We start from the raw sequence: 54,424 nt of genomic DNA on the forward strand, positions 1-54,424 counted from the left end.
TCCAAGGCCGTGACCTTGACTTGGGTGGCACGTTCCACGCCGTCGTAAATGCCGGGCACCGACAGGCAGCCCTCTTCACCCTTGACGCGCTCGTCGTTCATCCAGCTGATTTCGGGGTTGATCAGCACCATGGGCTGGTTGCGCTCTTCAGACGTGTCGATCACCACCAAGCGCTCGTGCACATCGATCTGCGAGGCGGCCAGGCCAATACCACCGGCGTCGTACATGGTCTCCAGCATGTCGTCGATGAGGGCGTGGATGCGGGCGTCCACCGCTTGCACAGGTTTAGCCACCTTGTGCAAGCGAGGGTCGGGGTAGCAAAGGATGGGGAGCAGGGCCATAACGTCTAAAAATCAAATGTGAATAGGCTTATTTTCGATCATTTCGGCCCGGGGCCACCCAGCATCAAGCCGAGAGACCGTATTGCACGAAACGGATCATGAAACGCGCCAGCGCCAAACCGTCATGTGGGTCTGAAAGACTTTCGATACTTTGCTCATAAAGCGGCTCCCCCAGCATGACCCGTCGCTTGTTCAGCAAAAAGGCCGACACCTCGGGCGTGAACTCCGGGTGAGGCTGGATGCAAAACACCTGGTCACCCAGCGCATAGGCCGCCACCGGGCAATCGGGCTGCGTGGCGAGCAAGGTGGCCCCAGGCGGCAAGGCCAGCACCTGATCCTGGTGGCTGGCCAACAAGGCCATTTGGGGCGATGGGTCGGGTGCCAGCCCCAGGTGTTCGGGCGCGCCCAGCCAGTCATACGCCTGCCGCCCGACCCGCCACCCCCGGGGTGCCCGCTGCACAGGCGCTCCCAGGCAATGCGCGATCAGCTGGTGGCCAAAACACACGCCGAGCAACTTGTGCTGGTCATGCAGCAAACGCGTCACCCGCTCGCGCAAGGCCACCACCCAGGGCTCGTCCGAAAACGAATCGGCGCGGCTGCCGGTCAAAAGCACCGCGTCGTAGGCCTCAAAACTATCTGGATAGTGCCCATGCCGCGCACTGAAGGTGTCGATGCGACCTTGGTAACCCGCTTGCGCAAACAACTGCTCAAACATCGCCGCCACCCGGGTGTAACGCGGCACCAAGGGCGGGTCCAGATCGTCGTTTTCGAGGATGCACAGGCGCAGGTGCGCGGTCGTGGATGGGGTGGGATTCTGCATGGCGTGATTTTATGGACTTGGCGCAAACCGGGCTTTGAACCACAATGCTTGGCACAACATGCATTCGACAGCCATCAGGCTGCACAGGGAGACAAAGATGGTCAACACCCCCGAAGAACTGGGCGCGTGGTTGCGGCTGGTGCTCACGCCCGGCGTGGGCCCCGAAAGCGCCAGGCGGCTGCTGGCGGCCTTTGGCGAGCCCCAAGCCCTCTTTGCGCAAACCGAAACCGCCTTGTGCCAAGTGGTCAACGCCAAACAGGCGCAGGCGCTGCGCATCATGCCCGATGGCTGCGTGGACCTCATCCAAAATACCCTCGACTGGCTGCAGACCGCCAACGGACCGGGCCGCTGCGTGATCACCCTGGGCGATGCCGACTACCCTGCCCCCTTGCTCGACATTCCCGACCCACCGCTGATGCTCTATGCCTTGGGCCAGACGGCGCAGCTGGCAACTTTGCGGGCCGAGCAAGCGTTGGCCATGGTGGGCAGCCGCAACCCCACGCCCCAAGGTGCCGAGAACGCCCGCGCCTTTGCCTTCGGCTTGGCCGCCAGTGGGCTGACCGTGGTCTCGGGCCTGGCGCTCGGGGTGGACGGTGCGGCCCATGAAGGCGCACTGCAGGGCGCCACAAAAGGACAACTGGCCACCATCGCCGTGGTGGGCACTGGGCTGGACCGGGTGTACCCGCGCCAGCACCGCGAACTGGCGCACCGCATTGCACAAAATGGGCTGATCCTGAGCGAATACCCACTGGGCACCCCGCCGCTGTCGCCCAACTTTCCGCGCCGCAACCGCCTGATCTCGGGCTTGTCGCAGGCCACGCTGGTGGTCGAAGCTGCTGTGCAATCGGGCTCGCTCATCACCGCCAAACAAGCCTTGGAACAAGGCCGCGACGTGTTGGCCATCCCCGGCTCCATCCATTCAGCCCAATCCAAAGGTTGCCACGCGCTGATCAAACAGGGCGCCAAACTGGTGGAGACGGTGCAAGATGTGCTGGAAGAGCTGCAGCTGCCCACACCCGACGTGCAGCAGGCGCTGGACCTGCCAGCGCCACCGCCAGAGGATGAGCCGTCAGGCCACGATCCCGAACGCGCCCTGCTGCGTGCCATGGGCCACGACCCCGTGGGACTGGACGCCCTGCAAGTGCGCTGCGGTTGGCCCACGGCGCAACTGCAGGCTCAGCTTTTGGAGCTGGAGTTGATGGGCCAAGTCGGGCGGCTGCCGGGTGGGCTGTTTCAGCGCATGGGGTCGGCTTGAGGGTCCAAACGACACGCCTCCAGCATTTAACCCGCAGACCCCAAGGCCAAGCCCGCGTGCTCACGCAGCGGGTGGAAGTGAATCTTGGGAAAGCGCTCTTGGGCCAGCCGCACGTCGTAAGGGCTGGTGCACAAATAGGCCAAGGTGCCTGCCGCGTCGAGTGACATGCGCTGCGGGTAGGCGTTGGTGAATTCGCGCAGCTCGGCAGGGGTGTCGGCGGTGATCCAGCGGGCGCCGGTGTACTGGCAGCCTTCCAGGCGCACGTCGCAGTCGTATTCGGCTTTGAGGCGGTGTTGCACCACTTCAAACTGCAGCTGGCCCACCGCGCCCAGCAGCATGGGGCCGCCGATTTCGGGTTTGAAGACCTGGATCGCGCCTTCTTCGCCCAGTTGGTCGAGGCCGGTTTGCAGCTGCTTGGTGCGCAGCGGGTTCTTCAGGATTACGGTCATGAAGAGTTCGGGCGCAAAGAAGGGCAGGCCGGTGAATTGCAAATTCGCGCCGTCGGTGATGGTGTCGCCCAGCTGCACGCCGCCATGGGTGGTGAAGCCAATGATGTCGCCCGCGTAGGCTTCGTCCACCGCTTCGCGGCGTTGGCTCAAAAAGGTCACCACGCTGGTGGGGCGCAGTTCCTTGGCAGTGCGCTGCACTTTGAGCTTCATGCCAGGGGTGTATTTGCCAGACGCCATGCGCACGAAGGCGATGCGGTCGCGGTGGTTGGCGTCCATGTTGGCTTGCACCTTGAACACCACGCCCGAGAACGCGCTGTCTTCCGGCTGGATCTCTTTGACCACGGGCTGCTTGTTGACCAGCAGATTGCTGGTGCGGGGCTTGGGTGCGGGGGCCAAGTCGACCAAGGCGTCGAGCACTTCCATCACACCGAAGTTGTTCACACCGGAGCCGAAGAACACGGGGGTTTGCTTGCCTGCCAAAAACGCAGCCATGTCAAATGCAGGCGATGCGCCGGTGGCCAGCTCCATGCTGTCCATGGCGGTCTGCCACTCCAGGCCAAAGCGCTCGGCCAGTTGGGCTTGCTCGGTGAGCGGGATGGTTTCGAAGTCTTGTGGCAGGCGTTCGCTGCCGGAGTCGAACACCGTCATGGCCTGCGTGCGCAAGTTGATGATGCCGCCAAAGCTCTTGCCCTGGCCTACAGGCCAGGTCATGGGCACGCAAGGCATGCCCAGCTCGCGTTCGACTTCGTCGAGGATGTCTAGGGGGTCCCGCACTTCGCGGTCCATCTTGTTGACGAAGGTGATGATGGGCGTGTCGCGCTGACGGCAGACTTCGATCAGTCGGCGGGTCTGGGCTTCCACACCGTTGGCCGCGTCAATGACCATGAGCGCCGAGTCCACGGCGGTGAGCACGCGGTAGGTGTCTTCGGAGAAGTCTTTGTGGCCGGGCGTGTCGAGCAGGTTGATGACGTGCTCGCGGTAGAGCATCTGCATGACGGACGAAGCCACCGAGATACCACGTTGCTTTTCGATTTCCATCCAGTCGGATGTGGCGTGGCGCGAAGCCTTGCGGGCCTTGACCGAGCCGGCAATCTGGATCGCGCCCGAAAACAGCAAGAGCTTTTCGGTCAGTGTGGTTTTACCCGCGTCGGGGTGCGAAATGATGGCAAAAGTCCGGCGGCGCCGGGTTTCGTGGGCGTAGGTCACAAGGGGTCCTGAAGATCGTGTGGACCGCCAAGGGGGTCCAATGCTGGCCGAGCCCGTGCGGGCTGGCGAAAGCGGTGATTTTACCGGGCGATGGGCATCAGTCGCCAAAGCGCGGACCCGCCGTGTAGGCCGGGGATACACTGCAGGGTATGAATCCGAACCTCATTCTCCTCACGCTCTGCCAAGGGCTGTTCTTCACCAACAACGTCACCTTCATCGCCATCAACGGGCTGGTGGGTTTGTCCATGGCGCCGCTGGGCTGGATGGCGACGTTGCCCGTCATGGGTTATGTGGTGGGCGGAGCACTGTCGACCGGGCTGGTGGCCAAGAGCCAGTCGCGCTGGGGGCGCAAGGTGTCGTTCCAGTTGGGGCTGGTGGTGGCTTTGTTTTCGGCGCTGTTGGCCGCGTATGCCGCCTGGAGCCACAACTTCTGGTTGCTGGTGGCGGCCACGGTGATTGCGGGTTATTACAGTGCCAATGGCCAGTTGTACCGTTTTGCAGCCGCTGAATTGGCGGCGGACGGTTTCAAGGAAAAAGCGGTTTCGCTGGTCTTGGCGGGTGGTTTGATTGGCGCCATCGTCGGCCCTAACCTGGCTTCTCGCACCCGCACTTTGTACGAGGTGCCTTTTTTGGGCGCTTACCTGGCGCTGGGCATCGTCGCCATTTTGGCCATGGTGTGCATGAGCTTCATCCGCTTCCCGGCTGTGCCCGCCAAAAAACCGGGCGACAGCGCGGGCCGCCCTTTGCGCGAGATCATGCGCCAGCCGGTGTTCATTGTGGCGGCGGCCGCAGCGGCCTTGAGTTATGGCGTCATGAACTTGCTGATGGCGGCCACCCCGCTGGCCATGCAGGTGTGTGGCTTCAGTTTTGACGATGCGGCGCTGGTGCTGGAGTGGCATGTGATCGGCATGTTCGCGCCAGGCTTTTTCACGGGCCACTTGATCAAGAAATTCGGCACACTGCAGATCATGGGCGTTGGCGTGGTGATCAACTTTGTGTGCATCGCGATTGCCCTGTCGGGCGTGGAGTTGCACCAGTTCCTGATCTCGCTGTTCTTGCTGGGACTGGGTTGGAACTTCCTGTTCACAGGCAGCACCACACTGGCCATGAAGGCCTGGACCCCCGCCGAAAAAGACCGGGGTCAGGCGGCTATCAACTTCTTTGTGTTCGCCACCATGGCCGTGACTTCCTTCGCTTCAGGCGCACTGGTCACCACCCAGGGCTGGATGTGGCTGAACATCGGCTCGCTGTTCCCAGTGGCTCTGACCGGGCTGGCACTGATGTGGATGGTGCTCAAGCAAAAAAGCGTGCAAGCAACCAGCGCTTGAGCGCGGCAAACACCTGGGCGCGGTCCGGGTCGTTGAAGATCTCGTGGTACATGGCCTCGAAGCATTGGGCCTGCACCACGGCCTGAGGTGCAGCGTGCACAAAGTCGGCGGTGGCCTGCGCGTTCACCAGTTTGTCTTGTCCTGCGTACATCAGCAAAGTAGGCACGGCCCACTCCGAAGCGTCGTGCAAAGTCTTCTCGCCGTTGTCCAAAATCCATGCAGCCAGGCCCGTTGAAATGCGCCGGTGCACCAGCGCATCGGCTTTGTAGGCCTTCACCACATCGGGGTCGCGTGACACAAAATCGGCTTGCAAGCCGTTGTCCACGCACAAGTGCGGCGCCACGCGGGGCAAAGTGGCCAACAGCATTTTTTGCAAGAAATTGGGAAATGCCCCCAAAGCCGGAGACGACAACACGGCCGCATCGACCGCGCCCAAACCTTCGGCCAGCGTGCGGGCCACCACCAGGCCACCCATGCTGTGGCCCAGCAAAATGAGGGGCGCGTCCTTCAAAGCCGGTCGCTGGCGCGTGTCTTCGATCACGCGGCACACATCAGCCTGCAAGCTGCCGGGGCGCAGCATGTCACCACGCGGGCCTTCGGACTGGCCGTGGCCATGCTGGTCGTAAGCCCGCACCGCAAAGCCCCACTGGCGCAAGTGCGCCGCCACCTCAGCGTAGCGCCCGGCATGTTCACCCAGGCCGTGCACCAAAAGCACCGTGCCCAGGGGCTGGTTGGCGGGCATGGCCCAGTCGTAGACCGCCAACTGCCCGGCCTCGCCCGGCAAAGCCGAAAGGCTTGGGTGAGCGATCGAGGGGCGCGCACTGATGGTCATCAAGGCATCCGCGCCATCACTTCGGCCACCGCCGCCGTGAGTTTTTTGGCATAAGGCACATGCAAAAACTCGTTCGGTCCGTGTGCGTTGCTCTTGGGGCCGAGCACGCCGCAGACCATCATTTGCGCTTTGGGGAAACCGGCGCTCAGCATGTTCATGAGTGGGATGGTGCCGCCTTGGCCGATGTAGCCTACGCCTGCACCAAAGTGCGCTTGGCTGGAGCTGTTGAGCGCCTGCTCGAACCAAGGCAAGGTGTCGGGGGCATTCCAGCCGGTGGCGCCGCCGCCTGACTCAAACGTGACTTTGGCCTGGTAGGGCGCGTTGTCTTCCAGCAAGGCCTTCATCTCGGCCACGGCTTGCGCCGCGTCCACCAGCGGGGGCAGGCGCAGGCTGAGCTTGAAGGCGGTGTAGGGGCGCAGCACATTGCCCGCGTCTTTCAGCGCCGGAAAACCTTCCGCTCCGGTCACGCTCAGCGTCGGTGTCCAAGTGCGGTTGAGCAGGGCTTGTGTCGGGTCGGTGGTGGTGGGCAGGGCAAAGCTGGTCGAGCCGCCGCAGTCGTAGTGGGCCCAGGGGAACCGCTTGTAGACCTCGTCGCCAAGGATGGCGGCTGTGGCTTGCGCTTGCGCCAAACGCTCGGCAGGCACTTCGCAATGGAAGCTGGCGGGCAGCAATCGGCCCGTGGCGCTGTCTTCGAGGCGGTCGAGCACCTGGCGCATGATGCGAAAGCTCGACGGCACCAGGCCCGAGGCGTCGCCCGAGTGGATGCCTTCGGTCAGCACCTGCACCTTGAGCGTGCCGCTGGCCATGCCGCGCAGGCTGGTGGTGAGCCACAACTGGTCGTAGTTGCCCGCGCCGCTGTCCAGGCAGATCACCAGGCCCACATCGCCCATGCGGGTGCGCAGCGCGTCTACATAGGGCAGCAGGTCATACGAGCCAGACTCTTCGCAAGTCTCGATCAGGCCAACGATGCGCGGGTGGGGCGTCTTCTGGGCTTTGAGGGCCTGCACGGCGGCAATGCTGGCGTAAACCGCATAACCGTCGTCTGCGCCGCCCCGGCCATAGAGCTTGCCGTCTTCGTACACCGGGGTCCATGGGCCGAGGTCATTGCGCCAGCCGTTGAACTCCGGCTGCTTGTCCAAGTGCCCGTACATCAGCACGGTCTGGCCCGAGCCCTCGCTGGCGGCGCGGGTGGCGGCCACTTCAAAAAACATGACCGGTGTGCGACCGGGCAGCTGGATGATTTCGAGCACAAGGCCCTCGACCTTTTGCGCCTCGACCCATTGGGCGGCGCGGCGCAACACCGACTCGATGTGGCCGTGCGCGGCCCAGTCGGCATCAAAAGCGGGCGACTTGGCCGGGATCTCGATGTAATTTTTCAGCTCGGGCACGATGGTGCTGTCCCAGGCTTGGGTGACATCGCTCAAGGCGCGGGCGCTGTCCAGCAGGCCATCGGGCATTTCGCGGTGCAAGGGGGCGTTCATGGTGGGGGCTCCTCGGGGCGACACAAAAGAAAAACACTGTAGCGCGTTTGGAACTGACTGACCACGGCGGGCATTCACAGAGGTGACGCCAAAGCGGCAGCACTGGCGCAGGACCTCGGCACAATGGCCGATCCACCACCCACACGGAGCGCCCGATTGAACGTGACAACCTTGGTTCAGCCCACCACAGAGCCTGCCCTGCGCGTGGGCGGGTTGGTGCTGGCCGCGGGCGCGGGCAGCCGCATGGGGAACCGCCCCAAATGCCTGTTGCAGCTGAACGGAATGAGCCTGCTGGAGCGGCAATTGCAGGCCTTGTCGCTGGCGGGCGTAAGGCCCGTGGGGGTGGTGCTGGGGCACCACGGCGAGCGCATCTTGCAAGAAGGGATTTTGACCCGCTGGGCAGCCCAACAGGTACGTAACCTGCGGCCCGATGACGGCCATGTCAGCTCCTTGCGTATCGGCTTGAAGGACTTGCCCACAGGGCTGGACGCGGTGGTGGTGGCACTGGCTGACCAACCCTTGATCGATGTGCAGGCGGTGAAAGCGCTGCTGGCAGCCTTTGCGCAGCGCCCTGCTGGCACGCAGATGCTGCAACCGAGTGTGAAAGGCTTGCCCGGCAACCCGGTGGTGTTCTCTGGCGAGGTGATGGCGCAAATTTTGGCGGGCGAAGAACACATAGGCGCACGCCAATGGCAGCAGGCCCACCCCGAAGCCGTGTTCCGCTGGGAAACACCCCATAGTCTTTACCGACTGGATGTGGACAATGAAGCTGACCGGCAAGCCGTTGAGGCGTCGACTGGGCGCAGCCTCCATTGGCCGCCCGATTTGGTGCTTTAAACAGAGAGCCCCCCATGAACAGCATCGACATTGACGTCATCCGCACCGCACTTGACTGGCAAAGCAGGGGCCACCGCGTAGTCATGGGCACGGTCGTGCGCACCTGGGGTTCGGCACCACGCCCCCCTGGCTCGCTCATGATCATCCGTGACGACGGCCAAGTGGCCGGTTCGGTCTCGGGCGGTTGCATCGAAGACGATTTGATCCGCCGCGTGGCCGCAGGCGAGCTGGCCCTGCGCCTGCCCGACACCACCACCTACGGCCAGACCGCCGAAGAGGTGCGCCGCTTTGGCCTGCCCTGCGGCGGCTCGGTGCAGGTGGTGCTGGAGCCTTTGAGCGCCCAATCGCAGCTGCGCGAATTGCTGGTGCTGATCGAGCAACACCAACGTGTAGAGCGCTGCATGGACATGGCCACGGGCTTGGTGCGCATGGCTGCAGCCACCGAGGGCGACAAGCTGCAGTTTGACGGCCAAAGCTTGACCACGGTGCATGGCCCGCGCCTGCGCTTGCTCATCATTGGTGGCGGTCAACTGTCGCGCTATCTGGCCAATATGGCGGTCATGCTCGACTACCAGGTCACGGTGTGCGAGCCGCGTGTGGAATACCACGAAGGCTGGGAAGCCATGAGCGGTGTGACCTTGTCCAAAGAGATGCCCGACGACCTGGTGCTGGCCATGCGGCTGGACCACAACAGCGCCGTGGTGGCCGTGACACACGACCCCAAACTGGACGACCTGGCGCTGATGGAAGCACTGCGCACCCCCGCTTTTTATGTGGGCGCATTGGGCTCGCTGCATAACAACGCACAGCGCCGCAAACGCTTGCTCGACTTTGACGTGAGCGAAGCCGAAGTGCGCCAACTGCACGGCCCTGTGGGCCTGAACATTGGCGCTCTGACGCCACCCGAAATCGCGCTGAGCATCGTGGCCGAAATGACCGCCATGCGCCGGGGCACAGATTTGAGACAGGCGCTCAGCAATTGGCAAGGCTCCAAGACGGTGTGTGGTGTCAGCGCCTGAGGCCTCAAAGGTAAGGCCGCGCCCAACTCAAGCCGCGTGAAGTGCCACCCGCAGACGCATCGGCTGGGTTGTACTCGCAACCAATCCAGCCCTCCCAGCCGCATTCGGACGACACCTTGTCAATGACCTGGAAGATGTGTGTCCAGTTGACTTCGCCTGTGCCCGGCTCGTGGCGGTGCGGCACTTCGGCAATCTGAAAATGCCCCACCCGGCCCGTCGGAAGGTATTGGGCAATCTTGGCGCTCAAATCACCTTCCACAATCTGGCAGTGAAACAGGTCCATTTGCACCTTGACATTGGCAGCGCCCACAGCCTGCACGATGCGGTGCGCGTGGTCTTGGCGGTTCAGGTGAAAGCCCGGCACGCTGCGGGTGTTGATGGGCTCGACCAGCACGTCGCGTCCAGCCTTGGCGGCTTCGACGGCGGCCCATTGCAAGTTGCCGATCAGCGTGGCATCAGCCGCTTCTGGGCTGGCACCTTCGGCCCGCAAGCCCACCATGGCGTGGATGCGCGGGCAGTTCAGCGCCTCGGCATACACCAGGGCTTGGGCAAAACCGGCGCGAAACTCGGCTTCGCGCCCGGGCACGCTGGCCGTGCCGCGTTGGCCCGTCTCCCAAGCCTTTGCAAAGCTGTCGGTATCGGTGCCGCCAGGCGGGGCGTTGAACAGCACCTGCTGCAAGCCGTTGGCTTTCAAGCGGGCAGCCAACTCTGGCGCTGGAAAGGCATAAGGAAACAAATACTCCACGGCCTTGAAACCGTCTTTGGCCGCCGCTTCAAAACGGTCTAAAAACGGCATATCGGGGTACATCATGGAGAGGTTGGCGGCAAAACGAGGCATGGTTTTCTTTCAGTCAGTAAAGAAGGACTTGGGCTGCAAGCATGGATGGCCGCGCTTCGCTCGCCATGACAAATGGGAGGTCAACACCCTACGCATTGTCATCGCGAGGCACGAAGCAGCCATGGAGTTCTGCGCTTCGCTCGCCATGACCAGTGGGACATCAACGCCCAGACCGTTGTCATCGCGAGGCACGAAGCGATCCATGGAGTTCTGCGCTTCGATCGCCATGACCAGTGGGGCGTCAATGCCCAGACCGTTGTCATCGCAAGGCACGAAGCAGCCATGGAGTTCTGCGCTTCGCTCGCCATGATCAGTGGGGCATCAACGCCCAGACCGTTGTCATCGCGAGGCACGAAGCGATCCATGGGTGGGCTCACCATCTCGCGCCAAAGACTTGGCGCAGATCGTCCAAATCCTTGGGGTGCAGGGGTGGCGTGTTGGGTTGCAAGAGCATCAAACGCGCCGTTTCTTCCAGCTCTTCGAGCGTGGCCATGGCGGCGGCTGGCGTGTCGTGCCAGACGTTGGGCCCCAGGCGCGTGAGCATCACGGCGCGGATCGGCGCCCCCTGCGCAGCATGGTGGCGGATCAGCGCAGCCACTTCTTGCGCGGCATCGGGGCTGCCGGGTCGGTGGTAAGTCACCAGCGGTACATGGCCCACTTTCATCACGAAATAAGGCGTGATGGGGGGCAGCAATTCAGGACCGCCGGCGTTCAAGCTGAGCGCCACGCAGTGCGTGCTGTGGGTGTGGATCACGCAGCGGGTGTGGGCATCCGTCTCACAAGCCGCAGCGTAAATTTGGCGGTGCAAGGCGATGGTTTTGCTGCCCTTGTCGCCACTGACTTGTTGGCCTTGCAGATCGAGCTTGGCCAAGCGTGCCGGGTCCAGAAAACCCAAACACGCATCGGTGGGGGTGATGAGGAAGCCATCGTCCAAACGCACGCTGATGTTGCCCGCCGTGGCGTGCACATAACCGCGCTCAAAAAGGCTGCGGCCCACGCGGCAGATCTCTTCACGGGCTTGGGATTCGGTCAGGTTCATGCCAAGACTGTAAAAGCTTTGCTGAAGAAATCTTCGGTGCCGAAGTTGCCCGATTTGAGCGTGATGTGCACGCCGCCGTTTTCAGAAGGCGCATGACACCACGGCACGCCCGGATCAATCTGCGGGCCAATTTGCAACTGGGCAATGCCCAACGCCTGCACACAAGCGCCCGAGGTTTCGCCACCGGCCACCACCAGTTGCTTCACACCCAAATCCACCAGGCCACGCGCCACAGCGGCCAGTGCGTGCTCCACCAAAGCACCTGCCTCGGCCACGCCCAGTTGGGCTTGCACGGCTTTCACGGCATCGGGCTCGGCGGTGGAGTACACCAGGACCGGGCCATCTTTCAAGAGCGGCGCGGCCCAAGCCAGCACCTGCTGCACCACGGCATCGCTTTGCCCGTGCATCAGCGCCGCAGGGTTGATCACCATCGCGGGGCGGCCTGTCGTTTTGAAGTGCGCCACTTGTGCGTTGGTGGCCAAAGAGCAGCTGCCCGACACCACGGCTTGCAAGCCAGTGGCTGCAGGCAACTGGCTGGCTTGCAGCGAAGGCTTGAGACCAAAATTGGCGGGCAGGCCAATCGCCACGCCCGAGCCCGCAGTGACCAGCGGCATGTCCTTCAAGGCAGGTCCAAGCAAGTGCAGGTCATCGTTGCTGGTCGCGTCGACAACGGCCACGCCCACGCCTTCGGCACGTAAAGCAGCGATGCGTGCACGGATCGCGGTTTCACCTTGCGTCACGGTTTTGTAGTCGATCAAGCCCACCTTGCGCTTCGTTTGCGCTTGCATGACGCGCACCAAATTCGCATCGGTCATGGGCGTGAGCGGGTGGTTTTGCATGCCCGATTCATTGAGCAACACGTTGCCCGCGAACAGGTAGCCCTTGAACACAGTGCGGCCGTTGTCAGGAAAGGCGGGCGTGGCGATGGTGAAGTCGGTGCCCAGCGCGTCCATCAGCGCCTCGGTCACCGGGCCGATGTTGCCTTCAGGTGTGCTGTCAAAGGTGGAGCAGTATTTGAAATAAATCTGCGGTGATTGACCATTGTGGCCTTGCGCCTGCAACCACTTCAAGGCGTCGAGCGACTGGGCAATGGCTTCAGCGGCCGGAATGGTGCGCGACTTGAGCGCGACCACCACGGCATGAACATCAGCAGCCAGCGGCCCTGCGGGCACACCGATGGTCTGCACCACCCGCATGCCCGAGCGCACCAGGTTGTTGGCCAGGTCGGTGGCGCCGGTGAAGTCGTCGGCAATACAACCGAGTTGGATCTTCATGCTTTGCCTTTCGGCAGTTCAATGCCCGGGAAAATCTTGATGACGGCGCTGTCGTCTTCCTTGGCAAAGCCCGCTGTGCTCGCCTGCATGAACATCTGGTGCGCGGTGGAAGACAGCGGCAGCGGGAACTTGCTGGCACGGGCCATGTCGAGCACGATGCCCAAATCCTTCACAAAAATGTCGACGGCCGACAGCGGTGTGTAGTCGGCCGCCAGCACATGGGCCATGCGGTTTTCAAACATCCAGCTGTTGCCTGCGCTGTTGGTGATGACTTCGTACAACGCCGCTGGGTCCACGCCCTCGCGCAGGCCCAGCGCCATGGCTTCAGCCGCAGCGGCAATGTGCACGCCCGCCAGCAACTGGTTGATGATCTTGACCTTGCTGCCCGCGCCGGCGCTGTCGCCCAGCTTGTAAACCTTGGCGGCCATGGCATTCAAAAACGGCTCTGCCACGGCATAAGCCTCGGGCTTGCCTGCGGTCATCATGGTCATCTGGCCGCTGGCCGCTTTGGCTGCTCCGCCAGAGATGGGCGCATCCACATAACGCAGGCCCAAGGCCTCCAGTCGCGCTTCCAGGGCCACCGACCAATTGGGGTCGACAGTGGAGCACATCACAAACACACTGCCGGGCTTCATGCTGGCCGCACACCCGGGCGTGGTGCCATCGCCAAACAACACGGCTTCGGTTTGCGCAGCATTGACCACCACCGACACGACCACATCACACGCCGCGCCCAAAGAGGCCAGTGTGTCGTGTGCGGTGCCACCGGCATTCGTGAAAGCCTCGGCCACCTCGCGGCGCACGTCAACCACCTGCACGCTGTGCCCGGCGCGGCGCAGCGATGCGGCCATGCCCGAGCCCATGGCGCCCAAACCAATCAATCCGACTGTGGTCATGGCTGTGCTCTCAATCCAATTTGATGTTGGCGAACGCCGCCACATTTTTCCATTTGGCGGTATCGGCTTGCATGAAGCTGGCCAGGCCTTGGCTGTTGGCCCATGCGGGCTCTGCGCCCGACTTGAGCATGGCGGCCTTCACTTCGGGCATTTTGGCCACGCGCTCCAGCGCTTGCTCCAGCTTTTGCAGTATGGGGGCTGGCAAGCCCGCAGGTGCGGCCACACCAAACCAAGAGAACACCTGGAAGCCCTTCATGCCAGCTTCCTCCATGGTGGGCACATCGGGCAAGGCGCTGCTGCGCATGGGGGTGGTCACCGCTAAAGCTTTCAACTTGCCCCCCTTGATCAGGCCCAGTGCCGAGGGCAGGTTGTCAAACATCATATTCACTTCGGTCGCCATCAGGCCGGTTTGCGCGGCAGCGGCGCCACGGTAAGGGATGTGGGTGACAAACGCACCCGACTGGCTCTTGTACAACTCAGCGCTCAGGTGCAGCGAGGTGCCCTGCCCGTTGGACGCGTAGTTGAGCTGGCCGGGCTTGGATTTGGCCAACGCCGTGAGTTCGGCGACCGAGTTGATGCCTGAACTCGGGTGGACCATCAGCACATTGGGCACACGGCCCAGCAGGGCCACTGGGGCAATTTGCTCGGGCTTGTAGGGCAGTTTGCTGTAAAGCGCCGGGCTGATGGTGAGCGGTGGCGAAGCCATCAGCAAGGTGTAGCCATCGGCGGCAGCACGCGCCGCCTCGGCAGCACCCAAGTTGCCACCGGCACCGGGCTTGTTGTCGATCACGATGGGCTGCCCCAACTCCAGCGCCAGCTTGGGCGCGACCAAGCGGGCCATGTTGTCGATCAGGCCGCCGGGCGGAAAGGGCACCACCAGTTTGATGGGCCGGGTTGGCCAGGCTTGCGCCAAAGCGGTAGTGGCCATTAATGGGGTGATGGCGAGCAGGGCAGCGGCTGCTGCGATCCAATTTCTGCGTTGCATGGGGAGTCTCCTGGTGTTAATTAGTCAGGTCATCATACAAATTTTGAATCGCCTTGGCATCAGGGTGATCACTGGGAAACACCTCAACATCATGCGTGGGCATGCAGTCGCCATGCGACGGCCATCCTTCATGCGAAGGTGACAGCGCCACCGCGCATGCAGCCTGTAAGCTGACCCATCGACCCCTCACTGGCTTGCCTATGCGCTTATTTTCTTACCGCGACCGTCCCGTTCACTTGGGGCCCTACCCGCTGGAGCGCCTGCGCCGAACCACCGCCAACCCCGAGGACAGCGCCGTGCCACCCATGCAGGCGCTGCGTTTTGAGCACGATGACCCCGAGTCGATGGCCCACGCCATGGCGCGTTACATGGCCATGTTTGATCTGGTGCGCGACGGGGCCGTGAACCCGCAAATGGGGGAGATTCCGGCCGAGCCCGACGAACGCGCCCGGCACTTGAAGGCTGCGGGTTATTACTTTGATGCGTCGATGATGGGCATTTGCGCCCTGCCCGCCAACGCCTGGCTGGCCGAGCCGATCCGCAACCCCGCTGTGCCCGCCCTGGGCGAAGAGCTGGCGAAGAGCCAACCGGCCAGTTTTGCGGCGGGCATGGACATGATCTTGGCCGATGTGCTGGAGTCGGCCCGCACGGTGCACGGGCCGATTGGACACCACAGCCACGCCATCGTGATCCTGGTGGAGTTTGCGCGGGACCCCAAACCCGGTGAGCCCGGCTGCGACTGGCTGGGGGGCACACAAGAACCCCGCGCTGCTGTGCTGGCCGCGCAAACGGCCGTGCTGCTGTCGAGTTATTTGCGCATGTTGGGCCACGAGGCCCGCGCCCACAGCGCCAGCTGCAGCGATGTGAATTTGGCCCGCCTGGCCCTGGCCGCAGGCCTGACCCTGCCCGATGGCGGCAACCCCTATGTGGGTCAGCGCTATGCCTTGGCCGCCGTCAGCACCACCTTGGCGCTGACCCCTGATCAAGCCTTGGCACCGCAACAAAACCGCTGGCAAAGCCACGGCCCGGCGTGGTGGCTTGGCCAAGGCACATTCAAAGGCGCATTTCACCGCGACGCTTATGCCCGGCGCGAGTTTCGCCAAGGGGCGCACCCGTTTGAAACGCTCAAGCGCCAAGACACGCCCACCACCTTCATCGACCACGACCGCGTGCCTCGATTCCCGAAGCGGGCCGACTTTTTTGCGCGCGCTTTGTTTGGCGACCTGGGCAAGTCTGTGCAAGACGACGCCAAGAACGCGCACTACGTGATTAAAAGCCCCATCGGCGCTTGTGCGCGTCGGGCGCTGGGCGCTTTGCTGCTCTTGCAGTTTGGCCAGGCGCGTGGGCCAGTGGCCGCCAGCACACAAGACCCGCAGCGCAACGCCGACAACCTGAAAGCCGCTTCTTACTATTTGGGGGTGGACGCGGTGGGCCTGTGCGCCGTGCCCGAGTGGGCCTATTACTCGCACGACGCGGGGGGCAACCCCATGCCGGCTTACCACGCCAATGCGCTGAACCTGCTGATCGACCAAGGCCACGAAACCATGGAGGGCGCCAGCGGCGACGATTGGATTTCGGTGGCGCAGAGCATGCGGGCTTATTTGCGCTTTTCGCTGATGGGCGGCATTTTGGCCGAGCAGATTCGGCGCCTGGGTTATTCGGCCCGGGTGCATTCGGTGCTCGACGGCGACGTGCTGCAACCGCCTTTGTTGCTGCTCTCGGGCCTGGGCGAAGTCAGCCGCATCGGCGAGGTGATCCTCAACCCGTTTTTGGGCCCGCGCCTGAAAAGCGGCAGCGTCACCACCGACATGCCCATGGCCCCCGACCGGCCCATCGACTTTGGCCTGCAAAGCTTTTGCGAAAGCTGCAACAAGTGCGCCCGCGAATGTCCGTCTGGAGCCATCACTGCGGGCCCCAAGCTGATGTACAACGGCTACGAAATCTGGAAAAGCGACGCCGAAAAGTGCGCCCGCTACCGCATCACCAACGCGGCAGGCGGCATGTGCGGGCGCTGCATGAAAACCTGCCCCTGGAACCTCGAAGGCCTGCTGGCCGACAGCCTGTGGCGGCAAGTGGCCATGAAGCTGCCTGCTGCTGCACCAGCGCTGGCGCGGCTCGATGACCTGCTCGATCGCGGCAGCATCAACCCGGTCAAAAAATGGTGGTGGGACATCGAGCTGGACAAGCGCACGGGCCGCTATGTACGGGCCGCACAAACCCACCAACGCACCCTGCAAAAAGACCTGGACCTGCGCTACGAAGACCAGACCCTGGCCGTGTACCCGGCCGACAAAATGCCGCAGCCCTACCCGGTCACTTACCCGGTCAACCGCGAAGAAGGGATTGCCCGCTACCAGGCCTTGCTCACGCCCGCGCAATACCAGGCGCGTCTGGCGGCAGGCCAGACCGAGGGTCTGGCCCCGGGACCGCAGCCTTTGCCTGCCGAGCCGCCGGTGTTTCCGGTGGTGCTGCACAAACGTGAAGAGATGGCCGAGGGCCTGGCGCGTTACGAGTTCAAAGCGCCCGATGGCCGCGAGTTGCCACCCTTCACCGCAGGCGGGCACATTGACGTGGTGATCGCACCCGAATACCAGCGCCCCTACAGCCTGGCAGGCGACCCGGCCGACCGCAGCCGTTATGTACTGGGCGTGCTGCGTGAGCCGCCCGAGTCTGGCGGACGCGGCGGCTCGGCGCTCATGCACCGGGCCTTTCGCGAAGGACGCAGGGTGTTTGTGTCACGCCCGGTCAACCACTTTGCACTGCACGAAGAGGCCACGCACAGCTGGCTGATGGCCGGGGGCATTGGCGTGACACCCATGATCGCCATGGCGCACCGCCTGCACGCTTTGGGCAAGCCTTTTGACTTTCACTACAGCGCGGCCAGCCGAAAGACAGCGGGCTTTTTGAAAGACCTGGCCGAGGTGCCTTGGGGCCATCGGGTGCAATACCACTTCAAAGACGAAGGCCAGCGGGCTGATTTGTTGCAGCTCTTGCCCAACTACACGCCAGGCCAGCATGTCTACACCTGCGGTGCACCGCGCTTCATGGACGGTGTGTTTGAAGCGGCTGCTGCCCACGGCTGGCCACAAGACGCGCTGCACCGCGAATACTTCAGCGTGCCCGAAGCCGACGCTTGGGTGAATCAGCCGTTTGAACTGGTGCTGCAAAAATCTGGCCGCCGCTTGCAAGTGCCCGCGGAGCGCAACGCCACCGAGGTGCTGGCCGAGGCAGGGCTGGGCATCAGCGTGAAGTGCAGCGATGGCCTGTGTGGCGTATGCGCCTTGCCTTACGATGCGCAAGCCTCCGATGCAGTGGAGCACCGCGACTTTGTGCTGAGTCAAAAAGAGAGACGGCACAAGGTCATTTTGTGTTGCTCACGCGCCAAAGACGCCGGGGGCGTGATCGCGCTCGATTTTTAAAAACCCTGAGGGAGAGACTGTCATGGATACTGAGCGAAAAGTCTTCGTCACCGGCGGCACCAGCGGCATAGGCGCCGCCATTGCGCGCGCATTCGCGGCCACAGGCGCCAGTGTGACCGCGACTGGCGCCACATCCGCCGAAGTGGAGGCTGCACAAGCCCTGCCGGCCAACCGCTTGGTGGCTTTTCATGTTCTGGATGTGCGCCAGGATGCCCACGTTCGCGCCCACATAGGGCAATTCACGCAACTGGATGTGCTGGTCAATTGCGCAGGCGTGATCCAAAGGCAAGCTGAATTGGACCCCGAGGTTTTTGCTCAAACGGTGGACATCAACCTCAACGGCACCATGCGGTCTTGCGCAGCAGCGCGCGAAGGACTCAAAGCACGCCAAGGTTGCATCATCAACACCGCCTCAATGCTGAGCTTTTTTGGCGGCGGCCTGGTGCCCGGGTACAGCGCCAGCAAAGGGGGTGTGGCGCAACTGACCAAATCGCTGGCCATTGCCTATGCGGCCGATGGCATCCGGGTGAATGCGGTCGCACCGGGTTGGATTGCCACGCCTTTGACACAGGCCTTGCAAGACGATGCTGAAAGATCGGCTCAGATATTGGGCCGAACGCCTTTGGGACGCTGGGGTCAGCCCGAAGACGTGGCCGACCCGGTGCTATTTCTGGCCAGTCCAGCCGCGCGCTTCATCACGGGCGTGGTTTTACCTGTGGATGGCGGTTACCTGATCCAATGAAGCCCAAGGGAGGGGCCCTGCGCAATGCCCCTCTGGCGCCTGCTCAGGGCTGAGGGCCCCAAGGTGCGGACAGCATGAGCTTGTTGTTTTGCTCGCGCATCAGCGGGCGGATCTTGGCGGCAAAGGCCATGAATTCCGGATCGGCAAACACCCCTGCCCAAAAGGCGCGGCGGTCGGCGTCGTCGTCAAACTTCCAGACATGGATCAGCTCGTTGATCGCGCCCACATCGCCCGTGAAGTAGCCCACCAGTTTTTGCGGGTGCTTGGCCAGCGCAGGCCAGCCCTCGTTTTTGTAGTGCGAGATAACTTCGGACATTTTTCCGACGATCACGGAATAGGTGCGCAGCTCATAAATGGCCATGGTTTCCTCAAGGGGTGAAGTTTTGACACCTCACTCTAGCCTGAGAGGCATAAAGTCCTGTCAGGCGCGTGACTCGGGCACCCATAGCGCCCTCTTCGCGCTCAATCCCCTCGCACCACCAGCACCGGCACAGGGCTCAGCCGAATCACCTGTTCGGCCCCGCTGCCCAAGAGCATGCGGCCCAAGCCCCTGCGGCCGTGTGTGCCCAGCACCACCAAGTCCGCACCCCAAACGGCTGCCTCGTCGGCCACCGACTCACCCAAACGCTGGCGCGGCTTGTCCACCACATGCGATTCGGCGTTCACGCCCATGGCCGAGGCCGCGTCCATGGCCTTTTGCAGCAATTGCTTGGCGTTGTCATGCGCGTAGGTGCGCAAATCGGCCGAAAACTCATAACTTGTCAGGTGCCGGTCGTCATCGATCACATGCACAAAGCGCACGGTGCCCAGGGCTTCACGGGCCATGTCCAGCGCCGTGCGCATGGCTTTATCGCTGGTGTCGCTGCCATCGATGGGCACCAAGATTTTTCTGAACAGGGGCATTCAGGTCTCCAAGTGAGCGTGGACACGGTGCGTGAGGGTCTGCGTCAAAGGAGCTGACTGGTCCATGGTCGATGCTGTGGCCAGATGCATGTGCCCCTCTGTGCTAAACCCACGAACACCATGGGGGGTGGCTGAGGCTTCATGCTAGGCCGGCCTGCGCCGTCGCGCCATCTATCGAACGGTCTGTTTTGGGATGGCTGATGCCGAGATCTCGGTGTGACTGTGCGCTCAACCACTCACCATGGCCCAACGGTTGACCGCTTCCCACACCCAATAAGCCAGCACACTGGCCAACACCAGCGCTGCCAGCCAGCGGCGCTCGTTTTGTATCAAATCGGGACCCGGACCGGGTATGCGGCCCGTCAGCATCGGCAGGGCCTGGTTTTTGCGCCGCGTGAAACTCAACCAGGCCAGCAAGGCCAAGTGCACCAGCACCCCTGTCAGGTAGGCATCACCCCAAAATTCATGCAAGTCTTCAAAGACATCGCCGCCCAGCACATCCCCCCACTCATGGAAGGTGGCGTAGCCGGTCAAGGTCAAGGGGATAACAGCCAACAACAAACCCACCAAGGCCAGCCCCATGAGCAGGCCTTGCCCTTGCCGCCAAGGCACGGGCGAGCCCACACGCAAGCTGCTGACCACGGTCTTTAGCCAAGCACGCGTGCCGCTGACTTTGCGCCACAGTGCCGACAGCTGGGCAGGTCGGGGGCCGACCAAGCCGTAAACCCCACGCCAGACCAGCAAGCCCGCCAGGGTGTAGCCCAACACCACATGCACCAACCGCCAGTGCTCGCTGTCGGCGCTGATGTAGGCCCCGACAAAGCTCAAGGCAAACAGCCAATGGAACATGCGCATGGGCGCATCGGTCACGAGGCGGCCGGGGCCCTGGGGGGCCACCGGCTTGGCGGGTGGGGCGGGCGTGACGATTGGACCGCTGGCTGCGCTCGGTTTTGGATGGGGGGACGTCAAGGTGTTCATGGTGTGCTTTCTGGGTGCCGAGGTGTTTCAGTCGTTCCAAGCGCGGCTTTGGCGGGCGCTCAGGCCTGTGGGCCGTTTCAGGTGGTCGTCGTCAAACAGGCCTTGTTCGGTGCCGGTGTGGCAAGCGGCGCAGTTGGCGGCCGACTTGACGCTGGGCAGCTGCCAGACTGCGGGCTCGATCTTGCGATGCTTGCGCTCGAACCAGACCGACTTCGTCAGGCGGTCTTGTGGCGGCTCTTCGGCCACGCGTTTGTAGGTGCCCGCATGGGTTTGCAGCCACTGGCCAATCTCGGCCACAGTTTTTGCATCGAGCGAGGCATCACTGCCGTAATGCTGGTCCAGCCCTTTCATGACGCGTTGCCACGACTTGGCTGGCAGCATGCCGGGCGGGTAAGCCGTGTGGCAAGCCGCACACTCGGCGGTGTAAGACGGCAAAACTTTCGCTGGCATGCGGGTGCCGTCGGCGTTGGCATTGGCGCCGGACAGGCCTAGGCCAAGACCAAGGATGCAGGCCGTAGCCTGCCAAAGCGAGCGGCGCATGGTCCGATGTGTGGCTTGAAGAAGGAGGGTCATGGGTGGCGCTTTCATCATGGATGCTTCGAATGCTTCAGGGCTTGAGCTGGATCAGGTAAGCCAGCACATCGGCTTTTTCCTGTGCGCTGCATTCACGGCTGAACACATCCTTGCAGTTGCGCTTGAACCATTTGTCGACCTTGGCGGTGTCGGTGAAGGCTTTGACGTTGAAGGCAGGGGCCAAAGGCGCGATGGCTTTGCCCGTGCTCGCATGCTTGCCCTGGGCGGTGGGTGGCGTGCCGTGGCAGGAGGCACACGACCATTCGCCACCTTGGCGTTGGTTGAAAAGGGCCTGGCCTCGCTCGGCCTTGGCCGGGGCACCGGCCTGGGCGGTCCAGTGGTTCAGCTGCTGCGCCGGGCTGGTGTCTGCAGCGTGGGCGGTGTGCATGACCAAGGCTTGCAGGGTGCACAGGCCCACCAAAGCCCAATGGCGGCGGGTGGCAAAAGTGCCGAAAGTGTTGGGGGTTAGCCGTTTCATGGCGTTCTCCGTTCAAGGCTTCAAGGGGTGTATGTGAAGGGGGGTGTGGCTCGATTGTGTGAAGCCCTGCTTGAACCTTGGCTGAAGCGTTTGTTCATCGGCCGTTCAGCTTTCGTACAGGACAATCAAGGGGTGAAAAACACCCGCACCACCCATAACCCCATGCTCAAATGGCGCTGGGCCGCTTGTGCCATGCTGACCACGCTGGCGGTGTGCGCTGCGATTTGGAGCGGTAACGCGCTGGCCAGTGACAAGGGCGACCATGAACGCGCCTGGCAGGCGGTGCAGTCGGGCCAGGTCTTGCCGCTGCCCAGGGTGCTGGCGCTGGTCGAAAAGGCCCATCCCGGCCAGGTGCTGGAGGTGGAGCTGGAAAACCACAAACAGCAATGGCAATACGAGATCAAACTGCTGCAGCCCGATGGCCGCTTGATGAAGCTCCAGGTCGACGCCCGCACGGGCGAGGTCTTGAAACGCAAACCCCGTTAAAAAAGTCCCATGCGCATCTTGCTGGTTGAAGACGAACCCACTTTGCGTGCGCAGTTGCACGCAGGCCTGGCCGAGGCCGGGCATGTGGTGGAACAGGCCGACAACGGGCGCGATGCCCACTGCATGGGCGAGAGCGAAGACTTCGATGCCGTGGTGCTGGACCTGGGCCTGCCCCTGATGGATGGCCTGACGGTGCTGCAGCGCTGGCGCGAGCAGGGCCGCCGCATGCCGGTGCTGATCCTGACGGCACGTGACAACTGGCACGACAAAGTGGCAGGCATCGACGCCGGGGCAGATGATTACCTGACCAAGCCTTTTCACATGGAAGAGCTGCTGGCCCGCTTGCGTGCCTTGAACCGGCGGGCCAACGGCGTGGCCTCTGCGGTGCTGCGGCTGGGCGATGTGGCGTTGGACACACGCAGCGGGCGCGTGACGGTGCAGGGACAAACCGTTCCCCTGACCAGCCACGAATACAAAGTGCTGGACTATTTGATGCACCGCCAGGATGCGGTGGTGTCGCGCAGCGATTTGATCGCGCACATTTATGCGCAAGACTTTGAGCGCGACTCCAACACCATCGAGGTGTTTGTGGGCCGTCTGCGCAAAAAACTGCCCACGTTGACGATCGAGGCCGTGCGCGGTTTGGGTTATCGGCTGCTCAAGGACAAGGTCCGATGAAGCACGGCGTCAAAGGCCTGATGGGCTCGCTGCGCTTTCGGCTGTTGGCCGCGACCGTGCTGGGAGTGTCGCTGGCCATGGTCTTAGCGGGCGTGGTGCTCAATGGCTTGTTCCATGAGCATGTGATGCGCCAGTTTGAAAAAGGTCTGGCCCAGCAGCTCGACCAAGTCACCGCCCGTTTGTCGGCCGATGCGCAAGGCCAGCCCCTGATCGATGCGCAGTCCTTGTCAGACCCGCGCTGGCATCGGCCTTACTCGGGTTTGTATTGGCAGCTGGACGATGTGACGCCTGCAACGCCGCGCCCGGGCGTTTTGCGCTCTCGCTCTTTATGGGACACGCAGCTGGCCTTGCCCGCCGATGTGCTGCGCGATGGCGAAATCCACGCGCACGAGTTGCCCGGCCCCGGCGACAGCCGCTTGCGCGTGCTGGAGCGCACGGTGCGGCCGGACGAGCGTGTGCGCTGGCGCTTGAGTGTGGCAGCTGATTTGAAAGACACGCACGAGGCGGTGGCGGGTTTTCAGCGGGTGCTGGCGACATCGCTCGCAGTGCTGCTTTTGCTCTTGCTGGCGGCGGCCTGGGCGCAAGTGGCTTTGGGCCTGCGGCCTTTGCTGGCTTTGCAGCAGGCCCTGAACACACTGCGCGAAGGACGCACGCCCCGCCTGACAGGCGACTTCCCGAGCGAGGTTCAGCCCTTGGTGGACAACTTCAACAGCGTGCTGGACCGCAACGACGAGGTGGTAGGCCGTGCACGCACACAGGCAGGCAACCTGGCCCACGCCCTGAAAACCCCGCTCACCGTGCTGGACCAGGCCTCGCGCCAAACCGACACGGCTGGTTTAGCCCCGCTGGTGCAAGAGCAGGTGCAACTGGCCCGGCGCCACGTCGACTGGCACCTGGCCCGCTCGCGCATGGCCGCCTCCAGCGGCCTGCCTGGCCAGCGGGTGCCGGTGGTGCCCACGCTGCAAGGTCTTGTTCGGGTGATGCAGCGTGTGCACGCCGAGCGCCAGCTGACCATCACGCTGGAGGAGCCAGATGAGCACGTGCAGTTTGCTGGTGAGGCCCAAGACCTGCAGGAAATGCTGGGCAACGTGCTGGACAACGCTTGCCAATGGGCGCACAGCGCGGTGCGCATCCGGGTACAGCCCGTGCCCGGCACCACGTCACGGGGCGCGCCGGGCAAATGCCGGGTGGACATCGAAGACGACGGCCCAGGCATGCCCGCCGAGCAGATGCCCCGTGTGCTGCAGCGAGGCGTGCGCCTGGACGAATCGGTGCCCGGCAGCGGCCTGGGGCTGGCGATCGTGCAGGAGCTGGTGACGTTGTACGGGGGTGCGCTGCAATTGCAAACCCCGGCGCAGGATCGGGGTTTGCGTGTTTCCTTGATCTTGCCTGCGGCACTGACCAAACCGACGAGTGACTGAAGCCTGATCAGTAAAAGGCGTAGCCATCCATCGCGATGACCTGGTCGCTGATGCCCCGGAAAAACGCCTCCGGTTGTGCATCACTTCCCGCTGCGCCCAAAGCGGTGAACAGGGGCAGCAAGTGTTCGTCGCTGGGGTGGGCCTGCTGTCCGGTCGTTTGCTGGCGGTAAGCCAGCAAGCCGTGCACATCGCGGGCCACCATGTGGGTGTGAACCCAGTCAGCGAAGACCTGCACATAGGTTGGTGTCGTGCCACCATTCATGCGCAAGCCCATCAGGTCGCGCAGGTTGTGCGTGATGTTGCCCGACGCCAACACCAAGATGCCTTGCTGCGCCAAACCGGCCAGTGCCTGGCCCACACGGTAAGCGTGCTCCGAGCCCAAGTGGCTTTGCACCGACAGGGGCACCACTGGCACATCGGCAGCGGGGAACATCTGTCGCAGCGGAATCCAGGCGCCGTGGTCCAGACCGCGCTGGACGCTTTTCGCCACCGGCAGGCCCGCCGCTTGCAGGGCAGCCACCACCTGCGCGGCCACTTCGGGGCAGCCGGTGGCGGGGTAGTGCATCTCGTACAGGCGCGGGTCAAAGCCGCCAAAGTCATGAATGGTTTCAGGCCGAGCGGCAAAACCCACGGTGGGCACCGCCGTGTCCCAGTGCGGGCTGACCACCACGATGGCGCGGGGCCTGGCCAGTTGTGCCGCGATCTGCGTCATGGCCGCGCCCGCTGCGCCGGGGTGCAGGGCGAACATGGGTGAGCCATGGGGCACGAACAGAACGGCGCGGGCATTCGACTGGGTGTTTGCATAAGACATGGCGTGGCATTGTGCTGGACTTTGGGTCCAAACAGCTTGCATGTGCAGGTCGACTACTTGTCGGACTTCATGACCGAGGCTGGATCGGCGCAGCCGCTGTCACGGTGTTGACGGCATCCCCGGCGTTTCAAGCCACAATCAGCTCATTGGTTTTCCCCATCCTTTTCTCCCCCACTTTGAACGCCTGTTTTTTCAACTGGATACCGACATGACCTACCCCAATACCCAACTCTTCATCAACGGCCAATGGTGCGATGCCGAAGGCGGCCGCACCCTGCCGGTGTTCAACCCTGCCACCGGCACCGAAATCGGCCGCTTGGCGCACGCGGGCATTCCTGACCTGGAGCGTGCCGCGCAAGCCGCGCACAAGGGCTTTGAAATCTGGCGCGACACACCCGCCAACGAGCGCAGCGCCATCATGCGCAAAGCCGCTGCCCTGATGCGTGAACGCACCCCGCAAATTGCCGAGCTGCTCACACAAGAGCAAGGCAAACCCTTGGCCGAAGCCAAGGTCGAAGCCATGTCGGCCGCCGACATCATCGAGTGGTTTGCAGAAGAAGGCCGCCGTGTCTATGGCCGCATCGTGCCGCCGCGCAACATCCACGTGCAGCAGCAAGTGCTCAAGCAGCCGGTGGGGCCTGTGGCCGCCTTCACGCCTTGGAACTTCCCGATCAACCAGGCCGTGCGCAAGATGTCCGCTGCCTTGGCCACGGGCTGCTCCATCATCGTGAAGGCCCCGGAAGAAACGCCTGCTGCGCCCGCTGAGTTGATCCGCGCCTTTCACGATGCGGGCGTGCCTGCGGGCGTGATCGGTCTGGTCTACGGCACGCCCGCCGAGATCTCGAACTACCTGATCGCGCACCCGCTGATCCGCAAGATCACCTTCACTGGCTCCACCCCCGTGGGCAAGCAACTGGCCGCCTTGGCGGGCCAGCACATGAAGCGCGTGACCATGGAGCTGGGCGGCCACGCCCCGGTCATCCTGGCCGAAGACGCCGACATCGCCTTGGCCCTGAAGACGGCCGGTGCGGCCAAGTTCCGCAACGCGGGCCAGGTCTGCATCTCGCCCACCCGCTTTTTGGTGCACCACAGCATTGCCGACGCCTTTGCCGAACAATTTGCCGCGCAAGCGCAGGCTCTGCAGGTGGGCGATGGCCTGGCCGCAGGCACACAAATGGGCCCCTTGGCCAACGATCGCCGCTTGGCCGCCATGCAGTCCATCGTGCAAGACGCCCGCGCCAAGGGTGCCAAGGTGCTCACCGGTGGTGAGCGCATTGGCACACAAGGCAACTTCTTTGCGCCCACGGTGCTGTCGCATGTGCCGCTGGACGCCGATGTGGTGGTCAACGAGCCCTTTGGCCCCATCGCCGCGGTCCGCAGCTTCGAGAAGATCGAAGACGCGATTGCCGAAGCCAACCGCCTGCCTTTTGGCTTGGCTGGTTACGCTTTCACCAATTCCATGAAAACCATGCACCAACTCAGCCAGCGTCTGGACGTGGGCATGCTCTGGGTCAACCAGCCTGCCGCGCCCTGGCCTGAGCTGCCTTTTGGCGGCATGAAGGATTCGGGTTACGGCTCCGAAGGCGGCCCTGAGGCGCTGGAGGCTTACCTGAACAGCAAGACGGTGTCGATCTTCAACGCCTGAGCACCATGGCGGTGATGCGCATCCTGGTCACCGGCTTTGAGCCCTTTGGCGGGCAAAGCCTCAACCCATCTTGGGAGGTGGCGCGTGCTTTGCACGGTCTGCAACTGCAGGGTGCACAGGATGAGCAGGGCGCGCAGGTCACGGCGGTGCAGCTGCCCTGCGTGTTTATCCAAGCCCTGCCCGCCTTGCAGCAAGCCCTGGCACAACACCGCCCAGACATCGTGCTGGCCCTGGGTCAGGCCGAGGGGCGCTGCGATTTTTCGGTCGAGCGTGTGGCCATCAATGTGCAAGACGCCCGCATCCCCGACAACGCGGGAGCGCAACCCATCGATGTGCCGGTGATCGCGGGGGGACCGGCGGCCTACTTCAGCACTTTGCCCATCAAGACGCTGGTGGCGGGCTTGAAGGCGGCGGGTTTCCCGGCTTCGGTCTCGCAAACGGCAGGCACCTTTGTCTGCAACCAGGTGTTTTATGCCCTGCAGCACACGCTCGCTGGGTTGGGGGTGCACAGCGGTTTCATGCACTTGCCGCTGCTGCCCGAACAAGCCGCGCAGTGGAAAGGCCCCACCCTGCCCAGCTGGCCGGCCAGTTTTCAAATCGCCGGCGTAGCGCAGGCCCTGACTTTGCTCTTGGCCCAGCGCCAGCAAGGCTCGGCGGATGCGGTCATCGGTGGTGGCACGCTGAACTGAGGTTTACCGGCTGCACGCACGGTCATCGCGGTCAGAGACCGCTCCTACACCCTCACACCGTTTCAAGACTTTGTAGGAGCGGTCTCCGACCGCGATGGATTGAGTGCGCGCTCCATACCCATGACCCATGGGCCGGGCTCTGCGGACTTGGCGGATGCGGCCATCGGTGGCGGCACGCTGAACTGAGGTTTACCGGCTGCACGCACGGTCATCGCGGTCGGAGACCGCTCCTACATCCTCACACCGTTGCAAGACTGTGTAGGAGCGGTCTCCGACCGCGATGGATTGAGGGCGCGCTCCACGCCCATCGCCCACGGAGTGGGCACCTACGAAGGGGCTGTTCATCCAGGGCCCCGCCTGTGCACCCGAACCCATGACAGGCCAAGAGGTCGATGTGTATCTGGGTTTTGGCGTGCCAACGCACAGACCCTGGCTGCGGTTTTCACGATCATGAGGCTCTGTCAAAACAAGAGGAGCCCACATGAACAAACAAAGCATTTGCCGCTGCGTCATCGCCAGCATCCTGAGCGTTACCGCCACCGCTTGGGCACAAACATCCGTGGGTTTGGGCCGCGCCGATTACAAGGACAACTGCGCCAGCTGCCACGGGACATCAGGCAAGGGTGATGGGCCGGTGCATTCGTTTTTGGTCAAGCCACCCTCCGATCTGACACAAATTGCGCAGCGCCACGGGGGCAAGTTTCCACAAGAACTGATGTGGGAGGTGATCGACGGCCGATGGTCGGGCGATGGCGGGCCACATGGCTCGCGCGAAATGCCGGTGTGGGGCCAGGAATTCAAGGCCCGCGCCATGACGATGCCGGGCGACTCGGCCATCACCGCCGAGTGGTCGGCACGCAACCGCATCGTGTCCTTGCTCAAGTACCTGGAGACGATCCAGCAGCCGTGAACGTCGGGTCCATGCGTTGTCTTGCCCTGGCCGCCACACCCGTGTCGGCAAAAGCCCAGGCCAGCGACGCGCCCATGCCTTGCAAGGCCGTGCGCACCGCAGCTTGCTCCAGCGGACAGCTGCGTTCGCGCCCCAGCATCTCCAGCGCCCAATCGGGCAACATCTGAAACGCCGCACGCACAATCAGGCTCACCAAGGGTCGGTCCAAGGGTGCACACGGGTAATGCTCGATCAGTGCAATCGTCTCTCGCGTGCGCTCGTCCACCCGCAGCTCGGGCCGAAAGGCTTGCAGCTGCATGAGGGCTTGGTGGCGTGTTTGGGGCAAATCGGTCGCCCCCAGACGCTCGCCGATTTGCGCCATCTCGGCAAAGTACAGGTTTTGCCTGTCTGTGCGCAGCGGCTGCAGCGACAGGTCTTGGTAGGCCCGCAAAAAGCTGGTGGTCTCGCCCAGGTGCACCCAGCGGATCAGCTGCGGGTCGTTGGCCACATAGGGTGTGCCATCGGGCAGCGTGCCGCGAATGTGCGCATGGATGCGGTTGACTCTCTCAATGGTCTGCAACGCAGCTGCCGTGCCGCCATAGGTGGTGGTGGCCACAAACAAGGCGGTGCGGCCCAGCCGCGCCTGCAGTTGGGTGCGAAAACTGGAGTGATCCCACACGGCGGCCAGCGCCCTCGGGTGCAGGGCCTGCAGCATGAGCGACGACAAACCCCCGGTCATCATGGCCACAAAGTGCGCGTGCACTTGCCAAGCGGCCGAGTCGGGGCCAAACAGACCCGGGTCGCCCGCAGGCTGCAAGAAGTCCCGTGCATCGCCCGTGGCACCGGTCATGGCCCGCACGCGCTGGCCCAGTTGGTCCTTGATCTGCGCTTCGAGCTGCGTTTGCAGCTGGCTGATCAAGGGGGATTGAAAAAACGACGGTCTGGCCATGGCCTGTGGGTTTGGAAAAACCCCAGTGTGGTTCAGCGGGCGCTGCCGTGCACAACAAAGGGCAATGGCCGTGGCCGCATCGCTCCGCGCCGAGTGAATAACCCGGCACTAAACAAGCCCATTGCGTGGCACACGGGTCTGCAGCCCGGGCCATGGCCGAACATGCAGGGCTAAATTTTGGAGACTTCTATGGCCTGGCTGGACTTTTTGAAAAACGGCAACGAACTGAGCGAACTGCTGATTGAGGGCAATAACCCCTACGGCGCTCAGTTGCTCAAGCAAGCCGATGTGGACCAGATGCGCAACCACATCCAGCCCGACGAGCGGGTGCTGGGCTATGTGCTGGGCCGCGTGGTGTTGTCAGGCCGTGGCCTGTGGCTGCTGACCGACCGCCAGCTGCTGGTCTCAGAAAACGACACGGGCACTTTGGTGCACCACTTCGCCCTGAAAGACATCACCCAGGCCGAGTGCGTCAAAGGCAAATACGGTTACACCCTACGTGTGACGGCCGCTGGCCAGCAGCGCAGCGTGTACGGCGCGTCAAGCCACCTGGCTGCGGTGTTTTACCGCGCGCTGGGCCAAAAAGTCTCTTGCAGCCCTGTGTACAAACCCACCGCCTTGGACGCTGACGACGTGGCCGAAGTGGTGCACCACTTCTCGGACGCCGCGCTGCGCCTGCAACCCGTGGCCATGGTGAACGCCGACGCCCGCGCCCTGATCGCCCAATTGGCGCAAGACGCTGCGGGCCAAGGCTGGCTGCACGCGAGCGAAGCGCAGCAAGTGCGCGAGACCGAAGCCGCGCACTGAACAGCCAGACAGATTGGCTGTTGTGGGAGCCCACCCCGTGGGCGATGGGCGTGGCACACGCTTTGCAAGCCATCGCTCACAGGGGTGGGCTCCTACGAAAAACAATACCCAGCGGGACTTGTTCAAGGTTTGCTGGGCTCGATCCGTTGGAGGTCGAAGCCCCGGTCGTGCAGTCTGCCCAGCAATGCCTGGTAGGTGGCTGTCGGCATTTGCGGCGTTCGCGACAAGATCCACAAGTAATCTCGATCAGGCTCACTCACCACCACCCACTGGTAGTCCGGGTCCAGGTCGATGATCCAGTAATCACCCCAGACCATGGGGATGAAGGACAACCACTCAGGGGCAAAGCGCACCTTGAGCCGGGGTGAATTGGGCCCACCGATTTGGCGTGCCGCGCCCAGCGCTTCGCTCCATTCGCCCTTGTCGGTTTTGCAGCGGTTGAGCACCTGCGCCCGACCGTCGGCTTGCAGCGTGTAGGTGGCCTGCGTGCTGCTGGCGCATTTTTTCTGAAACCAGTTGGGGTACTTGGCGATCTCGTGCCAGGTGCCCATGTAACGCGGCACATCGACCGAGGGCACGGTTTGTAAAGGCACGGGCTCGGCTTGCACGGCCGTCGTGGCCACACCAACGATCAAAGCCAAGGCCAGCCATCCTGCAGCCATTTTGTTCGCAGCGAATGGACCGGCCCCTCGGCCAGCTGCGTTCATCGGGAGGGGGTTGGGGTTCATGGGTTTGTCCTGTGTGGTGTGTCTGGACCGTCGCAAAGCGGCGGTGTGGCTGCGGTGAGCTTGCCACAGCGCCCGCTGCAGTTCTGTCTGTTACACCACGATCGGGGTCAATGCGCCGTCCATGCTCATGCAAATGCCGGTGACGTAACTGGCCTTGGACGAGGCCAAAAACAGCACCGCGTTGGCGATTTCTTCGGGCTCGGCCATGCGGCCCAACGGGATTTTGGCGACCGACTGTGCCTTGACCTGTTCGGGGCTGACACCCTGAAGTCGGGCTTCAGCGGCCAGACCCTCATTCAGACGGTCGGTCAGGGTCAAGCCCGGGTTGACCGCGTTCACGCGGATGCCCTGCCCGCCATACGCGGCGGCCATGCCAGCGCTCACCAGCATCAGCGCCGCATTGGCCGCGCCGCCGGGCAGGTGGATGGGACTGGCCACCTTGCCGCCGTTGCCCACCACGTTCACCACCGCGCCCTGACCGCGTGCGGCCATGCGCTGGATGCACGGTGTGAGCATGTGGATGGTGGTGAAGTACTTGGCCTGCATGGCGTCGGCAAAGGCCTCGGGCGTGAGCTCGGAGGCCGGTGTGCGTTTGGCCGCGCCTGCTGAATTGACCAGCACGTCGACGGGGCCGAACGCGGCTTCGGCAGCGTTCAAGGCCACCAGTGCGGCCGATGCGTCGCGCAAATTGGTCGACACCGTGTGGATGCGCTCGGCGGGAAATGTGGCTTGCAACTGGGCGCGTGCAGCATCGAGGTTGGCGCTGTCACGCGAGACCAAGCTCACGCGGGCGCCTTCGGCCAAAAAGCCCCGCGCACAGGCCAGGCCAATCCCTTTGCTGCCGCCAGTGATGAGGATGTGCTTGTCGCTTAGGTGCAGGTCCATGGAGGCCCTTGAATGAACGTGATGAATGGGCTAGATGGTGACGCAGAATGAGCTTTCAGCCCCGCAGCCCATTGACCAGGGGCTGCGCCAGCCGCTCGCCTTCTTGGGTCCAGAACACCGGGTCTGCTTTGCGAATGCGGGCAATGGCGTTACCCATGTGGGCGGCGGCGGCTTGCCTGGCCAAAATGGGATCACCGGCCTGCACGGCCTGCAAGATGGCTTGGTGTTCGCTGCGCACAGCGGCCGCGAAGTCGCCGCGCCGGGCCTCGTTGGCCCGGGTCACCTGCGTGGCCCCGTGCAAAAACTGGCTGAGATAACTCAGCGTCTGGATCAAAAAAGGATTGCGCGTAGCCTCGGCAATGGCGCGGTGAAAGTTCACGTCCTCGGCCACGCCGTCGCCGCCCGACGCCACTGCCTGGTCCAGCGCCTGGACTGCTTGCTCGATGGCCCGCAAGTCGCTGGCACTGCGCCGCTCGGCCGCCAATGCCGCCACCTCGGCCTCCAGGGCGCGACGCACTTCCACCATCTGGACCACGGCCTCTTGCGAAGCGGCGTGCCGTGCCTCGAAGTTCAGGGGCGCAAAAGGCTGCTGCGCGCTCACAAACACCCCGCTGCCTTGGCGCGAATCCACCAGCCCAAGCGATTTGAGGCGCGAGACCGCCTCGCGCACCACGGTGCGGCTGACCTGGAACTGCTCCACCAAGCGCGCCTCGGTGGGCAGTTTGTCGCCCGGTGCCAAACGACCTTGCTTGATTTCGGCGCTCAATTGCTCGGCCACCCGATCAGACAAACGGGCACCGCTGGAAACAGGGGTGAAATGCTGGCTCATGGAGTTGTCATACAAGAAACTAATACAAGCATAACGGGCCGGGCAAGGGGGTGCTGTCAAACAGGTGTCGTTGGGCAGGTCGTTGCGTTGGGCGACCCATCGCTGGTCACGGCGAAGAGCGCAGCGACGTGGCAGTCCATGGCTCGCCTTGAAAGCGCCGAATAAAATTACGTTTAGGTAAATTGATTTATCAATGGTAAATTACAGCCTGAGCACCGGAAGGTGCTTTTTGACCAATTTGGAGCTCGTCACATGGGTGCTTACGTCAACCCGATTTACCCCTACAAATCACCAGCCGACTTGATGGCCACACCGCCGCAGCGCAAACCGCTGATCGTGATTGGCGCAGGCCCGGTGGGCCTGGCCGCAGCGATCGATGCCCGCTTGCAGGGTTTGGAGGTGCTGGTGCTGGACGATGACAAAACCGTCTCGGTCGGCTCGCGGGCGGTGTGCTACGCCAAGCGCTCGCTCGAAATTCTGGACCGCCTGGGCATTGCCAACGAAGCTTGTGGCTTGGGCGTGAGCTGGAACATTGGCCGCACCTTTTTGGAAGAAGACGAGGTCTACCAGTTCAACCTGGTGCCCGACGCGGGCCACAAGCGCCCCGGCATGATCAACCTGCAGCAATACCACGTCGAAGAGATGCTGATTGCACGCGCCCTCGAATTGGGGGCCGACATCCGCTGGCAGCACAAAGTGACGGCCGTCACGCGTCATGACGACCACACCACGCTCACGGTGGAAACGCCCGATGGCACCTTTGACATCGAGGCCGATTGGCTGGTGGTGGCCGACGGCGCACGCAGCCCGATCCGTCGCCACTTGGGATTGGACATCGAAGGCCGCGTGTTCCAGGACCGCTTTTTGATCGCCGACGTGATCATGAAAGCCGACTACCCCGCCGAGCGCTGGTTCTGGTTTGACCCACCCTTTCACCCCAACCAAAGCGTGCTGCTGCACAAACAAAGCAACAACGTCTGGCGCATCGACTTTCAGCTGGGCTGGGACGCCGACCCCGAAGAAGAAAAGAAGCCCGAAAAAGTCATCCCGCGCCTGAAGGCCATGCTGGGCGATGACCGCCCGTTTGAGCTGGAGTGGGTCAGCATCTACACCTTCCAGTGCCGCCGCATGACCGACTTCCGCCATGGCCGTGTGCTGTTTGCGGGCGATGCGGCGCACCAGGTCTCGCCCTTTGGCGCACGCGGGGCCAACTCGGGTTTTCAGGATGCGGACGATTTGATGTGGAAGTTGGGCTTGGTCATCCAGGGCCAAGCCAGCGAAAAATTGCTCGACACCTACGCGCACGACCGCCAGTTTGCCGCCGACGAAAACATCATGAACTCGACGCGCTCAACCGACTTCATCACGCCCAAGAGCCGCACCAGCAAGACCTTCCGCAACCAGGTGCTGGCACTGGCCAAGCACCACCCCTTTGCCCGCAAGCTGGTCAATTCGGGGCGCTTGTCGGTGCCCTCTTTCTTGACCGGATCGGTGCTCAACACGCCCGACACCGACGCGTTTGAAGGGAACATGGTGCCTGGCGCACCGATGGACGATGCACCGGTGCAGGTGGATGGCCAAGACGCCTGGCTGCTTGATCAAGTCGGTCGCGGCTTTGCGGCCTTGCATTTTGTGGATGCTGCGCCCGATGCCCAGACGCTGGCCACGCTGCAGGCCTTGAAGCAAAGCGCGGTGCCGGTGAACAGCCTGATCGTTGCCCGCCAAGCCCTGCAAGTACCCGGCTTCCCAGTTTTGGTGGACGCACAAGGCTGGATGGCCAAGCGCTACGACGCCCAGCCCGGCACCACCTATTTGCTGCGCCCCGACCAGCATGTGCTGGCCCGCAGGCGCAGCCTGGACAGCGCCTGCCTGCAAGCGGCCATGGGCCGTGCCTTGGGGCAAGTGGTTACACAGGCCTGAACGGAAGAGAGAACAGACATGCCCACCGACACCCCCACAGCCCTGAACACCGCGCCGAATTTTCACGAAGCCGGACGCCGTTTTTTTCGCGACTTCTCGCCCGGCGACGAGTTTTATGAAAACCTGATCGATGCGCACAACGGCCTGAGCGACGAACAAAGCGAGGCGCTCAACGCCCGCCTGATTTTGCTGCTGGCCAACCACATTGGCGACTTGCGTGTGCTGCGCGAGGCCCTGCAGGCCGCCCGCCAATCTGACTGAGCCCCCCTTGGAGAACCCCATGAAAATCGACCGCATCCACCACGTCGCCTACCGCTGCAAAGACGCCAAAGCCACCGTCGAGTGGTACGTGAAAAATCTGAACATGGATTTCGTGCTGGCCATCGCCGAAGACCTGGTGCCCTCGACCAAGGCCCCCGACCCATACATGCATGTGTTTCTGGACGCAGGCGGCGGCAACGTGCTGGCCTTCTTTGAACTGCCCAACTCACCCGAGATGGGCCGTGACCCCAACACCCCCGCCTGGGTGCAGCACATCGCCTTCAAGGTCGACAGCCTGCAAGCCCTGGAAGACGCCAAAGCCCGCCTGCAAGCCAATGGCGTGGACGTACTGGGCCCGACCAACCACACCATCTTCAAAAGCATTTACTTTTTTGACCCCAACGGCCACCGGCTGGAGCTGGCCGTAGACGTGGGCACGCCCGAGATGCATGCCAAGCTCGACGCCTGCAAGTGGGACATGCTCAATGAATGGGCCCAAACCAAACGCGCCCCCAAACATGCAGCCTGGATGCACGAGACCGAGATGCAAAGCTAAAGCGCAGCTAGCGCATCGGATGGGCCTGCGTGACCCCCATCCGGTCCCAAGCCCCCTCAGTCGCTGGCTGCAGCCGCCTGACGTTTTCGCTTGGCCAGGATCCGGGCCGAGTTGAGCCCGGTGAGGACCATGATGGGCCACAAGAAAGTGCAGACCAAGGCCCATAACAGGCGACTGCCCAGCGCAGAGCCCCCTTCGGGCTTCTCCACCTTGTGAGGCCCCTCGCTGAAAATGTGCTGGTAAGAATAAGTCGCAAGACCAAACACAGCACCAAACAAGAGAAACAGACAGATGTAGAGGTTCAAGGCCATCTCCTGGTTGAAAGCCATCAGGCTCGGCTGGATGGGCGGTTGGCCCGACCCAATGCCGTGAGTCGCAATCAGTGTAACTTTGAATTGACAAATTGACTGCATATCACCCGTGACACCAAGGTGTTCAGGTGCCCAGCGCTTCATGCGCTTGAAAAGGGCCAAGGGTGCAACACAAACGCTTCAGTGACAAACGCTGCGCCTGTCTGAACTGCGTCCCATGCCTTGCTGTGCTTCAGCGCCTGCGCAGCAACAACTGCGCCACGGCACCCGTCACGGCAAAAGCCAGCATCATCCAGCCCAGATTCACCGCGCCTTCGTGCGGCACCAGCCCCACCAGATAGCCGCCCGTGGCTCCGGTGAGTTGCTGCATGAGGCCTGCCACCGCAGCGGCCGAACCAGCCAGTGCAGGCAGCACGCCCACAGTGCCCGCCAGCGCAGGCGGATTGAGCAAACCGTGACCAAAGCCCAGCAGGAGCAGCGGCAGGGCCACAGCCAAAGCGGTCTTCACCCCACCCAGGCCCAGCGCCAGCATCACCACCAAACCGCCCAGCGTCAGGGCCTGACCCCAAGCCATGACGCGCGATTCGCCCGCTTGCGCAATCAGCCGCGAGGTCATGAAGTTACCGAGAATGTAGGACACGGGCACGGCCATGATGAACCAGCCAATGCCGTCTGGACCGATGCCGTACCCCTTGAGCACGATGGGCGCCCCCGCCAAGAAGGCGTAAAACGTGGCGGTCGTGGCGGCAAGGATGGCCACATAGAGCAAAAATCGCGGCTCGCGCAGCAGACGGGCATAAGCGCTCAACATGGCCCTCAGCCAGTGACCCTCAGCGGGCGCAGGTTTGGCCACACGCGGCAAGCCCAGCCAGGCCGCCACCAAAAGCAACAAAGCCAACACAGCCAACACCTCAAAGTTGGTTTGCCAACCCAAGCGCACATGGATCTGCCCGCCGATCAGCGTGGCCAGCGGCGGACACATGCCCATTGCCATGCCGATGTAGGCCATGACGCGGGTGCGTTGTGGTCCGGCAAACAGGTCTTGCACCATGGAGCGGCCCACCACCATGCTGGCGGCACTGCCTGCGCCTTGCAGCACACGGGCGGCGGTCAGTTGGGTGATGTCGGTGGCCAGCGCGGCCATGACCGAGGCCAGCCCCGCCACCACCAGGCCCAGCATCAAGATGGGTTTGCGCCCGTGCCGATCGGACAGCGGGCCATACACCAGTTGCAAGGCACCGTAGGCCACCACATAACCGCTGAAGGTCAGCTGCACATCGGCTTGGTGGGTGTTAAAAATGGCGCCCCACTCCTGCATGGACGGCAGGCACAAGGTCATGGCCAAGAGGCCAAACGAGATTTGCGCCAGCACGTTGGCGATCAGCCAAGGGCTGTGGCCAACCGGGGCCTCGGAGCCTGGCGCAGTGGCCATGTCAACTGCGCTGCAGTTTGTAAACCGCCGTGCCCGCCATCAGGTTGGGCCACAGGCGAACTTCTTGGCCTTGCTGCAGGCCAAAAGCGTCCATGATGCGCAACTGGTTTTTGCGGGCCAAGTCGCCAAAGTCGGCGTAGGTGCCCACCCGGATGTTGGGCGTGTCGTACCACTGGTAAGGCAGGCGCTTGGTCACCGGCATGCGGCCTTGCAACACGCTCAGGCGGTTGAACCAGTGCGCAAAGTTGGGAAAGGCCACGATGCCCACGCGGCCCACGCGCACGGTCTCGCGCAGCATGGTCTCGGCGTTGCGCAGGTGTTGCAGCGTGTCGATTTGCAGCACCACGTCAAACGACTGGTCAGCAAACAGGCTCAGGCCCTCGTCCAGGTTCAGCTGGATCACGTTCACGCCGCGCTTGACGCAGGCGTGCACATTGGCGTCGTCCAGCTCCACACCGTAACCGGTGCAGCCCTTGTGTTGCTGCAGATAGGCCAGCAAGGCCCCATCGCCACAGCCCAAATCGAGCACGCGGGCGCCTTGTGGCACCAGGCGGGCAATGGCTTGCATGATCAGGGGGTCGCTCATGCGGCACCTCCTTGTTCCAAAGTCTTGGCCATGTTGTCAAAGTAAGAGCGCACGACGCTCATGTAGCGCGCATCCGCGAGCAAGAAAGCGTCGTGCCCGTGCGGTGCATCGATTTCGGCGTAGCTCACGTCGCGGTGGTTGTCGAGCAGGGCCTTGACCATCTCGCGGCTGCGGGCGGGAGAGAAGCGCCAGTCGGTGCTGAAGCTGATCAACAAGAACTTGCAGCTCGCGCGGGCCAGCGCTTTGGACAGGTCGCCGCCAAAGGCGCGGGCCGGGTCAAAGTAATCGAGCGCCCGTGTGATCAGCAAATAGGTGTTCGCGTCAAAGTACTCGCTGAACTTGTCGCCCTGGTAGCGCAGGTAGCTCTCGATCTGGAACTCCACTTCTTGTGTGGAATATTTGTAGCCGGTGGCGTTGTGCGTCACCGCCGCGCGCAGCTCGCGGCCAAACTTTTCGTTCATCACGTCGTCGCTCAGGTACGTGATGTGGCCAATCATGCGGGCGATGCGCAGGCCGCGCTTGGGCACCACGCCCTTTGCGTAAAAGTGACCGTCGTTGAAATCCGGATCGGTCACGATGGCGCGGCGGGCCACTTCGTTGAAGGCGATGTTTTCGGCGTTCAGGTTGGGGGCGCTCGCCACCACCAAGGCGTGTTTCACGCGCTCGGGGTATTGCAGCGTCCAAGACAGCGCCTGCATGCCGCCGAGACTCCCGCCCATCACGGCGGCCAATTTTTCAATGCCCAATGCATCGAGCAAGCGGGCTTGTGCGTTGACCCAGTCTTCCACCGTGACCACCGGAAAGTCCGCGCCGTACACGCGCCCGGTGTCGGGGTTCACATGCATGGGGCCGGTCGAGCCAAAGCACGAGCCCAGGTTGTTCACGCCGATCACAAAAAAGCGGTCGGTGTCGAGCGACTTGCCGGGGCCGATCATGTTGTCCCACCAGCCCAGGTTTTTGGGCTGGTCGGCGTACACGCCCGCCACATGGTGCGAGGCGTTGAGCGCGTGGCAGATCAGCACGGCGTTGGATTTGTCGGCATTGAGCGTGCCGTAGGTTTCGTAGCTCAGCGAGTAGCCACGGATGGACGCGCCGCTTTGCAAAGGCAAAGGGGCTTCAAACAGCATGCTTTGGGATTCGGCGATCAGCATCGAATGTGTTCAGGTGTGCAAAAAAACAAAACCCGGCTTCGCAGTCAGCTGGGCCGGGCTTCAGTGGGTTGAAACACACGCCATTTAGCTGAATTTCGAAACCATCGTGGTTTCGGCGCCCGCAATCGGGTTCAAATCGGCGCATGGCCTAAGTATAAGGGCGATAAATCAGGCCCTGCACCGAAGCAGCGCAAGGCTTCGCCCAGCCGAGGTTTCCATTGTTTAGGTCGCTTTGCAGACGCTTCAGCTGCCCCAATCCGACAAGGCAATCACGCCCAGCACGGCGAAGATGCCTGCCGAGATCAGGTGCACCAAGCGAAGCGGCACACGTTTGGTGATGGCGTCGCCCAGCCACACCACCGGGGCGTTGGCCAGCATCATGCCCAGTGTGGTGCCTGCGACCACCATGAACCAAGCGTTGTATTGCGCGGCCAGCATCACCGTGGCAATCTGGGTCTTATCGCCCATCTCAGCCAGAAAAAAGGCCACCACGGTGGTCAAAAACACGCCCATGCGCGGGGCGCTGTCGCCCTCTTCGTCGTCCAGCTTGTCGGGAATCAGCATCCACGCCGCCATCGCGATGAAGGACGCACCCAGCACCCAGCGCAGCACATCGGGCCCCAGCACGGTGGTGACCCAGCTGCCCAAGGCACCGGCCAGGCCATGGTTGGCCAAGGTGGCCACCAAAATGCCGAGCACGATGGGCCAAGGTTGGCGAAAACGGGCGGCCAGCACGAGTGACAAAAGCTGGGTTTTGTCACCCATTTCGGCCAAAGCCACGATGCCAGTAGAGACGAGGAAAGCTTCCATAGGGATATGTGCGTCAGCCTGAACACTTGATCAGATCAGAGGTGCGCATCTTACGTGAGGGCTGCATGCACCAATTTGGGGTACTGGAGGTTACCGGCACGCGCGAGCCACTTTGGGTGCGTTTCTTGCTTTGCTTTGGTGCGCGAGGGTGGATCGCCCCCGAAATGCACCAAATCAACTCAAAAATTCTCAAAGGACGATCGTGGAAGCACTAAAACAGGGCGCAGATGCGCTTTTTATTTTGTTGGGCGGCATCATGGTGTTGGCCATGCATGCTGGATTTGCTTTTCTGGAGCTGGGCACAGTCCGCAAAAAGAACCAGGTCAATGCGCTGGTCAAAATCTTGGTGGATTTTTCAGTGTCGACCGTGGTTTATTTTGTGGTGGGCTACAGCGTGGCTTATGGCACCACATTCTTTGTGGGGGCCGAGCAACTGGCCGCCAAAAATGGCTATGACCTGGTCAAGTTCTTCTTTTTGCTGACCTTTGCCGCAGCCATTCCCGCCATCATTTCGGGCGGCATTGCCGAGCGGGCCAAGTTCTGGCCGCAATTGATCGCCACAGCGGTGATCGTGGGCTTCATCTACCCCTTCTTTGAGGGCATTGTCTGGAACCAGCACTTTGGTGTACAGGCCTGGATCAAGGCCGTCACGGGCGATGAGTTCCATGACTTTGCAGGCTCGGTGGTGGTGCACGCCATGGGCGGCTGGATCGCGCTGCCGGCAGTGATCTTGTTGGGTGCCCGCTACAACCGCTACCGCAAGGACGGCGTGGTGTCGGCGCACCCCCCCTCGAGCATCCCCTTCTTGGCCTTGGGTTCGTGGATCCTAATCGTGGGCTGGTTTGGTTTCAATGTGATGAGCGCGCAAACCGTGGACAAAATCTCGGGTCTGGTGGCGGTCAACTCCCTGATGGCCATGGTGGGCGGCACATTGGCTGCCTTGGTATTGGGCAAGAACGACCCCGGTTTTGTGCACAACGGCCCCTTGGCCGGTTTGGTGGCGGTGTGTGCAGGCTCCGACCTGATGCACCCTTTTGGTGCCTTGATCACGGGTGCCGTGGCAGGGGCCCTGTTTGTGGTGATGTTCACACTGACCCAGAACAAGTGGAAGATCGACGACGTGCTGGGTGTGTGGCCCTTGCATGGCATTTGCGGCGCTTGGGGCGGCATTGCTGCGGGCATTTTTGGGGCCACGAGTCTGGGCGGCTTGGGGGGCATCAACCTGACAGCGCAGTTGATCGGTACCGCCATGGGTGTGGCGTGGGCCCTTGTGGGTGGCTTGGCGATTTACGGCATCTTGAAAATCACGCTGGGCCTGAAACTCAGCCCAGAAGAAGAGTACGACGGCGCCGACTTGAGCGTCCACAAGATCAGCGCCACCCCTGACCGCGAAGTGAGTTGGTAAAACAACAACAAGGTGATCAAGAGCACGATTTGACGGGCTTTTAGGGAAAACGCCTTGCAATTTTTTTGTTGATATCGCAGATAATGACTTGACTTCAGTGCAAAAACCCTGAAGTCCAGTCTGCGGTGACCAGATCAGTTTCGCTTTCCTTCCGATGATTTCAGGTTTGTTGAATGCGTTTTCGGAGCTCCATCGCTTTTATCTCTGTGTTTTGAGGAGTCCCTTTCATGGGCAACAAACTTTACGTCGGCAACCTGCCTTACTCGGTTCGTGACGGCGATCTGGAACAAGCTTTCGGCGAATTCGGTGCAGTGACCAGCGCCAAAGTCATGATGGAGCGCGACACCGGTCGTTCCAAAGGCTTCGGCTTTGTGGAAATGGGCAGCGACGACGAAGCGCAAGCCGCGATCAACGGCATGAATGGCCAGCCTTTGGGCGGCCGCAATGTGGTCGTGAACGAAGCACGTCCCATGGAAGCGCGCCCTCCCCGCTCAGGTGGCGGCGGCTTTGGTGGTGGCGGCGGCTTTGGTGGCGGTCGTCGTGAAGGCGGCGGTGGTGGTTACGGCGGCGGCGGCGGCGGTGGCGGCGGCTACGGCGGAGGTCGTGAAGGCGGCGGTGGCGGTTATGGCGGCGGCCGTGAAGGCGGTGGCGGCTACGGCGGTGGCCGCGAAGGTGGCGGCGGTTATGGCGGCGGCGGCCGTGGCGAAGGCGGCGGCGGTGGTTTCCGCAGCCCCTACGGCGCAGGTCCCCGTGGCGGTGGCGGTCGCCGTGAAGGTGGTCGCGAAGGCGGTGGCGGCGGCTACGGCGGCGGCTACTGATCGAGCAACTGTCTTGGGCTGATCACTCAGCCCAAAAATGTCCAAAGCCCTGCATTGCAGGGCTTTGTTGTTTCTGGCGTTTGTTGAGCGTTTTTTGAACCCTACCCCAGGTCAGCGTGGCCTCAGGTTGGGGGCGTCCTACCCACGGGGTGGGCGAAACCGATATGCCCTGTAATCTGTGGCGGTTGGCTCAGGGAGTCTGACGTTGCGGCAAAACCGCGCGCACCCGGCCCTGCAGCTCGTACTGGCCGCTGCGGGTGTCGAAGTTCATGGTTTGGGCGCTGAACACGTCTGCGCCGTGGGTGATGCGCACGGGTTGATCCGAGACCAGTCGCTCTTCTTCTAGCCAAACCGTGAGTGTTTCACCACGCAGCTCGATGCGCGGGCTCTGCGCGTCAGCCTGTCGCACCGCAACCGCATCACCGCTCAGGATCACCTGTTGTTCGGCTTCGCGGGAGATGCCTTTTTTCGCCTGAGCCGTCAGGCGTGTGCCCACCTCGTTTTCGGCCAAGATGCGCACACCTTCAATGTGCAAGCTTTCTGAGGCCGGAAAGTGGGTGGCGCCTTGCCCGCTGATTTCGCGCGTCAGACGGCCAGAGGTGTCAAAGGATTTGACCGTGAATTGTTCGAGCCGGAAATCAGGGTCTTGGCGCAGTTGGGGGTCAATGCGGGGCAATATCAACTCGGGCACGCTGCGCACCAGCCACCAGCTGCCCAAAGCCAACATAGCAAACAGGAACAAGGGCAGGTAAATCGTCAACCGATCCAAGGTTCGGCGCAGGCGAGTGAGCATGTTCATGCCGACGCGCCCGGGTGGTCATTCACCCCCACTTGCGCGAGCAAGGCGGCGTAGTGCCCGCCCGCCACCAGCAGCAGGTCGCAAAAGGCGCGGGCCGCACCTTCGCCGCCACGTTCGGCGGTAGTGTGGTGGGCCAGCGCTTTGGCCTGGGCATGGGCGTTGGCCGGAGCGCAAGCAAATGCAGCGCGTTGCATCACGGGCAAATCGGGCCAGTCATCGCCAATGGCAGCCGCTTGCGCCCAGCTCAGGTTCAGTTCGCTCAAAAAAGCTTCGGCTGCCGGGCGCTTGTCTTCGGTGCCAAAGCGGGCGTGGGTAATGCCCAGCGCCTTCAGGCGCAGTCGCAGGGGTGCCGAGTCGCGGCCGGTGATGACGACGGGTGTGATGCCTGCCTTTTGCAGCAGTTTCAGGCCTTGGCCGTCCAGCGTATTGAAGCGCTTGAGGGTCTCGCCGCTTTCAGAAAAATACAGCCCGCCGTCGGTCAGCACGCCATCGATGTCGAAAAAGGCCACTCGGATGCCTTGCGCTTGCAGCAGCAATTCGGGCGGGTAATGCAGCGCTGGTGTCAGAACTTGCATCTCAGATCACCTTGGCCCGCATCAGGTCGTTGGAGTTGATGGCCCCGCACAGCAAGCCTTGCGCGTCCACCACCAAGATGCTGGTGATGCGGTGCAGCTCCATCATCTCGGCAGCTTCGACGGCCAGTGCGTCGTGGCGGATGGTGCGCGGATTGGGGTGCATGACGTCGCGGGCCCTGAGACTGCGCAGGTCCACGCCTTTCTCAATCAAACGGCGCAAATCGCCATCGGTGAAGACGCCCAGCACACGGCCATCGGCGTCGGTGACCGAGGTGGCACCCAGGCCTTTGCTGCTCATTTCGCGCATCAGGGTGGTGAATTCGGCATCCTGCCCGACTTGCGGCACATCGGCGCCTTTGCGCATCACATCACCCACATGGGTGAGCAGCTTGCGGCCCAACGAACCACCCGGGTGCGAGCGGGCAAAGTCTTCGGGTTTGAAGCCTCGCGCATCGAGCAGGGCCACGGCCAGCGCGTCGCCCATGGCCAGTTGGGCTGTGGTGCTGGCGGTGGGGGCCAAGTTCAGGGGGCAGGCTTCTTTGTCGACCGAGCAGTCGAGCACCACGTCGGCGTGTCGAGCCAAGGAGGACTGCAGGCCTCCAGTCAGCGCGATCAGGGGCACGCCCTGGCGCTTGAGCACGGGCAAGATGGCAACCAGTTCGTCGCTTTCGCCGCTGTTGGAGATGGCCAGCACCACGTCCACGGTTTTGATCATGCCCAGGTCGCCATGGCTGGCCTCGCCGGGGTGCACAAACATGGCCGGGGTGCCAGTCGAGGCCAGGGTGGCGGCAATCTTGCGGCCAATGTGACCGCTTTTGCCCATGCCAGTGACGACCACGCGGCCTTGCACGGCCAGCACCATGTTCACGGCCTGGACAAAGCGCTGGTCCAGTCGGTCTTGCATGCGGCGCAAGGCGGCGGCCTCGATGTCGAGGGTTTCGCGGGCAAGCTGCAGGGTGAGGTCGGGGTGGGCAAGCATGGTCTCATTTTATCGGTCGGCGTGCCATGCCCCACCACGGGTCTGTCCCAGTCCGAACCTCGGGTCCATGAATCGACCGCATGGTGATGGCGATCACACACGCTTGTTACCATTGATGCATGAGTGCTTTGGAGTTGACCTTGTTGTATTTGCTGGCGGCCGTGCTGGGCGTGGTGGGCTGCCGCATGCTCAAGCTGCCGCCCATGCTCGGCTATTTGGCAGTGGGCGTGGTGATTGGCCCCAACGCGCTGGCGCTGGCACAAAACTCCGAGGGCGTTCGGCACCTGGCCGAATTCGGCGTGGTGTTTTTGATGTTCGTGATCGGGTTGGAATTCAACCTGCCCAAGCTGCGCTCCATGCGCCAACATGTGTTTGGCCTGGGCCTGCTGCAGGTATTGCTGACGCTGGTGATCGTGACGGTGTTTTCCTTGTTGGTGGCCACCATGGCCCCCACACTTTGGAAAATGGAGTGGCAAACCGCGCTGGCGCTGTCGAGCGCCATGGCCATGAGCAGCACGGCGATTGTGATCAAGCTGGTGGCCGACCGGTTGGAGCTGGAGTCCGAGCACGGCAAACGGGTGGTGGGTGTTTTGCTGTTTCAAGATTTGGCGGTGGTGCCGCTGATCGTGATGATCCCCGCCCTGGGCGCCCCGGCTGAAGACATGCTGACGGCATTGCTCATGGCCGCAGCCAAAGCGGCCGTGCTGATCACCTTGCTCATGACTGGCGGGCAGCGCGTGATGCGCTGGTGGCTGACCCTGGTTGCGCGGCGCAAAAGCGAAGAGCTGTTTGTGCTCAACTTGCTGCTGGTCACGCTGGGTCTGGCCTGGATCACCGAGATGGCCGGCCTGAGCTTGGCACTGGGCGCGTTCATTGCGGGCATGCTGATTTCAGAGACCGAATACAAGCACCAGGTGGAGCTGGACATCCGGCCTTTTCACGACGTATTGCTGGGCCTGTTTTTCATCACCATCGGCATGATGCTGGACTGGCACATTGTGGTCGAGCGCTGGCCTTTGGTGCTGATCTTGACCACATTGCCTGTGTTGTTCAAATTGGTGCTGGTGACGGTGCTGGCCAAGTTGACGGGCGCACCGAACGGGGTGTCCCTGCGCACCGGACTGTATTTGGCACAGGCGGGGGAGTTCGGCTTTGTGCTGCTGACCCTGGGCTCGCAAAACCAACTGATTCCGCCCACTTTGTTCAACCCGGTTCTGGCCAGCATGGTGTTGTCGATGATGGCCACGCCTTTCATCATCATGCACAGCGAACGCATCGTGCTCAAAGTGGTGGCCAGCGAGTGGTTGCAGCAATCCTTGCAAATGACCACGATCGCCCGCAAGTCGATCAACACCAGCAAACACGTCATCATCTGCGGCTATGGGCGCTGCGGCCAAAACCTGGCCCGCATGCTGGAAAAAGAAAATATGCCCTACATGGCACTGGACCTGGACCCGGACCGGGTGCGCCAGGCGGCTGCGGCCGGGGATTCGGTGGTGTTTGGTGATGCTGCACGCCTGCAGTCACTCATGGCCGCAGGCTTGGCCCGCGCCAGCGCGGTGGTGATCACCTACCTGGATGTGCCCGCTGCCATGAAGGTGCTCGACCACACCCACAGCCATGCGCCGCAAGTGCCGGTGATCGTGCGCACCAAGGACGACCTTGATCTGGAAAAGCTGCAGCTCGCGGGTGCAACCGAAGTGGTGCCCGAGGCGCTGGAGGGCTCACTCATGTTGGCCAGCCATGCACTGGCGCTGGTGGGCGTGCCCATGCGGCGTGTGATCCGCATCGTTCAAGACCAGCGCGACGCGCGCTACAACCTGCTGCGCGGCTACTTCCATGGCGCCGACGACGACACACTGGACGAAATCGACCACGAACGTTTGACCACCGTGGGCCTGCCCCTGGCCTCCCCTTGGTTGGGCAAGCAGATCAAGGACCTGGCTTTTCACGCCATGGGCGTGCGAGTGGTGAACCTGCGCCGCGCCAATGGCCAACCCGAAACCGTGGGCGATGACACCGTGTTGCATTCGGGCGACACGCTGGTTCTGTCCGGTAAATCCCAAACGCTGGCAGTGGCCGAAGAGAAACTATTACGAGGTTAATGGCATGGACGATTTGAACGTCAACGATTATTTGAAAAGCCACATCCGCACCGTGCCCGATTGGCCTGCACCGGGGGTGCAGTTTCGCGACATCACACCGCTCTTGCAAGACCCGCGTGTGTTCCGCGTGCTGATCGATGCCTTTGTGCACCGCTACATGCATCCGGCTTTGCGGCCTGACGTGGTCGCAGGTCTGGATGCACGGGGGTTCATATTGGGCTCGGTCGTGGCCTACGAATTGGGGCTGGGTTTTGTACCCATCCGCAAAAAAGGCAAGCTGCCCTTCACCACAGTGGAAGAAACCTACGAGCTGGAATACGGCAGCGCCACCGTGGAGCTGCACACCGACGCCGTCAAGCCCGGCCAGCGCGTGCTGCTGATCGACGACCTGATCGCCACAGGCGGCACCATGATGGCGGGCAAAAAGCTGCTCGAAAAGCTGGGCGCGTCGGTCATCGAAGGTGCTGCCATCGTCGATTTGCCGGAACTGGGCGGGTCGGATCGGATTCAGGCCACAGGCTTGAAGCTGTTCACACTGGTGTCTTTCGAAGGGCATTGAGGGTTCAAGGCACACCTGCGGCCCGCTGTCACCCCCGGCGCTGACAAGTCAATCGACCCGGCATAAGCTGGATCCTTTCCACTTGGCCCAGGACCGCCTCATGAGCTCAAACCACACCCCTCCAGCGGCCGCTGACGACCGCGTGCCTTATGCCAAACCCCAGCCTTGGGGCATGGCCCCCGACATGGTGGTGCACGACGTGCAGACTGAAGATGAGCGCCTGTGGGCACCTGTCGCCCCCGGCATCTGGTCGCGCCCGCTGCACCTGAACGTGACAGGTGGCTTTTATGTGCACCTGCTCAAAGTCAAGCGCTCGGGCCTGCTGCAGCGCCACCGCCATTCCGGCATGGTGCACGCGCATGTGCTGCGCGGCAAATGGCTGTATCTGGAGCACGACTGGGTGGCCGAAGAAGGCAGCTATGTGTTCGAGCCTCCGGGCGAGACCCACACCCTGGTGGTGCCCGACGATTGCCAGGACATGGTGACGATGTTCACCGTGCACGGTGCTTTGATGTACGTGGACACCCAAGGCAATGCCACCGGTTACGACGATGTGTTCACACGCATCGACAAGTACCGCGCCCACTTTGAGGACGTGGGCTTGGGCGCAGATTACGTGAAAAACTTCATGCGCTGAACAGCTTGACTGCCCGTAAAAAAACCGCCAGGCAGAGCTGGCGGTTTTGGGATGCGTTTGGAACGCAGGCGTTAAGGCCGAGATTATTTAGGTCCCAAAACTTCGCCAAACATTTCCCACGATTTGCCGTTCCACTTCATCAGCTGCTTGTTCTCTACAGGGTAGAAGTCAGTGGGTGAGGTGTTCAACTTGACACCAGGCAACAGCATGCCATTTTCAAAGTTCTTCAAATTGGCGGCTTGCTTCATGATGTTGGCACGTGTGAGGTCATCACCAGCTTGCCGAATGACTTGCGCAGTTGCCGCAGCGTGGATGTAGCCAGAGACGTAGAAGCCTTCTGTGATGTTCGCCCCAGGCATGTTCTTTTCCAACCAAGCCTTGTACTCAAGGAAGCCTTTGTCGTTGGCCCAGAGTGGGTCAGCGGGGTCTTTGAAGTAGTTGGACGAAATCACGCCAATGCCATTCTCAGCACCAGCGGGAATCATCACTGAGCCCACCGAGGACGAGACCGAGTTGAGGTAGTGGGTGGGCTTCCAGCCCAATTCCGCTGCAATCTTGATCGCTTGAGCAGCCCACTTGGGTGTGGTCACGTTGAAGAAGGTGTCTGCGCCAGACGACTTCAAAGTCACCATCTGGTTGCTCACGGTGGGGTCTGTCGTTTCGTAACTGGCCTTGGAGACGATCATCCCTTTTTTGGCCCCCAGACCATCCTCCATACCCTTGACGTAATCTTTGCCGTAGTCGTCGTTCTGATACAGAATCGCGATTTTGGCGTTGGGGTTGTTCTTCAAGATGTGATCTGCATAGATTTTGCCCTCGACCTGATAGTCAGGCTGCAACCCCATGGTCCATGGGAAATTTTTAGGGTCACCCCATTTGTGGGCGCCGGTGTTCACAAAAAGCTGCGGAACTTTTTTCTGGTTCATGTATTTGTGAATGGCGCTATTGGGCGGCGTACCCAAGGGCGCGGTGATGAACAGCACCTGTTCTTGCTCCACCAATTTGCGTGCTTGCTCCACTGTTTTTGGAGGAGAGTAGGCATCATCCAAGGAGATGAAGTTGATTTGGCGTCCGTTGATGCCGCCAGCTTCGTTGATGCCTTTGAAGTAGGCGGTCAAGGCCTTGCCAATGTTGCCGTAAGCCGATGCACCGCCGGAGTAGGGCACCATGTTGCCGACCTTCACTTCTTTGTCGTTGGCCCCAGGGCCATACTTGCCTGCGGCCAAGGCGTGCGTGCCAGACAGGCTCAATGCAAGACTTGCCGCAAGGCTAAGCAGTTTCAATTTGCGGTTCATTTAGCGTCTCCTTTTTTCAGTTTGTTGAGCATGCCCATCACGCCGCCAGGAGCAACATAGATGAGTGCTATGAGAATCGCGCCATAGACAGCCCATGGCGCGGACTTCGAAATCTCATCGGCGACGTTGGGGATGAATTGGATAAATGCCGCGCCGAACAATGCGCCCGGAATCGACCCCAAACCACCCACAACCGCACCCACGAGGAACGAAATGGATAAAAAAGAATGAAAGCTATCAGGGGCCACATAGGCCACCGCGATTGCCCCCAAGGCACCGGCAACGCCTGTGTAAGCGGCTGAAACCCCAAATGTCAGAGTTTTCACAGTTGCCAATTGCACACCCAAGGCGCTGGCGGCGATGGGCTGATCACGAATGGCCACAATGGCGCGACCGATACGTCCTTTGATGAGGTTGTTGGCAAGCCAGAACATCAACACCGCGACGATCAAAACGAAGTAATACATCCAGCGGTCTTCTGACAAGGGCTGGCCCAAAAATTCCATTTCAAACAGAGGCTCAGGCTTGCTCAGAACAATGCCTTGTACACCACCCGTGTAGGCTTCGATCCCTTTGTATTTGAGCAACTGAGGCACAGCCATAGCCAATGCAAAGGTGGCCAGAGCAAGGTAGTGGCCACCCAACCGCAAGGCAGGAAATCCCATCAAAACACCCGAGATAAAACACACCACAGCGGCAACGGGAATCGTGGCATAAGGCGAAAAGCTCGCTTGGTCCATCAGCACCGCAGCGGTGTAGGCGCCAATGGCATAGAAAGCACCATGGCCTAGGGAGATTTGGCCTCCGTATCCCGTCAGCAGATTGAGCCCCAGCACCGCAATCGCGTAAATGATCATGAGGTTGAGTTGGAAGACGCGGAAATCCGTCAAGACCCAGGGTAAAACCAGGACCAACAGACCCACGGCAATGGTGATGAGCGTGCGAATCTTCATAAAGTTTTCCTTTGGCGCTTAGACGCGTGTAACGACTCTTCGGCCAAATAAACCGTTGGGTTTGAGGGTAAGTGTGCCCACAATGAGCACCAAAGCGACAGTGAGCTTGAGATCGGAGCCGATGACGTAGGCCCCCAAAATGTTTTCAAGCACACCCACGATGAAGCCGCCGATCACAGCGCCCCACGGATTGTCGATACCACCCAACAGTGCGGCTGCAAAGCCATAGAGCAAAATTCCCGCCATCAAATTAGGGTCAAGGAACATCACGGGTGCCATCATCATGCCGGCGACGGACCCGATCGCCGATGCCAGCCCCCAGCCCAAAGCCAGCATCCACGAGACACGGATACCGACCAAGCTCGCAGAATCAGGGTTCTGCGCGGCCGCCCGCATGGCCAGGCCAATGGGGGTGTAACGGAAAAACAGGTAGACCACCAGCAGCACCGCCAAGGTGACGCCCAGTGAACCCAGTTGGTGGCCAGAGATGTACTGTGGGAACACAGCGCTCTTCGTCGGAAACGGGCTGGCAAAGGCCTTCACCGTGTGGTCAAAAATCCAACCCGACATGGCGTTGAAAATCACCAGCAAGCCAACAAAAACAATCACGTTGTTGAGCACTGGGGCGCGCTCGACGGGGCGGATAAAAACCCGTTGCACAACGAGTCCACCCACAAATGCGATGCCGACCGTCAGCAAAAATGCCAGCCAATAAGACATGCCATTTTCAATGAGCGACCATGCAATGAAGGTCGCAAACGTGGCCATCTCTCCTTGTGCAAAGTTGATGTGGTGCGTTGACTGGTAAATCATCACCAGCGCCAAACCCACGGCCGCATAGATGCTGCCGTTGGCCAAGCCTGAGAATATTTGAAGAATAAAGCCGTCCATCGATGTGATCCTTGATGCTCAATAACCGAGATAGGTGCGGCGAACAGACTCGTCTGCTCGGATGTCTTCGGCTGGGCCGGACAACACCACATTCCCAGTTTCTAAAAGGTAGGCGTGGTCAGCAAGGTTCAGCGCCAAAGACGCGTTTTGCTCGACCAGCAACATGCTCACACCATCGGTTTTGTTGATGTTGCGCATGATTTCAAATATCTCTTGAACGATCAGTGGTGCCAGGCCGAAAGAGGGCTCGTCCAGTAAAAGCAGTTTCGGCCTGAGCATCAAGGCACGGCTGATCGCCAGCATTTGCTGCTCACCTCCCGACAATGTGCCCGCTTGTTGGTACAGACGTTCCTTCAGTCGGGGGAAGCGTTCAAAAATCTTCTCCATGTCTTGACCGACGGCATCCTTGTCTTTACGCGTGTAAGCACCCAAGCGCAAATTTTCTTCGACCGTAAGCCCCGTGAAGGTGCCACGCCCATCCGGGACGTGCGCCATACCCATGCGGACAATTTTGTCGGTGGCCAGTCCACCAATCGTTTTGCCCACGAACACCACATCACCCGAGGTCTTGACCGTCTGACACATGCTGCGCAGAGTGGTTGTTTTGCCTGCACCATTGGCCCCCAAAATGGTGGTGATGCCGCCTTGTTTAAGGTCAAAGCTGACGTTGAACAAAGCCTGAGTTACACCGTACCAGGCGTTGAGGTTTTTCACTTCTAACAAATTCATGCTCACGCCCCTCCCAAATATGCGCGGATCACTTCAGGGTGTTTTTGAATTTGTTCCGGTGTGCCTTCGGCAATCTTTCGACCAAAGTTCAGCGCCACAATCCAATCAGAGACGTTCATCACCAAGTGCATATGGTGTTCGACAAGCAAAACACTGATGCCCATTTCATCGCGCACCAGCTTGATCAAATCGGCCAGATCGCTGAGTTCTTCGTGGTTGAGTCCCGCAGCTGGCTCGTCCAGCAAGAGCAAACGAGGCTGGGAGGCGAGAGCACGCGCAAACTCCACCCGCTTTTGAAAGCCGAAGGGCAAGTCGCCGACGGGCCGATGTGCAACGTCTTTCAGCTTCAGGCGGTCAATGAGCTCGTCTGCACGTTTTTTGAGATCGGTTTCCTCTGCCCGTGTCTTGGCGGTTGGCCACATACCACCCCAAAAGCCCGTCTTGGATTTGCTGTGCGCACCCACCATGATGTTCTCTTGAACGCTCATGGTTTTGAACATGGCCAAATTTTGAAAGGTGCGGCCAATACCGGTGTTGGCCATTTCGTGAACTGGGGTTTGTGTGATGGACCGTCCATCAAACAACAAGTCACCCTCTTGGTAGTCGTACAGACGGCTCAGGCAATTGAACAAGGTTGTTTTTCCTGCCCCGTTGGGGCCGATCAAACCACAGACCTTGTCTTTGGGCAGGTTAAAGCTGACGTTATCCAATGCCGTGATACCGCCAAATCGAACAGTGATTCCCTTGACCTGTAGCAAGGTATTTGTTTCATCGACAACCAAATCAGAATCTCCTTGCGAGCAACAAAGTGGCTCATTCTGAAAAGTGTAGGTGCCGATTTCAATTGTCATCCTAGGTTAAACACCAATAAGGTGTCATGTAGGCGCTACTTGTCCTGTCTTGCTTTGGACGTTGCGGTCACCTTCGCGGCACGTTCAAAAAGGCATCATCCCTAAACTGAGCTGCCTAGTCCTTGTTGGCTTAAATAACATGTTCACCACTGACTGAAAGATCTGCCATGACGACGCCCCTAGTAGGTTTGCAGTTGATCTCCACCGTTCGTGATAACGGCACGTTGGCTGTTGTCGTCAGACCCCAGACGCTGTCTGCGCCAGCTGCTGACGAGGTGGTGATTGAAGTCCAAGCAACGCCACTCAACCCGTCAGATATTGGCTTGCTGTTTGGACCCGCTGACATGGGGCAGGCTTGTGCTTTGCCGGGACAAACCGGCATAGAAGCACCGGTCTCCGCGTCCGCGCTGAAAGCCATGGCAGGTCGCATGAACCAAGCCATGCCTGTAGGCAACGAGGGCGCAGGCCGCGTTGTAGCTGCGGGAAGCGATGCTGCCGCGCAGGCGCTCCTCGGAAAAACCGTGACGGTGATTGCTGGGGGCATGTACGCCCAATACCGCTTGGTCAAAGCCGTCCAATGCATGGTGCTGCCTGATGGAGCCACGCCTGCGCAAGGGGCGTCTTGCTTTGTGAACCCGTTGACCGCCTTGGGCTTTGTCGAGACCATGAAGCGTGAGGGCCATCGTGCGCTGGTGCACACTGCAGCGGCATCCAACCTGGGGCAAATGCTCAACAAAATCTGTCAGGCCGACGGCATAGAGCTGGTCAACATCGTGCGCAAACCCTCCCAGGCCGCCTTGCTCCAAGGCCTTGGGGCACGCCACATCTGTGACAGCAGCGCACCCAGCTTCATGTCGGATCTGACCGAAGCACTCGTTGCCACGGGGGCCACTTTGGGCTTTGACGCCACTGGCGGCGGCACTTTGGCCAACCAAATCCTCATGGCCATGGAAGCGGCACTGAGTCGCCAGGCCACGACTTACAGCCGTTACGGTTCTTCCGTGAAAAAGCAGGTGTATTTGTACGGCAACCTGGACATGCGCCCGACAGAAATCACCCGCAGCTATGGCATGGCTTGGGGTGTCGGTGGCTGGCTGGTTTTTCCTTACTTGGAGCAGCTGGGCGAAGACACCAACCGCGCCTTGCGCCAACGCGTCATGGACGAGCTCACCACCACCTTTTCCAGCCATTACGCCCGTGAAATCAGCCTCAGCGATGTAGTGGACCTTGCTCAAATAGCGACTTACAACAAGCGAGCCACAGCGACCAAATTTTTGATCAATCCCAGCAAGGGTTAAAGCCACTGCGATCGCTCAAAACAATCGCCAATGAAAGGAAGCCATCATGGCCCAGCACGACCCCCATGCATTCATGCCTTATCCTGCGGTGCCGTCCGACTCAGCCAAAGACGGTCCTCTTGCCGGTTCACGCTTTGGGGTGAAAGATCTGTTCCATGTGGCCGGCTACCCTACCAGCATGGGGCAGCCCGTGCTGGCCGCTTTGCTCGGTCTTCAGACAAAAACAGCGCCTGTGGTGCAACAACTGCTGGACGCTGGCGCCACCATGGCGGGCAAAACAGTGTGCGACGAGTTCGCCTTTTCCATGACGGGCGACAACGCTCACTACGGCGCGCCACGCAACGGCGCGGCACCAACGAGGATTGCGGGCGGCTCTTCTTCTGGTTCGGCATCGGCCGTCTCCAATGGCATGGTGGACTTTGCGCTGGGCACAGATACCGGCGGCTCTGTGCGTGCGCCAGCCAGCCACTGTGGCTTGACGGGCCTGCGCCCAACGCATGGCCGGGTCAGCTTGGCCGAAGGCCTGCCCTTGGCCCCGAGTTTTGACACCTGCGGCTGGTTTGCCCGTGACATTCAAATGTTTGCGCGTGTCGGTGACGTGCTTTTGGGACCTGACAACAAGCCCTTGCCTGCACGGCTACGCTTGATGTCGCCCACCGACCTTTGGTCACTCGCCACTGTGCAGGCTTTGGACGCTTTGGACAAGGCCAAGCAAAGGGTCAATGACGTGCTCGGCGCAGACCTGCCCGTGCAAGTCGCGCTTGAAGACATTGAAAAAATGTATTGGGCCTTTCGCTATTTGCAAGGGCAAGAAGCTTGGCAAAGCTGGGGGTCCTTCATCACCCAATACGCCCCCACCATGGGCCATGCGGTGGCCGAGCGCATGCATTGGTCTGCCACTGTCACAACCGAACAAGCCCGCTCAGCGTCGGAGTTCCGTGAACTGTTCACGGCCCACATTGAACAACTGCTCGGCCACGATGGGGTCTTGAT

56 protein-coding genes (2 of these 56 running past the window's edge) are annotated in these 54,424 nt (G+C 61.7%); 23 read left to right on the forward strand and 33 right to left on the reverse strand.

Annotation, left to right across the window (positions count from 1 at the left end):
• On the reverse strand, positions 1-341 hold the 5' portion of the coding sequence (def, locus tag B9Z50_RS04080) for a peptide deformylase (RefSeq protein WP_108362327.1). 166 nt of this gene lie to the left of the window's left edge; the window shows 341 of its 507 coding nt (coding positions 1-341); it begins with the start codon at positions 339-341; its stop codon lies beyond the left edge, outside the window.
• A 64-nt stretch (positions 342-405) separates the two neighbouring features.
• Complete coding sequence (locus B9Z50_RS04085; RefSeq protein ID WP_233249742.1) at positions 406-1,161, reverse strand: amidotransferase; 756 nt, start codon at positions 1,159-1,161, stop codon at positions 406-408.
• A 97-nt stretch (positions 1,162-1,258) separates the two neighbouring features.
• On the opposite strand from B9Z50_RS04085, the gene dprA reads away from it, so the two are divergent.
• Positions 1,259-2,416 carry a DNA-processing protein DprA gene (gene dprA / locus B9Z50_RS04090; RefSeq protein WP_108362579.1) on the forward strand — a complete coding sequence of 386 codons (1,158 nt, stop codon included), beginning with the start codon at positions 1,259-1,261 and terminating at the stop codon, positions 2,414-2,416.
• 26 nt (positions 2,417-2,442) lie between these two features.
• Here the strand turns inward: dprA and B9Z50_RS04095 are convergent, their stop codons facing one another.
• Entirely contained in the window at positions 2,443-4,071 is a 1,629-nt protein-coding gene (locus B9Z50_RS04095; protein WP_108362328.1) for a peptide chain release factor 3, read from the reverse strand.
• Positions 4,072-4,220: 149 nt separating this feature from the next.
• On the opposite strand from B9Z50_RS04095, the gene B9Z50_RS04100 reads away from it, so the two are divergent.
• Complete coding sequence (locus B9Z50_RS04100; protein WP_108362329.1) at positions 4,221-5,399, forward strand: MFS transporter; 1,179 nt, start codon at positions 4,221-4,223, stop codon at positions 5,397-5,399.
• On the opposite strand, the gene B9Z50_RS04105 is transcribed toward B9Z50_RS04100, so the two are convergent.
• Both B9Z50_RS04105 and B9Z50_RS04110 read right to left on the reverse strand, forming a co-directional pair.
• Positions 5,365-6,231, reverse strand: coding sequence for an alpha/beta hydrolase (locus B9Z50_RS04105; protein WP_108362330.1), 867 nt, complete (start codon positions 6,229-6,231; stop codon positions 5,365-5,367). The genes B9Z50_RS04100 and B9Z50_RS04105 overlap by 35 nt on opposite strands.
• On the reverse strand, positions 6,231-7,712 hold the full coding sequence (locus tag B9Z50_RS04110; protein ID WP_108362331.1) for a M20 family metallopeptidase: 1,482 nt from the start codon (positions 7,710-7,712) through the stop codon (positions 6,231-6,233). The genes B9Z50_RS04105 and B9Z50_RS04110 overlap by 1 nt, the downstream gene beginning before the upstream one ends.
• A 162-nt stretch (positions 7,713-7,874) precedes the next feature.
• Here B9Z50_RS04110 and B9Z50_RS04115 point away from each other — a divergent pair, with 162 nt between their 5' ends.
• Both B9Z50_RS04115 and B9Z50_RS04120 read left to right on the forward strand, forming a co-directional pair.
• On the forward strand, positions 7,875-8,549 hold the full coding sequence (locus tag B9Z50_RS04115) for an NTP transferase domain-containing protein (RefSeq protein ID WP_233249769.1): 675 nt from the start codon (positions 7,875-7,877) through the stop codon (positions 8,547-8,549).
• A gap of 14 nt (positions 8,550-8,563) precedes the next feature.
• Entirely contained in the window at positions 8,564-9,568 is a 1,005-nt protein-coding gene (locus tag B9Z50_RS04120) for an XdhC family protein (RefSeq protein WP_108362332.1), read from the forward strand.
• A gap of 4 nt (positions 9,569-9,572) precedes the next feature.
• On the opposite strand, the gene otnI is transcribed toward B9Z50_RS04120, so the two are convergent.
• The 5 genes from otnI to B9Z50_RS04150 all read right to left on the reverse strand — a co-directional run bounded on the left by otnI (position 9,573) and on the right by B9Z50_RS04150 (position 14,600).
• Positions 9,573-10,406, reverse strand: coding sequence for a 2-oxo-tetronate isomerase (otnI, locus tag B9Z50_RS04125; protein WP_108362333.1), 834 nt, complete (start codon positions 10,404-10,406; stop codon positions 9,573-9,575).
• A 373-nt stretch (positions 10,407-10,779) separates the two neighbouring features.
• On the reverse strand, positions 10,780-11,439 hold the full coding sequence (locus B9Z50_RS04135; protein WP_108362581.1) for an aldolase: 660 nt from the start codon (positions 11,437-11,439) through the stop codon (positions 10,780-10,782).
• A 2-nt stretch (positions 11,440-11,441) separates the two neighbouring features.
• Positions 11,442-12,719, reverse strand: coding sequence for a 3-oxo-tetronate kinase (gene otnK / locus B9Z50_RS04140; RefSeq protein WP_108362335.1), 1,278 nt, complete (start codon positions 12,717-12,719; stop codon positions 11,442-11,444).
• Positions 12,716-13,615 carry an L-threonate dehydrogenase gene (ltnD, locus tag B9Z50_RS04145; RefSeq protein WP_233249743.1) on the reverse strand — a complete coding sequence of 300 codons (900 nt, stop codon included), beginning with the start codon at positions 13,613-13,615 and terminating at the stop codon, positions 12,716-12,718. Before ltnD ends, otnK begins: the two co-directional genes overlap by 4 nt.
• 10 nt (positions 13,616-13,625) lie before the next feature.
• The gene (locus tag B9Z50_RS04150) at positions 13,626-14,600 is read right to left on the reverse strand and encodes a tripartite tricarboxylate transporter substrate binding protein (protein WP_108362337.1); all 975 of its coding nucleotides are present in this window, start codon (positions 14,598-14,600) and stop codon (positions 13,626-13,628) included.
• Between the two features lie 200 nt (positions 14,601-14,800).
• On the opposite strand from B9Z50_RS04150, the gene B9Z50_RS04155 reads away from it, so the two are divergent.
• The gene (locus B9Z50_RS04155) at positions 14,801-18,019 is read left to right on the forward strand and encodes a 4Fe-4S double cluster binding domain-containing protein (RefSeq protein WP_108362338.1); all 3,219 of its coding nucleotides are present in this window, start codon (positions 14,801-14,803) and stop codon (positions 18,017-18,019) included.
• Positions 18,020-18,041: 22 nt separating this feature from the next.
• A complete protein-coding gene (locus B9Z50_RS04160; RefSeq protein ID WP_108362339.1) occupies positions 18,042-18,761 on the forward strand; it encodes an SDR family NAD(P)-dependent oxidoreductase in 720 nt (239 codons plus the stop codon).
• A 43-nt stretch (positions 18,762-18,804) separates the two neighbouring features.
• On the opposite strand, the gene B9Z50_RS04165 is transcribed toward B9Z50_RS04160, so the two are convergent.
• The 5 genes from B9Z50_RS04165 to B9Z50_RS04185 all read right to left on the reverse strand — a co-directional run bounded on the left by B9Z50_RS04165 (position 18,805) and on the right by B9Z50_RS04185 (position 21,603).
• Positions 18,805-19,122, reverse strand: coding sequence for an NIPSNAP family protein (locus B9Z50_RS04165; protein ID WP_108362340.1), 318 nt, complete (start codon positions 19,120-19,122; stop codon positions 18,805-18,807).
• 101 nt (positions 19,123-19,223) lie between these two features.
• The gene (locus tag B9Z50_RS04170; RefSeq protein ID WP_370463052.1) at positions 19,224-19,664 is read right to left on the reverse strand and encodes a universal stress protein; all 441 of its coding nucleotides are present in this window, start codon (positions 19,662-19,664) and stop codon (positions 19,224-19,226) included.
• Positions 19,665-19,892: 228 nt separating this feature from the next.
• Positions 19,893-20,642 carry a cytochrome b/b6 domain-containing protein gene (locus B9Z50_RS04175; RefSeq protein ID WP_108362341.1) on the reverse strand — a complete coding sequence of 250 codons (750 nt, stop codon included), beginning with the start codon at positions 20,640-20,642 and terminating at the stop codon, positions 19,893-19,895.
• A gap of 27 nt (positions 20,643-20,669) precedes the next feature.
• On the reverse strand, positions 20,670-21,215 hold the full coding sequence (locus tag B9Z50_RS04180) for a diheme cytochrome c (RefSeq protein WP_370463053.1): 546 nt from the start codon (positions 21,213-21,215) through the stop codon (positions 20,670-20,672).
• 34 nt (positions 21,216-21,249) lie between these two features.
• Positions 21,250-21,603: a DUF1924 domain-containing protein gene (locus tag B9Z50_RS04185; RefSeq protein WP_108362583.1), complete on the reverse strand. Its 354-nt coding sequence runs from the start codon at positions 21,601-21,603 to the stop codon at positions 21,250-21,252.
• Between the two features lie 222 nt (positions 21,604-21,825).
• Here B9Z50_RS04185 and B9Z50_RS04190 point away from each other — a divergent pair, with 222 nt between their 5' ends.
• From B9Z50_RS04190 to B9Z50_RS04200, 3 genes are read left to right on the forward strand one after another with little or no spacing between them, the layout of a single operon-like run.
• On the forward strand, positions 21,826-22,179 hold the full coding sequence (locus B9Z50_RS04190) for a PepSY domain-containing protein (RefSeq protein WP_233249744.1): 354 nt from the start codon (positions 21,826-21,828) through the stop codon (positions 22,177-22,179).
• A 9-nt stretch (positions 22,180-22,188) separates the two neighbouring features.
• The gene (locus B9Z50_RS04195) at positions 22,189-22,857 is read left to right on the forward strand and encodes a response regulator transcription factor (RefSeq protein ID WP_108362343.1); all 669 of its coding nucleotides are present in this window, start codon (positions 22,189-22,191) and stop codon (positions 22,855-22,857) included.
• Entirely contained in the window at positions 22,854-24,278 is a 1,425-nt protein-coding gene (locus B9Z50_RS04200; RefSeq protein ID WP_108362344.1) for a sensor histidine kinase, read from the forward strand. Before B9Z50_RS04195 ends, B9Z50_RS04200 begins: the two co-directional genes overlap by 4 nt.
• Before the next feature lie 7 nt (positions 24,279-24,285).
• Here B9Z50_RS04200 and B9Z50_RS04205 read toward each other — a convergent pair whose 3' ends face one another.
• Positions 24,286-25,089, reverse strand: coding sequence for a dioxygenase (locus B9Z50_RS04205; RefSeq protein ID WP_108362345.1), 804 nt, complete (start codon positions 25,087-25,089; stop codon positions 24,286-24,288).
• 208 nt (positions 25,090-25,297) lie between these two features.
• Here B9Z50_RS04205 and B9Z50_RS04210 point away from each other — a divergent pair, with 208 nt between their 5' ends.
• The 3 genes from B9Z50_RS04210 (at position 25,298) to B9Z50_RS04220 (ending at position 28,333) form a co-directional block, all read left to right on the forward strand.
• The gene (locus B9Z50_RS04210) at positions 25,298-26,734 is read left to right on the forward strand and encodes an NAD-dependent succinate-semialdehyde dehydrogenase (RefSeq protein ID WP_108362346.1); all 1,437 of its coding nucleotides are present in this window, start codon (positions 25,298-25,300) and stop codon (positions 26,732-26,734) included.
• A gap of 14 nt (positions 26,735-26,748) precedes the next feature.
• Positions 26,749-27,423, forward strand: a complete 675-nt coding sequence (gene pcp / locus B9Z50_RS04215; protein WP_108362585.1) for a pyroglutamyl-peptidase I — start codon at positions 26,749-26,751, stop codon at positions 27,421-27,423.
• 481 nt (positions 27,424-27,904) lie between these two features.
• A complete protein-coding gene (locus B9Z50_RS04220) occupies positions 27,905-28,333 on the forward strand; it encodes a cytochrome c (RefSeq protein WP_108362347.1) in 429 nt (142 codons plus the stop codon).
• Here B9Z50_RS04220 and B9Z50_RS04225 read toward each other — a convergent pair.
• Positions 28,302-29,261 (reverse strand): oxygenase MpaB family protein, encoded by a 960-nt coding sequence (locus B9Z50_RS04225; protein ID WP_108362348.1) that lies wholly within the window; start codon positions 29,259-29,261, stop codon positions 28,302-28,304. The genes B9Z50_RS04220 and B9Z50_RS04225 overlap by 32 nt on opposite strands.
• Positions 29,262-29,450: 189 nt before the next feature.
• Here B9Z50_RS04225 and B9Z50_RS04230 point away from each other — a divergent pair, with 189 nt between their 5' ends.
• On the forward strand, positions 29,451-30,068 hold the full coding sequence (locus B9Z50_RS04230; RefSeq protein WP_108362349.1) for a hypothetical protein: 618 nt from the start codon (positions 29,451-29,453) through the stop codon (positions 30,066-30,068).
• Between the two features lie 122 nt (positions 30,069-30,190).
• Here B9Z50_RS04230 and B9Z50_RS04235 read toward each other — a convergent pair whose 3' ends face one another.
• The 3 genes from B9Z50_RS04235 to B9Z50_RS04245 form a co-directional block, all read right to left on the reverse strand.
• Positions 30,191-30,796, reverse strand: coding sequence for a lipocalin family protein (locus tag B9Z50_RS04235; protein WP_233249745.1), 606 nt, complete (start codon positions 30,794-30,796; stop codon positions 30,191-30,193).
• A gap of 90 nt (positions 30,797-30,886) precedes the next feature.
• Positions 30,887-31,681 carry an SDR family oxidoreductase gene (locus tag B9Z50_RS04240; protein ID WP_108362350.1) on the reverse strand — a complete coding sequence of 265 codons (795 nt, stop codon included), beginning with the start codon at positions 31,679-31,681 and terminating at the stop codon, positions 30,887-30,889.
• A 55-nt stretch (positions 31,682-31,736) separates the two neighbouring features.
• Positions 31,737-32,510, reverse strand: a complete 774-nt coding sequence (locus B9Z50_RS04245) for a FadR/GntR family transcriptional regulator (protein WP_108362351.1) — start codon at positions 32,508-32,510, stop codon at positions 31,737-31,739.
• Positions 32,511-32,762: 252 nt separating this feature from the next.
• On the opposite strand from B9Z50_RS04245, the gene B9Z50_RS04250 reads away from it, so the two are divergent.
• Genes B9Z50_RS04250 through B9Z50_RS04260 form a run of 3 tightly spaced genes read left to right on the forward strand, consistent with a single transcriptional unit; the run spans position 32,763 to position 35,247 of the window.
• Positions 32,763-34,430, forward strand: coding sequence for an FAD-dependent oxidoreductase (locus B9Z50_RS04250; protein ID WP_108362352.1), 1,668 nt, complete (start codon positions 32,763-32,765; stop codon positions 34,428-34,430).
• Positions 34,431-34,448: 18 nt separating this feature from the next.
• Positions 34,449-34,691, forward strand: coding sequence for a DUF2783 domain-containing protein (locus B9Z50_RS04255; RefSeq protein ID WP_108362353.1), 243 nt, complete (start codon positions 34,449-34,451; stop codon positions 34,689-34,691).
• A 19-nt stretch (positions 34,692-34,710) separates the two neighbouring features.
• A complete protein-coding gene (locus B9Z50_RS04260) occupies positions 34,711-35,247 on the forward strand; it encodes a VOC family protein (protein WP_108362354.1) in 537 nt (178 codons plus the stop codon).
• A 56-nt stretch (positions 35,248-35,303) separates the two neighbouring features.
• Here B9Z50_RS04260 and B9Z50_RS04265 read toward each other — a convergent pair whose 3' ends face one another.
• The 5 genes from B9Z50_RS04265 to B9Z50_RS04285 form a co-directional block, all read right to left on the reverse strand.
• Entirely contained in the window at positions 35,304-35,552 is a 249-nt protein-coding gene (locus tag B9Z50_RS04265) for a hypothetical protein (RefSeq protein ID WP_158270629.1), read from the reverse strand.
• A gap of 238 nt (positions 35,553-35,790) precedes the next feature.
• Positions 35,791-36,990 (reverse strand): Bcr/CflA family efflux MFS transporter, encoded by a 1,200-nt coding sequence (locus B9Z50_RS04270; protein ID WP_108362356.1) that lies wholly within the window; start codon positions 36,988-36,990, stop codon positions 35,791-35,793.
• A gap of 1 nt (position 36,991) precedes the next feature.
• Complete coding sequence (metW, locus tag B9Z50_RS04275) at positions 36,992-37,576, reverse strand: methionine biosynthesis protein MetW (RefSeq protein ID WP_108362357.1); 585 nt, start codon at positions 37,574-37,576, stop codon at positions 36,992-36,994.
• Positions 37,573-38,727: a homoserine O-acetyltransferase gene (locus tag B9Z50_RS04280; protein WP_108362358.1), complete on the reverse strand. Its 1,155-nt coding sequence runs from the start codon at positions 38,725-38,727 to the stop codon at positions 37,573-37,575. The genes metW and B9Z50_RS04280 overlap by 4 nt, the downstream gene beginning before the upstream one ends.
• Before the next feature lie 243 nt (positions 38,728-38,970).
• A complete protein-coding gene (locus B9Z50_RS04285) occupies positions 38,971-39,537 on the reverse strand; it encodes a TMEM165/GDT1 family protein (protein WP_108362359.1) in 567 nt (188 codons plus the stop codon).
• Between the two features lie 202 nt (positions 39,538-39,739).
• Between B9Z50_RS04285 and B9Z50_RS04290 the strand changes: the two genes are divergently transcribed.
• Entirely contained in the window at positions 39,740-40,942 is a 1,203-nt protein-coding gene (locus tag B9Z50_RS04290) for an ammonium transporter (protein ID WP_108362360.1), read from the forward strand.
• Between the two features lie 227 nt (positions 40,943-41,169).
• Positions 41,170-41,760 (forward strand): RNA-binding protein, encoded by a 591-nt coding sequence (locus tag B9Z50_RS04295; protein WP_108362361.1) that lies wholly within the window; start codon positions 41,170-41,172, stop codon positions 41,758-41,760.
• A gap of 190 nt (positions 41,761-41,950) precedes the next feature.
• Here B9Z50_RS04295 and lptC read toward each other — a convergent pair whose 3' ends face one another.
• The 3 genes from lptC to B9Z50_RS04310 are packed head-to-tail and all read right to left on the reverse strand — an operon-like array spanning position 41,951 to position 44,113.
• Positions 41,951-42,559, reverse strand: coding sequence for an LPS export ABC transporter periplasmic protein LptC (lptC, locus tag B9Z50_RS04300; protein WP_108362362.1), 609 nt, complete (start codon positions 42,557-42,559; stop codon positions 41,951-41,953).
• Entirely contained in the window at positions 42,556-43,134 is a 579-nt protein-coding gene (locus B9Z50_RS04305) for an HAD family hydrolase (protein WP_108362363.1), read from the reverse strand. The genes lptC and B9Z50_RS04305 overlap by 4 nt, the downstream gene beginning before the upstream one ends.
• Before the next feature lies 1 nt (position 43,135).
• A complete protein-coding gene (locus B9Z50_RS04310) occupies positions 43,136-44,113 on the reverse strand; it encodes an SIS domain-containing protein (RefSeq protein ID WP_108362364.1) in 978 nt (325 codons plus the stop codon).
• Between the two features lie 119 nt (positions 44,114-44,232).
• Here B9Z50_RS04310 and B9Z50_RS04315 point away from each other — a divergent pair, with 119 nt between their 5' ends.
• The 3 genes from B9Z50_RS04315 (at position 44,233) to B9Z50_RS04325 (ending at position 47,414) form a co-directional block, all read left to right on the forward strand.
• Positions 44,233-46,218, forward strand: coding sequence for a monovalent cation:proton antiporter family protein (locus B9Z50_RS04315; protein ID WP_108362365.1), 1,986 nt, complete (start codon positions 44,233-44,235; stop codon positions 46,216-46,218).
• 4 nt (positions 46,219-46,222) lie between these two features.
• Positions 46,223-46,777 (forward strand): adenine phosphoribosyltransferase, encoded by a 555-nt coding sequence (locus B9Z50_RS04320; protein WP_108362366.1) that lies wholly within the window; start codon positions 46,223-46,225, stop codon positions 46,775-46,777.
• A gap of 100 nt (positions 46,778-46,877) precedes the next feature.
• Positions 46,878-47,414, forward strand: coding sequence for a 2,4'-dihydroxyacetophenone dioxygenase family protein (locus tag B9Z50_RS04325; RefSeq protein ID WP_108362367.1), 537 nt, complete (start codon positions 46,878-46,880; stop codon positions 47,412-47,414).
• An 83-nt stretch (positions 47,415-47,497) separates the two neighbouring features.
• Here B9Z50_RS04325 and B9Z50_RS04330 read toward each other — a convergent pair whose 3' ends face one another.
• From B9Z50_RS04330 to B9Z50_RS04350, 5 genes are all read right to left on the reverse strand, one after another.
• Complete coding sequence (locus tag B9Z50_RS04330) at positions 47,498-48,709, reverse strand: ABC transporter substrate-binding protein (RefSeq protein WP_108362368.1); 1,212 nt, start codon at positions 48,707-48,709, stop codon at positions 47,498-47,500.
• A complete protein-coding gene (locus tag B9Z50_RS04335; RefSeq protein WP_233249746.1) occupies positions 48,706-49,566 on the reverse strand; it encodes a branched-chain amino acid ABC transporter permease in 861 nt (286 codons plus the stop codon). Before B9Z50_RS04335 ends, B9Z50_RS04330 begins: the two co-directional genes overlap by 4 nt.
• 114 nt (positions 49,567-49,680) lie before the next feature.
• Positions 49,681-50,553 carry a branched-chain amino acid ABC transporter permease gene (locus B9Z50_RS04340; RefSeq protein WP_108362370.1) on the reverse strand — a complete coding sequence of 291 codons (873 nt, stop codon included), beginning with the start codon at positions 50,551-50,553 and terminating at the stop codon, positions 49,681-49,683.
• A gap of 18 nt (positions 50,554-50,571) precedes the next feature.
• The gene (locus B9Z50_RS04345) at positions 50,572-51,282 is read right to left on the reverse strand and encodes an ABC transporter ATP-binding protein (RefSeq protein WP_108362371.1); all 711 of its coding nucleotides are present in this window, start codon (positions 51,280-51,282) and stop codon (positions 50,572-50,574) included.
• A gap of 2 nt (positions 51,283-51,284) precedes the next feature.
• A complete protein-coding gene (locus B9Z50_RS04350) occupies positions 51,285-52,064 on the reverse strand; it encodes an ABC transporter ATP-binding protein (protein ID WP_233249747.1) in 780 nt (259 codons plus the stop codon).
• Between the two features lie 236 nt (positions 52,065-52,300).
• Between B9Z50_RS04350 and B9Z50_RS04355 the strand changes: the two genes are divergently transcribed.
• Together B9Z50_RS04355 and B9Z50_RS04360 are read left to right on the forward strand one after the other, a co-directional pair.
• On the forward strand, positions 52,301-53,431 hold the full coding sequence (locus B9Z50_RS04355) for a zinc-binding dehydrogenase (RefSeq protein ID WP_108362373.1): 1,131 nt from the start codon (positions 52,301-52,303) through the stop codon (positions 53,429-53,431).
• Between the two features lie 46 nt (positions 53,432-53,477).
• A protein-coding gene (locus B9Z50_RS04360) for an amidase (protein ID WP_108362374.1) crosses the window boundary here: on the forward strand, positions 53,478-54,424 show its 5' portion. It continues 250 nt past the right edge of the window; only the first 947 of its 1,197 coding nucleotides appear in the window; its start codon is at positions 53,478-53,480; the stop codon falls past the right edge of the window.

This window comes from Limnohabitans sp. Bal53 (genome assembly GCF_003063355.1).
Taxonomy (GTDB): domain Bacteria; phylum Pseudomonadota; class Gammaproteobacteria; order Burkholderiales; family Burkholderiaceae_C; genus Limnohabitans_A.

What these genes read in the sequence shown, in the direction of transcription:
- B9Z50_RS04085 (WP_233249742.1), bottom strand. Translation starts at nt 1,161, where the DNA reads ATGCAGAATCCCACCCCATCCACGACCGCGCACCTGCGCCTGTGCATC.
- dprA (WP_108362579.1), top strand. Translation starts at nt 1,259, where the DNA reads ATGGTCAACACCCCCGAAGAACTGGGCGCGTGGTTGCGGCTGGTGCTC.
- B9Z50_RS04100 (WP_108362329.1), top strand. Translation starts at nt 4,221, where the DNA reads ATGAATCCGAACCTCATTCTCCTCACGCTCTGCCAAGGGCTGTTCTTC.
- B9Z50_RS04105 (WP_108362330.1), bottom strand. Translation starts at nt 6,231, where the DNA reads ATGACCATCAGTGCGCGCCCCTCGATCGCTCACCCAAGCCTTTCGGCT.
- B9Z50_RS04110 (WP_108362331.1), bottom strand. Translation starts at nt 7,712, where the DNA reads ATGAACGCCCCCTTGCACCGCGAAATGCCCGATGGCCTGCTGGACAGC.
- B9Z50_RS04120 (WP_108362332.1), top strand. Translation starts at nt 8,564, where the DNA reads ATGAACAGCATCGACATTGACGTCATCCGCACCGCACTTGACTGGCAA.
- otnI (WP_108362333.1), bottom strand. Translation starts at nt 10,406, where the DNA reads ATGCCTCGTTTTGCCGCCAACCTCTCCATGATGTACCCCGATATGCCG.
- otnK (WP_108362335.1), bottom strand. Translation starts at nt 12,719, where the DNA reads ATGAAGATCCAACTCGGTTGTATTGCCGACGACTTCACCGGCGCCACC.
- ltnD (WP_233249743.1), bottom strand. Translation starts at nt 13,615, where the DNA reads ATGACCACAGTCGGATTGATTGGTTTGGGCGCCATGGGCTCGGGCATG.
- B9Z50_RS04150 (WP_108362337.1), bottom strand. Translation starts at nt 14,600, where the DNA reads ATGCAACGCAGAAATTGGATCGCAGCAGCCGCTGCCCTGCTCGCCATC.
- B9Z50_RS04155 (WP_108362338.1), top strand. Translation starts at nt 14,801, where the DNA reads ATGCGCTTATTTTCTTACCGCGACCGTCCCGTTCACTTGGGGCCCTAC.
- B9Z50_RS04160 (WP_108362339.1), top strand. Translation starts at nt 18,042, where the DNA reads ATGGATACTGAGCGAAAAGTCTTCGTCACCGGCGGCACCAGCGGCATA.
- B9Z50_RS04165 (WP_108362340.1), bottom strand. Translation starts at nt 19,122, where the DNA reads ATGGCCATTTATGAGCTGCGCACCTATTCCGTGATCGTCGGAAAAATG.
- B9Z50_RS04170 (WP_370463052.1), bottom strand. Translation starts at nt 19,664, where the DNA reads ATGCCCCTGTTCAGAAAAATCTTGGTGCCCATCGATGGCAGCGACACC.
- B9Z50_RS04175 (WP_108362341.1), bottom strand. Translation starts at nt 20,642, where the DNA reads ATGAACACCTTGACGTCCCCCCATCCAAAACCGAGCGCAGCCAGCGGT.
- B9Z50_RS04180 (WP_370463053.1), bottom strand. Translation starts at nt 21,215, where the DNA reads ATGACCCTCCTTCTTCAAGCCACACATCGGACCATGCGCCGCTCGCTT.
- B9Z50_RS04185 (WP_108362583.1), bottom strand. Translation starts at nt 21,603, where the DNA reads ATGCACACCGCCCACGCTGCAGACACCAGCCCGGCGCAGCAGCTGAAC.
- B9Z50_RS04195 (WP_108362343.1), top strand. Translation starts at nt 22,189, where the DNA reads ATGCGCATCTTGCTGGTTGAAGACGAACCCACTTTGCGTGCGCAGTTG.
- B9Z50_RS04200 (WP_108362344.1), top strand. Translation starts at nt 22,854, where the DNA reads ATGAAGCACGGCGTCAAAGGCCTGATGGGCTCGCTGCGCTTTCGGCTG.
- B9Z50_RS04205 (WP_108362345.1), bottom strand. Translation starts at nt 25,089, where the DNA reads ATGTCTTATGCAAACACCCAGTCGAATGCCCGCGCCGTTCTGTTCGTG.
- B9Z50_RS04210 (WP_108362346.1), top strand. Translation starts at nt 25,298, where the DNA reads ATGACCTACCCCAATACCCAACTCTTCATCAACGGCCAATGGTGCGAT.
- pcp (WP_108362585.1), top strand. Translation starts at nt 26,749, where the DNA reads ATGCGCATCCTGGTCACCGGCTTTGAGCCCTTTGGCGGGCAAAGCCTC.
- B9Z50_RS04220 (WP_108362347.1), top strand. Translation starts at nt 27,905, where the DNA reads ATGAACAAACAAAGCATTTGCCGCTGCGTCATCGCCAGCATCCTGAGC.
- B9Z50_RS04225 (WP_108362348.1), bottom strand. Translation starts at nt 29,261, where the DNA reads ATGGCCAGACCGTCGTTTTTTCAATCCCCCTTGATCAGCCAGCTGCAA.
- B9Z50_RS04230 (WP_108362349.1), top strand. Translation starts at nt 29,451, where the DNA reads ATGGCCTGGCTGGACTTTTTGAAAAACGGCAACGAACTGAGCGAACTG.
- B9Z50_RS04235 (WP_233249745.1), bottom strand. Translation starts at nt 30,796, where the DNA reads ATGAACCCCAACCCCCTCCCGATGAACGCAGCTGGCCGAGGGGCCGGT.
- B9Z50_RS04240 (WP_108362350.1), bottom strand. Translation starts at nt 31,681, where the DNA reads ATGGACCTGCACCTAAGCGACAAGCACATCCTCATCACTGGCGGCAGC.
- B9Z50_RS04245 (WP_108362351.1), bottom strand. Translation starts at nt 32,510, where the DNA reads ATGAGCCAGCATTTCACCCCTGTTTCCAGCGGTGCCCGTTTGTCTGAT.
- B9Z50_RS04250 (WP_108362352.1), top strand. Translation starts at nt 32,763, where the DNA reads ATGGGTGCTTACGTCAACCCGATTTACCCCTACAAATCACCAGCCGAC.
- B9Z50_RS04255 (WP_108362353.1), top strand. Translation starts at nt 34,449, where the DNA reads ATGCCCACCGACACCCCCACAGCCCTGAACACCGCGCCGAATTTTCAC.
- B9Z50_RS04260 (WP_108362354.1), top strand. Translation starts at nt 34,711, where the DNA reads ATGAAAATCGACCGCATCCACCACGTCGCCTACCGCTGCAAAGACGCC.
- B9Z50_RS04270 (WP_108362356.1), bottom strand. Translation starts at nt 36,990, where the DNA reads ATGGCCACTGCGCCAGGCTCCGAGGCCCCGGTTGGCCACAGCCCTTGG.
- metW (WP_108362357.1), bottom strand. Translation starts at nt 37,576, where the DNA reads ATGAGCGACCCCCTGATCATGCAAGCCATTGCCCGCCTGGTGCCACAA.
- B9Z50_RS04280 (WP_108362358.1), bottom strand. Translation starts at nt 38,727, where the DNA reads ATGCTGATCGCCGAATCCCAAAGCATGCTGTTTGAAGCCCCTTTGCCT.
- B9Z50_RS04285 (WP_108362359.1), bottom strand. Translation starts at nt 39,537, where the DNA reads ATGGAAGCTTTCCTCGTCTCTACTGGCATCGTGGCTTTGGCCGAAATG.
- B9Z50_RS04295 (WP_108362361.1), top strand. Translation starts at nt 41,170, where the DNA reads ATGGGCAACAAACTTTACGTCGGCAACCTGCCTTACTCGGTTCGTGAC.
- lptC (WP_108362362.1), bottom strand. Translation starts at nt 42,559, where the DNA reads ATGAACATGCTCACTCGCCTGCGCCGAACCTTGGATCGGTTGACGATT.
- B9Z50_RS04305 (WP_108362363.1), bottom strand. Translation starts at nt 43,134, where the DNA reads ATGCAAGTTCTGACACCAGCGCTGCATTACCCGCCCGAATTGCTGCTG.
- B9Z50_RS04310 (WP_108362364.1), bottom strand. Translation starts at nt 44,113, where the DNA reads ATGCTTGCCCACCCCGACCTCACCCTGCAGCTTGCCCGCGAAACCCTC.
- B9Z50_RS04315 (WP_108362365.1), top strand. Translation starts at nt 44,233, where the DNA reads ATGAGTGCTTTGGAGTTGACCTTGTTGTATTTGCTGGCGGCCGTGCTG.
- B9Z50_RS04320 (WP_108362366.1), top strand. Translation starts at nt 46,223, where the DNA reads ATGGACGATTTGAACGTCAACGATTATTTGAAAAGCCACATCCGCACC.
- B9Z50_RS04325 (WP_108362367.1), top strand. Translation starts at nt 46,878, where the DNA reads ATGAGCTCAAACCACACCCCTCCAGCGGCCGCTGACGACCGCGTGCCT.
- B9Z50_RS04330 (WP_108362368.1), bottom strand. Translation starts at nt 48,709, where the DNA reads ATGAACCGCAAATTGAAACTGCTTAGCCTTGCGGCAAGTCTTGCATTG.
- B9Z50_RS04335 (WP_233249746.1), bottom strand. Translation starts at nt 49,566, where the DNA reads ATGATCATTTACGCGATTGCGGTGCTGGGGCTCAATCTGCTGACGGGA.
- B9Z50_RS04340 (WP_108362370.1), bottom strand. Translation starts at nt 50,553, where the DNA reads ATGGACGGCTTTATTCTTCAAATATTCTCAGGCTTGGCCAACGGCAGC.
- B9Z50_RS04345 (WP_108362371.1), bottom strand. Translation starts at nt 51,282, where the DNA reads ATGAATTTGTTAGAAGTGAAAAACCTCAACGCCTGGTACGGTGTAACT.
- B9Z50_RS04355 (WP_108362373.1), top strand. Translation starts at nt 52,301, where the DNA reads ATGACGACGCCCCTAGTAGGTTTGCAGTTGATCTCCACCGTTCGTGAT.